Annotated in this window: 48 protein-coding genes and 1 pseudogene (2 of these 49 cut by a window edge); 30 read left to right on the top strand and 19 right to left on the bottom strand. The window is 62.6% G+C overall.

Features of this window, described 5'->3' with window-relative positions:
- The 3 genes in view from AC097L_RS07925 to AC097L_RS07915 are tightly spaced (at most 13 nt apart) and all read left to right on the top strand, a layout consistent with a single transcriptional unit that may run on beyond the window.
- A protein-coding gene (locus AC097L_RS07925) for a carbon-nitrogen hydrolase family protein (protein ID WP_479585763.1) crosses the window boundary here: on the top strand, positions 1-11 show its 3' portion. 805 nt of this gene lie to the left of the window's left edge; the window shows 11 of its 816 coding nt (coding positions 806-816); its start codon lies beyond the left edge, outside the window; it ends in the stop codon at positions 9-11.
- Positions 8-1,996 carry a two-component system sensor histidine kinase NtrB gene (locus AC097L_RS07920; protein WP_479585760.1) on the top strand — a complete coding sequence of 663 codons (1,989 nt, stop codon included), beginning with the start codon at positions 8-10 and terminating at the stop codon, positions 1,994-1,996. The genes AC097L_RS07925 and AC097L_RS07920 overlap by 4 nt, the downstream gene beginning before the upstream one ends.
- 13 nt (positions 1,997-2,009) lie before the next feature.
- On the top strand, positions 2,010-2,636 hold the full coding sequence (locus AC097L_RS07915) for a response regulator transcription factor (protein ID WP_295955245.1): 627 nt from the start codon (positions 2,010-2,012) through the stop codon (positions 2,634-2,636).
- A 13-nt stretch (positions 2,637-2,649) separates the two neighbouring features.
- Here AC097L_RS07915 and AC097L_RS07910 read toward each other — a convergent pair whose 3' ends face one another.
- A complete protein-coding gene (locus AC097L_RS07910) occupies positions 2,650-2,787 on the bottom strand; it encodes a hypothetical protein (protein ID WP_479585753.1) in 138 nt (45 codons plus the stop codon).
- Positions 2,788-2,881: 94 nt separating this feature from the next.
- Here AC097L_RS07910 and mltA point away from each other — a divergent pair, with 94 nt between their 5' ends.
- Positions 2,882-4,012, top strand: a complete 1,131-nt coding sequence (gene mltA / locus AC097L_RS07905) for a murein transglycosylase A (protein ID WP_479585749.1) — start codon at positions 2,882-2,884, stop codon at positions 4,010-4,012.
- Positions 4,013-4,097: 85 nt separating this feature from the next.
- Here mltA and AC097L_RS07900 read toward each other — a convergent pair whose 3' ends face one another.
- The 6 genes and pseudogenes from AC097L_RS07900 to AC097L_RS07875 form a co-directional block, all read right to left on the bottom strand.
- The gene (locus AC097L_RS07900; RefSeq protein WP_479585746.1) at positions 4,098-5,471 is read right to left on the bottom strand and encodes an efflux transporter outer membrane subunit; all 1,374 of its coding nucleotides are present in this window, start codon (positions 5,469-5,471) and stop codon (positions 4,098-4,100) included.
- Positions 5,471-7,454 (bottom strand): annotated as a pseudogene (locus AC097L_RS07895) (MacB family efflux pump subunit). The gene AC097L_RS07900 and the pseudogene AC097L_RS07895 overlap by 1 nt, the downstream one beginning before the upstream one ends.
- Positions 7,455-7,456: 2 nt before the next feature.
- Complete coding sequence (locus tag AC097L_RS07890) at positions 7,457-8,647, bottom strand: efflux RND transporter periplasmic adaptor subunit (protein WP_479585742.1); 1,191 nt, start codon at positions 8,645-8,647, stop codon at positions 7,457-7,459.
- Between the two features lie 271 nt (positions 8,648-8,918).
- Positions 8,919-11,261 (bottom strand): PhoX family protein, encoded by a 2,343-nt coding sequence (locus AC097L_RS07885; RefSeq protein ID WP_479585738.1) that lies wholly within the window; start codon positions 11,259-11,261, stop codon positions 8,919-8,921.
- 509 nt (positions 11,262-11,770) lie between these two features.
- A complete protein-coding gene (locus AC097L_RS07880) occupies positions 11,771-12,079 on the bottom strand; it encodes a BON domain-containing protein (protein WP_479585735.1) in 309 nt (102 codons plus the stop codon).
- Between the two features lie 291 nt (positions 12,080-12,370).
- Positions 12,371-12,838, bottom strand: a complete 468-nt coding sequence (locus tag AC097L_RS07875; protein WP_479585732.1) for an Lrp/AsnC family transcriptional regulator — start codon at positions 12,836-12,838, stop codon at positions 12,371-12,373.
- A gap of 125 nt (positions 12,839-12,963) precedes the next feature.
- Here AC097L_RS07875 and AC097L_RS07870 point away from each other — a divergent pair, with 125 nt between their 5' ends.
- The 5 genes from AC097L_RS07870 to AC097L_RS07850 all read left to right on the top strand — a co-directional run bounded on the left by AC097L_RS07870 (position 12,964) and on the right by AC097L_RS07850 (position 22,360).
- Positions 12,964-16,509, top strand: a complete 3,546-nt coding sequence (locus tag AC097L_RS07870; RefSeq protein WP_479585729.1) for an indolepyruvate ferredoxin oxidoreductase family protein — start codon at positions 12,964-12,966, stop codon at positions 16,507-16,509.
- Positions 16,510-16,704: 195 nt separating this feature from the next.
- Complete coding sequence (yajC, locus tag AC097L_RS07865; protein ID WP_348005989.1) at positions 16,705-17,040, top strand: preprotein translocase subunit YajC; 336 nt, start codon at positions 16,705-16,707, stop codon at positions 17,038-17,040.
- 41 nt (positions 17,041-17,081) lie between these two features.
- Positions 17,082-18,962: a protein translocase subunit SecD gene (secD, locus tag AC097L_RS07860; RefSeq protein ID WP_479585726.1), complete on the top strand. Its 1,881-nt coding sequence runs from the start codon at positions 17,082-17,084 to the stop codon at positions 18,960-18,962.
- A 12-nt stretch (positions 18,963-18,974) separates the two neighbouring features.
- Positions 18,975-19,931 (top strand): protein translocase subunit SecF, encoded by a 957-nt coding sequence (gene secF, locus AC097L_RS07855; RefSeq protein WP_479585724.1) that lies wholly within the window; start codon positions 18,975-18,977, stop codon positions 19,929-19,931.
- Between the two features lie 14 nt (positions 19,932-19,945).
- Complete coding sequence (locus tag AC097L_RS07850) at positions 19,946-22,360, top strand: DUF1631 family protein (RefSeq protein WP_479585722.1); 2,415 nt, start codon at positions 19,946-19,948, stop codon at positions 22,358-22,360.
- Positions 22,361-22,420: 60 nt separating this feature from the next.
- Here AC097L_RS07850 and AC097L_RS07845 read toward each other — a convergent pair whose 3' ends face one another.
- The 3 genes from AC097L_RS07845 to AC097L_RS07835 form a co-directional block, all read right to left on the bottom strand.
- Positions 22,421-22,915 carry a Smg family protein gene (locus AC097L_RS07845; RefSeq protein ID WP_479585719.1) on the bottom strand — a complete coding sequence of 165 codons (495 nt, stop codon included), beginning with the start codon at positions 22,913-22,915 and terminating at the stop codon, positions 22,421-22,423.
- 168 nt (positions 22,916-23,083) lie between these two features.
- Positions 23,084-24,229 carry a DNA-processing protein DprA gene (dprA, locus tag AC097L_RS07840; protein ID WP_479585717.1) on the bottom strand — a complete coding sequence of 382 codons (1,146 nt, stop codon included), beginning with the start codon at positions 24,227-24,229 and terminating at the stop codon, positions 23,084-23,086.
- A gap of 4 nt (positions 24,230-24,233) precedes the next feature.
- Entirely contained in the window at positions 24,234-25,469 is a 1,236-nt protein-coding gene (locus AC097L_RS07835; RefSeq protein ID WP_479585714.1) for a LysM peptidoglycan-binding domain-containing protein, read from the bottom strand.
- A gap of 226 nt (positions 25,470-25,695) precedes the next feature.
- On the opposite strand from AC097L_RS07835, the gene def reads away from it, so the two are divergent.
- The 7 genes from def (at position 25,696) to AC097L_RS07800 (ending at position 32,736) form a co-directional block, all read left to right on the top strand.
- On the top strand, positions 25,696-26,217 hold the full coding sequence (def, locus tag AC097L_RS07830) for a peptide deformylase (RefSeq protein ID WP_479585709.1): 522 nt from the start codon (positions 25,696-25,698) through the stop codon (positions 26,215-26,217).
- Positions 26,217-27,197: a methionyl-tRNA formyltransferase gene (fmt, locus tag AC097L_RS07825; RefSeq protein WP_479585707.1), complete on the top strand. Its 981-nt coding sequence runs from the start codon at positions 26,217-26,219 to the stop codon at positions 27,195-27,197. Before def ends, fmt begins: the two co-directional genes overlap by 1 nt.
- Positions 27,178-27,903: an AzlC family ABC transporter permease gene (locus AC097L_RS07820; protein ID WP_479585706.1), complete on the top strand. Its 726-nt coding sequence runs from the start codon at positions 27,178-27,180 to the stop codon at positions 27,901-27,903. The genes fmt and AC097L_RS07820 overlap by 20 nt, the downstream gene beginning before the upstream one ends.
- A complete protein-coding gene (locus tag AC097L_RS07815) occupies positions 27,900-28,238 on the top strand; it encodes an AzlD domain-containing protein (RefSeq protein ID WP_479585704.1) in 339 nt (112 codons plus the stop codon). Before AC097L_RS07820 ends, AC097L_RS07815 begins: the two co-directional genes overlap by 4 nt.
- A gap of 63 nt (positions 28,239-28,301) precedes the next feature.
- Entirely contained in the window at positions 28,302-29,507 is a 1,206-nt protein-coding gene (locus AC097L_RS07810; RefSeq protein WP_479585703.1) for a phosphoglycerate kinase, read from the top strand.
- Between the two features lie 170 nt (positions 29,508-29,677).
- Positions 29,678-31,411 (top strand): ABC transporter permease, encoded by a 1,734-nt coding sequence (locus AC097L_RS07805; RefSeq protein WP_479585702.1) that lies wholly within the window; start codon positions 29,678-29,680, stop codon positions 31,409-31,411.
- A 32-nt stretch (positions 31,412-31,443) separates the two neighbouring features.
- The gene (locus AC097L_RS07800; RefSeq protein ID WP_479585701.1) at positions 31,444-32,736 is read left to right on the top strand and encodes an ABC transporter ATP-binding protein; all 1,293 of its coding nucleotides are present in this window, start codon (positions 31,444-31,446) and stop codon (positions 32,734-32,736) included.
- 84 nt (positions 32,737-32,820) lie between these two features.
- On the opposite strand, the gene AC097L_RS07795 is transcribed toward AC097L_RS07800, so the two are convergent.
- Together AC097L_RS07795 and AC097L_RS07790 are read right to left on the bottom strand one after the other, a co-directional pair.
- Positions 32,821-33,411, bottom strand: a complete 591-nt coding sequence (locus AC097L_RS07795) for an OmpW/AlkL family protein (protein WP_479585700.1) — start codon at positions 33,409-33,411, stop codon at positions 32,821-32,823.
- Positions 33,412-33,560: 149 nt separating this feature from the next.
- A complete protein-coding gene (locus AC097L_RS07790) occupies positions 33,561-34,676 on the bottom strand; it encodes a fatty acid desaturase (protein ID WP_479585699.1) in 1,116 nt (371 codons plus the stop codon).
- Between the two features lie 276 nt (positions 34,677-34,952).
- Here AC097L_RS07790 and pyk point away from each other — a divergent pair, with 276 nt between their 5' ends.
- The 3 genes from pyk to AC097L_RS07775 all read left to right on the top strand — a co-directional run bounded on the left by pyk (position 34,953) and on the right by AC097L_RS07775 (position 38,238).
- The gene (gene pyk, locus AC097L_RS07785; protein ID WP_479585698.1) at positions 34,953-36,386 is read left to right on the top strand and encodes a pyruvate kinase; all 1,434 of its coding nucleotides are present in this window, start codon (positions 34,953-34,955) and stop codon (positions 36,384-36,386) included.
- Positions 36,387-36,615: 229 nt separating this feature from the next.
- Positions 36,616-37,680 carry a class II fructose-bisphosphate aldolase gene (gene fba, locus AC097L_RS07780; protein WP_479585696.1) on the top strand — a complete coding sequence of 355 codons (1,065 nt, stop codon included), beginning with the start codon at positions 36,616-36,618 and terminating at the stop codon, positions 37,678-37,680.
- A 90-nt stretch (positions 37,681-37,770) separates the two neighbouring features.
- The gene (locus AC097L_RS07775) at positions 37,771-38,238 is read left to right on the top strand and encodes a YidB family protein (protein WP_479585695.1); all 468 of its coding nucleotides are present in this window, start codon (positions 37,771-37,773) and stop codon (positions 38,236-38,238) included.
- A gap of 65 nt (positions 38,239-38,303) precedes the next feature.
- On the opposite strand, the gene AC097L_RS07770 is transcribed toward AC097L_RS07775, so the two are convergent.
- Positions 38,304-39,782 carry a M20 family metallopeptidase gene (locus tag AC097L_RS07770; RefSeq protein ID WP_479585694.1) on the bottom strand — a complete coding sequence of 493 codons (1,479 nt, stop codon included), beginning with the start codon at positions 39,780-39,782 and terminating at the stop codon, positions 38,304-38,306.
- 30 nt (positions 39,783-39,812) lie between these two features.
- Complete coding sequence (locus AC097L_RS07765) at positions 39,813-41,243, bottom strand: methyl-accepting chemotaxis protein (RefSeq protein ID WP_479585693.1); 1,431 nt, start codon at positions 41,241-41,243, stop codon at positions 39,813-39,815.
- 162 nt (positions 41,244-41,405) lie between these two features.
- Between AC097L_RS07765 and AC097L_RS07760 the strand changes: the two genes are divergently transcribed.
- Positions 41,406-41,831, top strand: coding sequence for an RbsD/FucU family protein (locus AC097L_RS07760; RefSeq protein ID WP_479585692.1), 426 nt, complete (start codon positions 41,406-41,408; stop codon positions 41,829-41,831).
- Positions 41,832-41,940: 109 nt separating this feature from the next.
- On the opposite strand, the gene fusA is transcribed toward AC097L_RS07760, so the two are convergent.
- From fusA to AC097L_RS07740, 4 genes are all read right to left on the bottom strand, one after another.
- Positions 41,941-43,947: an elongation factor G gene (gene fusA, locus AC097L_RS07755; RefSeq protein WP_479585691.1), complete on the bottom strand. Its 2,007-nt coding sequence runs from the start codon at positions 43,945-43,947 to the stop codon at positions 41,941-41,943.
- A gap of 89 nt (positions 43,948-44,036) precedes the next feature.
- Entirely contained in the window at positions 44,037-44,330 is a 294-nt protein-coding gene (locus tag AC097L_RS07750; RefSeq protein WP_479585690.1) for a hypothetical protein, read from the bottom strand.
- Entirely contained in the window at positions 44,331-45,005 is a 675-nt protein-coding gene (locus AC097L_RS07745) for a response regulator (RefSeq protein ID WP_479585689.1), read from the bottom strand.
- Positions 45,006-45,029: 24 nt separating this feature from the next.
- Entirely contained in the window at positions 45,030-45,503 is a 474-nt protein-coding gene (locus tag AC097L_RS07740; RefSeq protein WP_479585688.1) for a MarR family winged helix-turn-helix transcriptional regulator, read from the bottom strand.
- A gap of 133 nt (positions 45,504-45,636) precedes the next feature.
- On the opposite strand from AC097L_RS07740, the gene recA reads away from it, so the two are divergent.
- Together recA and recX are read left to right on the top strand one after the other, a co-directional pair.
- The gene (gene recA, locus AC097L_RS07735) at positions 45,637-46,731 is read left to right on the top strand and encodes a recombinase RecA (protein ID WP_479585687.1); all 1,095 of its coding nucleotides are present in this window, start codon (positions 45,637-45,639) and stop codon (positions 46,729-46,731) included.
- 54 nt (positions 46,732-46,785) lie between these two features.
- Complete coding sequence (gene recX / locus AC097L_RS07730; protein WP_479585685.1) at positions 46,786-47,265, top strand: recombination regulator RecX; 480 nt, start codon at positions 46,786-46,788, stop codon at positions 47,263-47,265.
- A gap of 72 nt (positions 47,266-47,337) precedes the next feature.
- Here the strand turns inward: recX and argC are convergent, their stop codons facing one another.
- Positions 47,338-48,249 (bottom strand): N-acetyl-gamma-glutamyl-phosphate reductase, encoded by a 912-nt coding sequence (gene argC, locus AC097L_RS07725; protein ID WP_479585684.1) that lies wholly within the window; start codon positions 48,247-48,249, stop codon positions 47,338-47,340.
- 163 nt (positions 48,250-48,412) lie between these two features.
- Between argC and sucC the strand changes: the two genes are divergently transcribed.
- From sucC to AC097L_RS07685, 8 genes are all read left to right on the top strand, one after another.
- On the top strand, positions 48,413-49,588 hold the full coding sequence (sucC, locus tag AC097L_RS07720; protein WP_479585683.1) for an ADP-forming succinate--CoA ligase subunit beta: 1,176 nt from the start codon (positions 48,413-48,415) through the stop codon (positions 49,586-49,588).
- A 3-nt stretch (positions 49,589-49,591) separates the two neighbouring features.
- Complete coding sequence (gene sucD, locus AC097L_RS07715) at positions 49,592-50,488, top strand: succinate--CoA ligase subunit alpha (RefSeq protein ID WP_315188012.1); 897 nt, start codon at positions 49,592-49,594, stop codon at positions 50,486-50,488.
- A 174-nt stretch (positions 50,489-50,662) separates the two neighbouring features.
- Entirely contained in the window at positions 50,663-51,364 is a 702-nt protein-coding gene (locus AC097L_RS07710) for a TerC family protein (RefSeq protein ID WP_479585682.1), read from the top strand.
- Between the two features lie 244 nt (positions 51,365-51,608).
- Positions 51,609-52,394 carry a Stp1/IreP family PP2C-type Ser/Thr phosphatase gene (locus tag AC097L_RS07705; protein ID WP_479585679.1) on the top strand — a complete coding sequence of 262 codons (786 nt, stop codon included), beginning with the start codon at positions 51,609-51,611 and terminating at the stop codon, positions 52,392-52,394.
- A 51-nt stretch (positions 52,395-52,445) separates the two neighbouring features.
- Positions 52,446-53,141, top strand: a complete 696-nt coding sequence (locus AC097L_RS07700; RefSeq protein WP_479585678.1) for an FHA domain-containing protein — start codon at positions 52,446-52,448, stop codon at positions 53,139-53,141.
- 31 nt (positions 53,142-53,172) lie between these two features.
- Entirely contained in the window at positions 53,173-55,416 is a 2,244-nt protein-coding gene (locus AC097L_RS07695) for a CHASE2 domain-containing protein (RefSeq protein ID WP_479585677.1), read from the top strand.
- An 11-nt stretch (positions 55,417-55,427) separates the two neighbouring features.
- Positions 55,428-56,219, top strand: a complete 792-nt coding sequence (locus tag AC097L_RS07690; protein WP_479585676.1) for a 3',5'-cyclic-nucleotide phosphodiesterase — start codon at positions 55,428-55,430, stop codon at positions 56,217-56,219.
- Between the two features lie 217 nt (positions 56,220-56,436).
- Positions 56,437-56,775, top strand: the 5' portion of a protein-coding gene (locus AC097L_RS07685) for a pilin (protein ID WP_479585675.1). 96 nt of this gene lie beyond the right edge of the window; 339 of the gene's 435 nt are visible here — the first part of the coding sequence; it begins with the start codon at positions 56,437-56,439; the stop codon falls past the right edge of the window.

Here is a 56,775-nt window from a genome sequence, read left to right as displayed (position 1 = left end):
GCACTCTATGAGGTTGGTGCAGGCCATTTCACGGCGCAAGCTGGCCTTGCTGTGGCTGCTGATGCTGGCGCTGCTGGTGGTGGTGTTGGGCACCCTGGTCTGGCTGGCCGAGCGGTTTGAGTCCAGCCAGGTGCAAAGCCAGCTGGAGCGCGATGCTGCCAATGTGGTCAACGACATCCGCAGTGGCCTGACCCGCAATGTGCAAAGTCTGCAGGCCTTGCACGCCCGCGACCCCTCGCCCACGGCATGGTCTGCCGATGCGGCCGACTTGCTGCACGACCACCGCGAACTGCTGCGGCTGGAGTGGCGCAACACCGCGGTGGCCGTGGTAGCGGGGGTGGATTCGCCGTACCGTCCGCCGGTGTTCGACATCCTGGGGCGTATCGCCACCCAGGCCGATGTGTCTCTGGCCTGCGCCACCGCACAGCGTTTTAACAGCGCGGCCTATTCGAGCAATTACTTTTTGCCGCAGCGCGACAGCCTGGGGATGGAGGTGATTGAGCTGTGCATCCCGCTCATGGTCAGCGGGCAGGCGCGGGGCTATGTGGTGGCCACCTATTCGCTGGCCGAGGTGCTGGGCAGCCTGGTGTCCCGCCAGCTCACCCGCAGCCAGGAGGTGTCGTTTGCCGAGGCCGATGGCGCGCGCCTGGCCTTGCGGGGTGTGGCCCGCCGGGGCACACCCGTGTTTACTGCACGGCAACTGCTGGACCTGCCCGGCAACACCATGGTGGTGCGGCTGGACAGCTGGCGCGGTGCGCCCGGCGTGTTTCCCAACCTGATGATGGTGCTGGTGGTCCTGATGTCGGTGGCCCTGTTGGTGGTGACCGTGCTGCTGGCCCGCGACACCCGGTTGCGCCAGCGTGCCGAGCGCGGCCTGGCCGATGCGCTGGCGTTCCGCAAAGCCATGGAGGACTCGCTGCTCACCGGGCTGCGTGCGCGCGACCTGCAGGGCCGCATCACCTACGTCAACCCGGCGTTTTGCCAGATGGTTGGGTTTTCGGCCGATGAACTGCGGGGCCACAGCATGCCCGCGCCCTACTGGCCGCCCGACCTGGCCAGCGAATACCAGCAGCGCCAGGAAGTCCGTATGGCGGGTAACGCGCCGCCACGGGAAGGTTTTAGCTCGGTGTTCATGCGCAAGGACGGCAGCCTGTTTCCGGTGCTGGTGATGGAAGCCCCGCTGATCAACGCCCAGGGCGCGCACACCGGCTGGATGAGTGCCGTGGTGGACATCACCGAGCAGCGCCGGGTGGAAGAGCTTTCGCGCACCAGCCAGGACCGGCTGCAGGCCACCGCCCGGCTGGCCACGGTGGGCGAAATGGCCTCGTTGCTGAGCCACGAACTGAACCAGCCACTGGCGGCCATTTCCAGCTACGCCACCGGCTCGCTGAACCGGCTGCAGGCCGGGGGCGCGGCAGTGGACACCGCCGATCTGGCCGTGGCCATGCGCCGCATTGCCGAGCAGGTGGAACGTGCGGGCAAGTTGATCCGCAGCGTGCACGACTTTGTACGACGCCGCGCCAAGGTGCGCGAGCCGGTGGCTCCGCAGGTGCTGCTGGATGCCATTCTGCCGCTGGTGCAGTTGCAGGCCCGCAAGCTGGGCGTGCAGGTGCAGTTGGACGTGGCCGAGGCGCTGCCGCCCGTGCTGTGCGACCGTTCCATGGTCGAACAGGTGCTGCTCAACCTGACCCGCAACGCCATGCAGGCCATGGAGCACCCCGCGGTGACCGAGCGGGTGCTGGTGCTGCGGGTGGCGCAGATGCGGGTGCAGGTGCAGGAGTGGGTGGAGTTTTCGGTGTCCGATCGGGGCCCCGGCATTCCGCCCGAGGTGGCCGAGCGCTTGTTCACCCCGTTTTTCACTACCAAAGACGAAGGCATGGGCCTGGGCCTGAGCCTGTGCCGCACGGTGGTGGAGCAGCATGGAGGCGCGTTAAGCTTTGAGGCCCACCAGCCGCAGGGCACCGTGTTTAGCTTTACCCTGCCGATCTCTGAATGAATGTGAGGCCCTGATGCAACCCGTACAAGATGCCACCGTGTTCATCGTCGATGACGATGCCAGCGTGCGTGATGCGCTGTCGTGGTTGCTGCGTTCACGCGGGCTGTTCAGCGAAGGATTCCCCAGCGCCGAGGCCTTCGAGACCATGCTGGCCACCGGCTTTGTGCCGCGACAGGCCTGCTGCCTGCTGCTGGACGTGCGCATGCCCGGCATCAGCGGGCTGGCGCTGTTTGACAAGCTGATTGCCCGCGGGCTGCACCAGCCCATGCCGGTGATTTTTTTGACCGGCCACGCCGATGTGCCGACGGCTGTGGATGCAGTCAAGCGTGGGGCTTTCGACTTTTGCGAAAAACCGTTTTCTGACAACGCGCTGGTGGACCGCATCGAGCAGGCCCTGGCCCAGTCGGCCCTGAACTTGCGCGCCCGCGATGGCCGCCAGCGCCTGCAAACCCGCCTGACCGAACTGACCGAGCGCGAACGCGATGTGATGCGGCTGGTGGTGCTGGGCCTGCCCAACAAGCTGATTGCCGACCAGCTCGACATCAGCGTGCGCACGGTGGAGGTGCACCGGGGCCGGGTGTTCGACAAGATGGAAGTGAAGTCGGCCGTAGAATTGGCCAATTTGCTACAAAAAATGTAGCTACTGGCGTAGGCTAATCCTGCGCTGGAGGCTTGTTTTCTTTAGATTTCTCCACGATTTCGCCATTTTTGCGGCCCGAGAACATGGTCCACCAGACAATCAGCACCAGCGTCAACCCGGCACCCAGCGCTTCCAGTAACAACAACACCATGCTTCGACTCCTTCTAGATTTTTTCCGTGCGTGCGGCGTACACCGTGCCGTTCTGGCCGCGATTGTAGGAACTCTGGCCGCCTGCGCCACCCGCATGCCCGAACCCCCGGGTCCTGCCACGCCTACCCTGCCCACCACCGTGCCTGGCCTGCCCGAAGCTCCGCCCTATTCCCCGTCTTACTCACCGCCTTACACCGTGCCCGGCGACACCGGCCCGTTGCCTCCGCCCATCACCCAGGGCAAAAGCCGCTGGACAGCGGTACGCTGGGCCGAGTTGCCCGGTTTTGGCCAAGACGCGCTGCATGAAGCCTGGAACGCCTGGATCAAAAGTTGCGAACGTCCTGGCCCGGTCCAGGCCCCGCTGTGCAAAGAGGTGCGCCGCCTGAGCATCGGCAGCGGCGATGAGCAGCGCGCCTGGATGGTCGCCCGGCTGCAGCCTTACCGCGTCGAGTCGCTGCAAGGTGTGGCCGATGGCAAGCTCACCAGTTATTACGAGCCGGTGCTGCGCGCCAGCCGCGTTTCGGCACCGGGCTTCGACACGCCGCTGTACCGGCCACCGGCCGGTCTGGGTAACCGCAAGCCCTGGTTTACGCGCCAGGAAATCGAAACGCTTCCCGAGGCCCGCGCGGCGCTGCAAGGCCGCGAGATCGCCTGGTTGTCCGACCCGATTGATGCGATGTCACTGCACATCCAAGGCTCGGGCCGGTTGGCCATCACCGAACCCGACGGCACGCAGCGCACCGTCCGGGTGGCCTTTGCAGGCACCAACGACCAGCCGTTTCGCAGTATCACGCAGTGGCTCAGCGACCAGGGCCAGGGCAGCATGGCCGCGCCCTGGACCGAGTCCACCAAAGCCTGGGTGGCGCAGAACCCGCAGCGTCTGCAGTCGCTGATGTGGAGCAACCCACGCTATATTTTTTTCCGTGAAGAGGTGTTGAGCGAATTCGACGCGGCCTTTGGCCCCAAAGGCGCACAAGGCGTCGCGCTTACGCCGGGCCGCTCGATCGCGGTCGACCCGCAAAGCATTCCGTACGGCACGCCGGTGTGGCTGGCAACCAGCGGCAACACCTTGCAACTGCAAAAACTCGTCTTCGCGCAAGACACCGGCAGCGCCATTCTGGGCGCCGTGCGCGCAGACTATTTTGCCGGCACTGGCCCCGAAGCGGGCGCACTTGCCTCGCGTGTCCACCAGCCTTTGAAGCTGTGGGTGCTGTGGCCGAAGTAGGTGTACGAATCGCAAGCCATTTTTTACATGAAATAAGCCTCTGGCGCAATAAATATATACGCTAGTAGCTATGTTAAATATAGCATCAAGGCGCGGCGGATAGCACCGCATCCCCGCCCAGCGCCAGCACCAATGTGGCGTGGTTGTTGAACTGGTTCAGGCGGTTCTCGGCCAGGGCGATCTCGGCGCTGCGGCGGCTTTCCTGGGCATCCAGCCACGGCTTCAGGGCTACGGCGCCGGCGCGATAGCGCACTTCGTACAGGCGCTCGGCTTGCGTGGCGGCCTGCAGCGCCTGGGTGAGCAACACGGCCTGGGCGCGGTACTGTTGGCGGGCGGACAAGGCGTTGTCTACATCGCCCAGCGCGGTGTACAGGGTTTGGCGGAAATTGACCACGGCCGCTTCGCTCTGCACCTGGGCGATCTGGATGTTCAGGTCCATCTCTTTTTGGTTCAAAAACGGCAGGCCCAGGCCTAGACCCAGGCTGGCCACCGGGTTGCTCAGCAGGTTCAGCAGCGCCGTGCTGCTGGTGCCCAGCGCGCCGGTCAGCGTCAACGCCGGGTAGTAGCTGGCGCGGGTGGCGGCAATATTGGCGTGGCTCTCGCGCAGGCGCAGCTCGGCGGCGCGCAAATCGGGGCGGCGGGCCAGCAATTCGGCGGGCAGGCCTGCGGCCACGTCGGGCAGGGTGCTGGTGGGCAATGTCTGGGGCTGGGCCGGTGGAGTGCCGGGGGCGGTATCGAACAGAAGGGCCAGGGCCGTGTTGGCGGCCACGGCCTGCTGCTGCAGGGTGGTGTGGCTGGCCTGCAGGTTGAGCAGGCTCTGCCGGGCTTCGGCCAGCTCCAGCCCGCCCACGGCACCGGCATTGGCCTGGGCTTGCACCAGCTGCAGGGTTTTTTCGGCGGTGGCGATGCTTTGCAGGTTGGCGCTCAAGCGCTGGTTCAGGTAGCCCAGCTGCCAGTAGAGCTGCGCCGTGGTGCCCACCAGGGCCAGGGCGGTGGCGGCACGGTCTTGTTCGGTGGCGCGGGCTTCCCACAGGGCCACGTCGCGCTGGCTGCCCAGCTTGTTCCACAAATCGACCTCGTAACTGGCACCCAGGCTGGCACCGCTGCTGCGGGCGGTACTGGCGTTGCCATTCAGGGCGCGGCTGGCGCCGGTATTCAGGCTGCCACTGAAGTTGGGCCGGTTCTCGGCCAGCCCGGCCTGCAACTGGGCCTGGCGCACTTTGATGGTAGCGGCGGCCAGGTTGTTGTTGCGCTGCAGGGCCTGCGCGACCAGCTGGTCGAGCACCGGGTCGTTGAAACGGGTCCACCACGGGGCGCTGCCCGTGACTGCGGTGGCGCTGGCGTATTGCCATTGCGTGGGCACCTGGGTCACGGGTGCGGTGTAGGGTGTTTGCAGGCTGGCGCAGCCGGAGAGCAGCAAGGTGCAGAGCAGGGCGGTTTTGGAATTCAGCAGGTTCATCATTCGCGGGCCAAGGCCTCTACCGGGTTGAGCTGGGCCGCATTGCGGGCAGGCAGGAAGCCGAACACCACGCCGATCAGGGTGGAGCAGGCAAAGGCCGCCACCATGGAGCTGGTGGAATAGACCATCTGGAAGCTGGTGCCCAGCAGGCTGAAGCCCCAGCCAATGGCCAGCGACAAGGCAATGCCCAGCAGCCCGCCCAGCAGGCAAACCAGCACTGCTTCGATCAAAAACTGCTGGCGGATGTCGCTTTGGCGTGCTCCCACGGCCATGCGCACGCCGATCTCGCCGGTGCGCTCGGTCACCGACACCAGCATGATATTCATCACCCCGATGCCGCCCACCACCAGCGAAATCAACGCGATGGCCGAGATCAGCAGGGTCAGCACCTGGGTGGTGCTTTCAATCGTCTGGCGGATGGTGTCGGTGTTGAGCACATAAAAATCCACCACGCCGTGGCGCTGCTTGAGCAGGCGGTTGACCCCGGCCTCGGCGGCCTTGGACGAGGCATCGTCGCTGACCCGCACGGTGATGGAGCGCAGGTAGCCCTGGCCCAGCACCCGGCGCATGGCGGCGGTGTAGGGGATGTAGACGTTCAAGGCCTCGGCATTGCCAAAGCCGGACTCGCTTTTTTGTGCCACGCCCACCACCCGAAACGGCACGCTGCCCAGCAACACCACCTGGCCCACCGGGTTGGGGTTGGTGGGGAAGAGCTGCTTGCGGCTGTTGTCGTCGATCACCACCTCTTGCGCCAGGTTGGCGATGCTGGCGGCGTTGAAAAAGCGCCCCTGGGCCAGCTTCACGCCCTTGACGCGAAAATACTGCTCGCCCACGCCGTTGATGTTGCCGGTGACCGCCACATTGCCAAAGCGCAGCGTGGCCGAGCTGGAGGCGGTGGGGGTGACGCTGTCCACGTACACCTGCTGGGCCAGCGCGTCGGCATCGGCGGGCACCAGGGTGCGCACCCGGCCCGCCCGCTGGTCGCCAAAGCCGGTGCCGGAAAAAATCTCGATGGTGTTGGTGCCGATGGAGCTGATGTTCTTCAGCACCTGCAGGCGCGAGCCCTCGCCCAGCGCCACCACCGACACCACCGAGGCGATGCCGATGATGATGCCCAGCATGGTCAGAAAGCTGCGCAGCGGGTGTGCGCGCAGGGCCAGCACGGCCATGCGGAAGGCTTCGGTAAATCGGCCCCAGGCGGCCGCCCAGCCTGCCTGGCCAGCGGGAGGCGCGGGCAAGGTGGGGGCGGTACGGGGTGGCTGGGTTTGGCGGTCGGCAATGATTTCGCCGTCGCTGATCTCGATGATGCGCTGGGCGTGTTCGGCTACCTGCATGTCGTGCGTCACCAAAATGATGGTGTGGCCTTCGGCGTGCAGCTCTTGCAGGATCTTCATCACCTCGGCACCGCTGTGCTTGTCCAGTGCGCCGGTGGGCTCGTCGGCCAGGATCACGCTGCCGCCGTTCATCAGCGCGCGCGCAATGCTCACCCGCTGCTGCTGCCCGCCGGAGAGTTGGCCGGGCTTGTGGCGCATGCGGTCGGCCATGCCCAGGCGGCCCAGCAGGGCGGCAGCACGCTCGTGCCGTGCTGTCTTTGCCCGCGTAGATGGCGGGCACCTCCACATTGCCCAACGCGCTCAGGTCGCCCAGCAGGTGGTAGCGCTGGAAGATGAAGCCAAAGTGCTCGCGCCGCAGTTCGGCCAGCGCATCGGGGCCGAGTTGGCCGGTTTCTCGCCCGGCGACGCGGTAGGAGCCGGTGGTGGGCCGGTCCAGGCAGCCCAGAATATTCATCAGCGTGGACTTGCCCGAGCCGGACGCACCGACGATAGCAATCATCTCGCCCGCGTGGATTTGCAGGTGCACGTCTTTCAGGACGGCAATGGTTTCTTCACCGGCGGGGAATTCCCGCCGCAAGGCGGTCAACTCCAGCAAGGCGGTGGGTTTCAGCAGCGGGCTGGAGGTGGTTTTTGGACTGGGGTTGTCCATCCTTACATCCCCGGGGGCCGCATGCGGGGACTACCGCCGCCACTGCCCGGGGCCGCCGCCGCCGCTTCACCCACCACCACGCGCTCGCCTGCGGCCAGACCGTCCAGGATCTGGGCGTTGACGTTGTTGTTCAGCCCCACCTTGACGCTGCGCGGCACGGCCTGGCCTGCACTGTCCACCACCCGCACGCTGCTGCGGCCGTCGCGGTCGCGCTCGCCCAGGGCGGCCGAGGGAATGCTCAGCACCTGCTTGGCTTCATTGAGCACGATGTTGACCTGCGCCGTCATTGAAATCCGCAGCAGGCCCTCGGGGTTGGGCACGTCCAACAGGCCGTTGTAGTAGATGGCGCTGGCACTGGTGGTGGTGGCCGTGGTGGTGTCGGTCAGGATGGAGTCGGGCGCGGGCTCTACGGTGCGCAAGGTGGTGGTGTAGCGCTTGTCGGGCGCGCCGAGGATGGTGAAGTAGACCTTTTGGCCGGGCCGCACGCGCACCACGTCGGCCTCAGAAATCTGCGCCTTCACGGTAATGGTGTCCAGCCGCGCCAGCTTGATGATGGTGGGCGTGCTCTGGTTGGCGTTGACCGTCTGGCCCTCTTGGGCGACCAGGGCCACCACCACTCCGTCGATGGGGGCCAGGATCTGGGTGTAGCCCAGGTTCAGCCGCGCGGTGCTGACGGCAATTTGCGCCTGGGTAATCTGCGCCTGTGCCGCACCGACCTGGGCACGGGCGGTTTGCAGGGCGGCATCGGCGGCTTCAAAGGTTGCGCGGGCACTGGCATCGGCCGCCAGCAAGGTTTTTTCACGCTGGTACGTTAGTTCGGCCTGCTTGAGGGTGGCTTTTTGCACCAGCAGCTGCGCCTGCACATTGGCCAGCGCGGCCTCGTTGGTGCGCAGGTTGTTTTGCTGGGTGAGCGAGTCGATCTCGGCCACCAACTGGCCTTTTTTGACCGTGTCGCCCAGGGCGACTTTCAGCGACTTGATTTGTCCTGAGGCCTGCGCGCCCACGCTGACCTGCTTGAAGGCCTGCAGGGTGCCGGTCGCCAGCACCGCCTGCTCCAGGTCGGCCAGGGCGGCGGCGGCGGTCACGAAGTCGGGTTTTTTGGGTGCCGCAAAGAACAGCAGTTTGGCAGCGACGGCCACTACCAGAATTGCCAGGGCGGCCAGGGCGTAACGCAGAGGGGTGTTTTTGGGCATGGAGTGGGGAAAAGCGGGCGCTGGTAAAAAAGCCAGCACCTACTTTACATAAGCACCTGCACGCCCCGGTGGCACTTCCGCAAAGCCCTTTTAAAGCTAGCCGCCTATGGGATGGGCGGCGCGGGTTAAAAAGGGCTGCCAGCCCGGTCTCTGCGCCCTGGGGCTTGCTATGCATTTAGATAAAAATTATGGGCGCAAAATTGGCAGATAGCGCATGCACCCTATGCGCTATCTGCTATCAAAAAAGGTGATTTTTTGATAAATACGCAGCTTACAAGCCGATCACACCACCGTCGTTCTTGGTGATCATCACCGTGGCCGAGCGGGGACGGGCGCTGCTGCTGCCCGGGCCGTAGGCGGCCACACCGGCACCGTTGCCAGGCCAGTGGCTCTCGTACTTGGTCGGGTCGCCGATGTTGGCGGCGGCGGTGTTTTCACCCGGGTGCTGGATGTTGATGAACAGGGCGCGTCCGTCGGGGGACTCGGCCACGCCGGTGACTTCGGAGCCCAGCGGTGCGGTCAGGAAGCGGCGGAAGATGGTGTCGTTCATCTTCTTGCCCGCGAAAGTGTCCACCGCTACTGCCGCGGTGCCTGCGGTGCCGGGTTTGCCGTTGGCCTGGTTGGTCACGGTGACCTTGCCGCCGTCGCCGTAGCTGCCGGGTACCGCTGCCAGCAGCATGCAGTTGGTCACATCGGTGTAGGCGTTGTCGTCGGTTTCGATCCACAGGATGCCGCTGGCCTTGGAGAACCAGCAGCCGTCGGGCTTGGACAGGTCGTTCACCGAGGTGAGGCCGGACAGGTTCACATTGGCCTGGTAGTTCACGTTGTCTAACCCGATATCGGCCGTGGCCTGGCTGGCGAACAGGTAGATGTCCCAGTTGAAGGTGGTGGCCGATGCCAGGTTGCCGGTTTCGCGCATGCGCATCACCTGGCCGTTGACATCGCCCTTGAGTGTGGTGGCGGTGGCGTTCTGGCTGGAAACGCCTTTGTTGTCCAGCCAGTAGCGCGGGAAGGCCGGGTCTACATCGGGGTTGGGCTGGTTGTTGCCGCTGGTGGTGCCCACCGCGCCGCGGTCGGGGTTCTCGGTCATGGTGATGTAGATCTCGCCATTGCGCGGGTTCACGGCCGTCCACTCGGGGCGGTCGCACTTGGTGGCGCCGGCGGCGTCGGCGGCCAGGCGGGCGTTGACCAGCACGTCGGCCAGGTCGGCAAAGGCGTAGGCGCTGTTGCCGCTGATGGCGGTGTTGCTCAGGTCCAGCTTGAGCCAGGTGCCCGAGCCGTCGGCGTTGAATTTGGCGGCATACAGCGTGCCGTTGTCCAGGTACTTCGCACCCGTGGCCAGGCGGTCGGCGGGGTTGGCGTCGGCGGCCGACCAGACGGCGGTGGAGACGTATTTGTAGACGTATTCGCTGCGCGAGTCGTCGCCCATGTAGAAGGCCAGCGGCTGGCCGACCACCGGGTTGCTGGGCCAGGCACCTTCGTGCGCAAAGCGGCCCAGGGCGGTGTGCTTCACCGGGGTGGAGGCGGGGTTGTACGGGTCGATCTCGACCACCCAGCCAAAGGTGTTGTGGGTGTTACGAAAGTCGTCGGTACCGTCGGTGGAGGCACCCAGTTTGCTGGCATCCCAGCGGGCGTATTCGGTGCTGCTGCTGTCGGCGGGCACCACGGTGGCCCAGCGTTGGCCGCCGCCAGCGCCCTGGGCCAGGCCGATGCGCTTGAAGGCGGTGCGTTCCTTGGCGCTGCGCAGTGCGTCGTCGGCGCTGCCGCGGCGGAAGAAGCCGGCAAAGTTTTCTTCGCAGGTCAGGTAGGTGCCCCAGGGGGTGTAGCCGCTGGCGCAGTTGCCAATCATGCCGCGGGTAGCGGTGCCGTCGGTCGAGTATTTGGTTTTCAGCAGGGCCGAGCCCTTGGCCGGACCGCCAAACACCATGGGGGTGCGCGGTGTGATGCGGCGGTTGAAGCTGGATGCCTTGACCACGCCAAACACACCGGCGGTCTTGCTGATTTCGATGACCGACGCGCCGTGCGCTTCGACTTCTTTCAAGGCCTCGGCTTCGGGGCGGGGGCCTGCGCTGGAGGCGATGTTGGTCTGGCCGTTGGGGTGCATGAACTGCACCGTGCCGTTGATGGCTTCGTGGTTGATAGCCATCAGCGCGCGGGTGTTGCTGGTCTGCGAGGGCGAGCCGTCGGTGCCCAGGCCAAAGTAGTGCATGCCGTCGTGGTGGTCGCCGCTGCGGCGGGCGAAGTTGCTGTCGGTGCCGTCGTTTTTGTAGTCGCTGACAGTGCTGTCAATGGAGTCGCCGGTAGCGTAGATCACGGTGGCGGTGTAGCCCGCGGGCACGGTAACGCGGTCCACCAGGTCTTTGGCCACGGCGGTAAAGCCCAACACGGGCGGCAACACCGGCGCGACCACATCGTCGTCACCACCACCGCAGGCCGTCAGCCCCATGCCGCCCAGGCTGGCGGTAGCCAGTGCGCCCACGCCAGAGCGCAGCAACTGGCGGCGGCCCATGGGGGCAGCCATCACGTCTTGCAAATGGGCGTTGTGGCTGGGGTTGTTGTCGAGTTCGTCAGGGTCGGTAAAAGCGGTGCTGGGGGTGTGGGTAAGTGTGTTCATCGTGTGTCTGCAACGTATAGGATTTGTAAAGTTGCAGGTTACACACGGGGTATGACATCTTTGTGAAACCCCTGGGGGCCAACAGTTCAGAGCTACTTTCAGGAGGCCATAAAAAAAGCCCCTGCTGCATGTTTGTATATGCGGCAGAGGCTTTAACCGGTCACATTGGGGCCAGCCTTCGGGGCGCTGGACCGGGGGTATCCGGAACACAGGACATGGAATTGCGCAACGTCCGGCCAGAGGGCCGCAAACCTGCCAGCTGGGCGCTGCGCAATTCCTGGAAAACCACTGGCTCGTTGTGGAGCTTTTGGTATGAGGGGATTTTGTATACGGAGTGGGTGGCTTGTGTGTCGGATCTGGGGGCTTGTGTTGCATCTGTCATGTTCACCCAGGGTGAATGGCTAAAGCCAGGATCAGGCATGGCGCCCCATGCCATAAAAAAGCCCGCTCTACCGGAATGGCTTCCGGTAGAGCGGGCTAGGTGCACCGCAGTGGCGGAGTGGACTTGTTTAGTCGTTGGTGTCGCTGGAGAAGGTGCGCACAGTGCTGAAGGCATTGGCCACACCGGGCACGGTGCTGGCCACATAACGGGCCTTGGCTTCTTCTTGCGGGCCTTGTGCCCAGCCGTGCAGGGTCACGGTGCCGTTGCTGGCTGTGACGGTCACGTCTTTGGCATCGCTACCCAGCGAGGTGCTCAGGGCGGATTGCACCGAGTTGGCCAGATCGGCATCGTTGCCAGCAGCGTGGGCGGGAAGGAAAGCGCCAGCAGCCAGGGCGAACAAAGCGGAAGCGGCGATACGGTTAATGGAGCGGGTCATGGTGGGGTCCTTTGGGTAGTTACACCAATATTGGTGCGATGGAGTGATCTTCCCAAGCGGCCACGACCTTTGTGTGTCGGCAACCTGCAGGCTGTGTTGCAAGTGCAATCTAGGGTGAAACCCTAGGATTCATGGATTGCTATCTTTAAAATAGCTACTTGTGTAGACGGTGTATACGTTAGAAGCTTAAAAAGCTTGGGTATGGCGGGTGTGGCTATACAGGCCATAACAGACTCCAGCCCGGGCAGTGTCTGCGCAGATTTCTATTAAAGGTAAGCCATGAAATGCCTGTCACCCCAAATGCCCCAGCGGCAACACCCCATTCCCCTTCACCTCCCCCAGTGAAAAGCTGGTGTGCAAATCCTTCACATTGGGCAGATTCACCAGCACCTGCCGGGCAAACTGGCTGAAGGTATTCAAATCCCGCGACACCACCTGCAGCTCAAAGGTGCCGGTGCCGCTGATGTAGTGGCAAGACACCACCTCAGGGATCAGGCGGATCGCGTCTTCCAGGCCTTGCAGCGCGGGGCCGCTGTTTTGCACCGCATCCAGCCGCACAAAGGCCAACACGTCCAGGCCGATCTTGTGCCGGTCGATCTCGGCCCGGTAGCCGCGTATGTAACCCGCTTCCTCCAGCGCCCGCACCCGCCGCCAGCACGGTGCTGCGGACAGGCCTACTCGCTGGGCCAGCTCGGCGTTGGTCAGGCGGGCGTTGGCTTGCAGGGCATCCAGAATCAAAAGGTCAAATTTATCGAGCATGGAGTTTTTTAAGCAAGGTTCTTTCGCATAGTAGGCGAATGCGGGCAAAGAACGCAAAGACTTTTCAGGGGTACAGGCATACACTTTTCCGACAAGCGCAGCCTACTGCGCAGGAGACAAACACGATGAATGCACCCCTACCCGAGTCTCTGCGCAAGGCCCTGGAAGCCGCCTCGCTGGACGACAAATACAGCCTGGACTTTGGCCCGGCTTTCATGAGTGGGGTGCAGGCCCTCGTCAAGCTGCCCATGCTGCAGCGCCAGCGCGATGCACGGCAGGGGCGCAATACGGCGGGCTTCATCAGCGGCTACCGGGGGTCGCCGCTGGGCACCTACGACCAGGCGCTGTGGAAGGCCGAGAAGTACCTCAAGACGCAGAACATCGTGTTCCAGCCGGGGGTGAACGAGGAACTGGCTGCCACGGCGGTGTGGGGCACGCAGCAACTGGGCTTTTCGCCGCCGGGCACCAACAAGTTCGACGGTGTGTTTGGCATCTGGTACGGCAAGGGGCCGGGGGTAGACCGCTGCTCTGACGTGTTCAAACACGCCAACATGGCGGGCACCACCGAGTTTGGCGGCGTGATTGCCGTGGCGGGCGACGACCATATTTCCAAAAGCTCCACCGCCGCGCACCAGAGCGACCACATCTTCAAGGCCTGCGGGCTGCCGGTGTTCTTTCCGGCCAATGTGCAGGAAATTCTGGACTTGGGCCTGCACGCCTTTGCCATGAGCCGCTTCTCGGGCGTGTGGGCGGGCATGAAGACCATCCAGGAAATCGTCGAATCCAGCGCCACCGTGATGGTGAACCCGGAGCGGGTGGCGATCAAAATCCCCACCGACTTTGTGATGCCTGCGGGTGGCCTGCACATCCGCTGGCCCGACCACGCGCTGGAGCAAGAGGCGCGGCTGATGCACTACAAGTGGTATGCCGCGCTGGCCTACATCCGCGCCAACCGGCTGAACTACAACGCCATCGAGGGGCCGAACGACAGGTTTGGCGTGATCGCCAGCGGCAAGGCCTACAACGACACCCGCCAGGCGCTGCTCGACCTGGGGCTGGACGACGCCACCTGCCACCGCATCGGCCTGCGCCTGCACAAGGTGGGCGTGGTCTGGCCGCTGGAGGCGCAGCTCACCCGCGAATTCGCCACCGGCCTGCAAGAGATTTTGGTGGTGGAAGAAAAGCGCCAGGTTATCGAATACCAGCTGAAAGAAGAGCTGTACAACTGGCGCGCCGACGTGCGGCCCAATGTGCTGGGCAAGTTCAGCGAGCCCGAGGGTGACTTTAGCGGCGGCGAATGGTCCATGGCCAACCCCACGGCCAACACTTTGCTGCGCGCCAACGCCGACCTGTCGCCCGCACTGGTGGCCCGGGCCATCGCCCAGCGCCTGCACAAGCTGGGCATGCCGGAAGACGTGGCGGTGCGCATCGACGCGCACATCGCCCTGCTGGATGCCACAGACCGTGCCATGGTGCTGCTGGATGCCAGCCCGGCCCAGGCCCGCCCGCCGTGGTTTTGCAGCGGCTGCCCACACAACACGTCTACCGTGGTGCCAGACGGTTCGCGGGCCATGGGCGGCATTGGCTGCCACTTCATGGCCACCTGGATGGACCGCAGCACCGTGGGTTTCACCCAGATGGGCGGTGAGGGCGTGCCATGGGTGGGCCAGCAGCCCTTCACCACCGACCAGCATATTTTTGCCAACCTGGGCGATGGCACCTACTTTCACAGCGGCCTGCTGGCCATCCGCCAGGCGATTGCGGCGGGGGTCAACATCACCTACAAGATTTTGTACAACGACGCGGTAGCCATGACCGGCGGCCAGCAGATCGGCGAGCGGCCAGAAGGGCACTCGGTGGTGCAGATAGCCCAATCGGTACGGGCGGAAGGCGCTATCAAAACCGTAGTGGTGACGGATGAACCTGAGAAGTACCAAGGCATCGCGCTGCCGGACGGCGTGGAGGTTAAACACCGCGACCTGCTGGACGAGATCCAGCGCGAGTTCCGGCAGATCAAGGGCACCACCATCCTCATCTACGACCAGACCTGCGCCACCGAAAAGCGCCGCCGCCGCAAGCGCGGCACGGCGGTGGACCCGGCCACGCGGGTGGTGATCAACCCCCTGGTCTGCGAGGGCTGCGGCGACTGCGGCGTGCGAAGCAACTGCCTGAGCGTGGAGCCGCTGGAAACGCCTTTTGGACGCAAGCGCCAGATCAACCAGTCCAGCTGCAACAAGGACATGTCCTGCGTCAAAGGCTTTTGCCCCAGTTTTGTGACCGTGCAGGGCGGGCAACTGCGCAAGAAAAAGCCTGCGCAGGCGCTGTCGCCTTTCACCGGCAGCCCGCTGCCCGAGCCGGTTCTACCGAGTACCGCCGGTGTCTGGGGCATTGTGGTGGCGGGCGTGGGTGGCACCGGGGTGATCACCCTGGGCCAGTTGCTGGGCGTCGCCGCGCACCTCGAGGGCCGGGGCATCGTCACCCAGGACGCGGCGGGCCTGGCGCAAAAAGGCGGGGCCACCTGGAGCCACGTGCTGCTGGCCGACACGCAGGACGCAATCCGCACCACCCGGGTGGGCGCGGGCGCGGCAGATTTGATTCTGGGCTGCGACCCGGTCGTCGCTGCGGGCAAGGAGACCCTGGTGCGCATGCGCCCGGGCCGCACCCACGTGGCACTGAACACCCACACCGCACCCACGGCCGCCTTTGTGCACAACGCCGACTGGCAGAACCCCACGGCAGCCTGCACCGCCGAGATCCTGCGTGCCGTAGGGCCGGACGGCATGGCCAGCTTCGATGCCGAGGCCGCCGCCCAGCGCCTGATGGGCGACAGCCTGTACGCCAACCCCATGCTGCTGGGCTACGCCTGGCAAAAGGGCTGGGTGCCGCTGCGGCTGGATTCGTTGCTGCGCGCCATCGAGCTCAACAACATGGCGGTAGAAGCCAACAAAACCGCCTTCGCCTGGGGCCGCCGCGCCGCCGTCGACCCCGCCAGCGTGGCTGCTCCGCCACAGGCCATGCAGTGGCATGCCCGCGAGCCGCTGGATGCCATGCTGCAGCGCCGCGTCACGTTTTTGACCGGCTACCAAAACGCCGCCTACGCCGCCACCTACAGCGCCTTCGTGGCCCAAGTGCGCCAGGCCGAGCAGCCCTTGGATGCCCACCTTCCGCTCACCGAGGCAGTGGCCCGCTACCTCTTCAAGCTGATGGCCTACAAGGACGAGTACGAGGTGGCCCGGCTGCACACCGACCCGGCCTTCCTGGCCGACATCCAGGCCCAGTTCGAGGGCGACTTCCAGCTCCACTACCACCTGGCCCCGCCGCTGCTGGCCAAAAAGAACGCCCAGGGCGAGCTGCAAAAGCAAAAGTTTGGCCCCGCCGTGCGCATTGCCTTCCAGTTGCTGGCCCGGCTCAAAGGCCTGCGCGGCACGCCGTTCGACCCGTTTGGCTACCAGGCCGAGCGGCGCACCGAGCGGGCGCTGGTGGCCAAGTACCAGGACAGCATCACGCAACTGCTGCCGCGGCTCACGGCGGCCAACCACGCGGCGGCCCTGGCCGTGGCCCGCATTCCGGAGCAGATCCGCGGCTACGGCCATGTCAAGGCACGGCACCTGGCGGCGGCGCGTATCCAGTGGGCGGCTGCGCTGGCAGCTTTCAAAATCAGCACAAAATAAGGCTCTAGCGCATATTTTATATACGCTGATAGCTATTAAAAATATAGCAACCCTGCGGGGCCATGCCTATGGCAAGCCCCGATTCCGAAGCGCGAACTCTGCGGCATACAATTGGTTCTACCCCCGCCCAGCCGCATGGCATCTGTTGTGCCGTGTCTGCGGGTTTATTTTTGCCATTTGTCGTTGGAGCCTTCTGTGTTCATTTCTTCTGCTTTTGCCCAAACCGCTCCCGCCGCTGCTGCCACCGGCGGCGACATGATGTCGTCCCTGACGGGCATGCTGCCCCTGGTTTTGATGTTCGTGGTGCTGTACTTCGTGATGATCCGCCCCCAGATGAAGAAGCAAAAAGAGCACCGCACCATGCTCGAAGCGCTGGCCAAGGGCGATGAAGTCGCCACCGCAGGCGGCCTGATCGGCAAGGTCACCAAGATGGGCGACGGCTTTTTGAGCCTGGAAATCGCCACCGGCGTGGAAGTGCAACTGCAACGCAGCGCTGTGGTGCAGGTCATGCCCAAGGGTACTGTCAAGTAATTCCAGCACCGCCAAGTAACTAGAAAGCATTAAACGCGACCATGAATCGATACCCGGTATGGAAGTACGTGATCCTCCTGGTCGCGCTACTGGTGGGGGCCATTTACACCCTGCCCAATTTCTTCGGTGAATCTCCTGCGGTGCAGGTCTCGGCAGCCCGCGCGTCGGTCAAGATCGACGCCACCACCCTGGCCAAAGTGCAAGACGCGCTCAATGCCGCCAAGCTCACCCCCGACCTGATCGGTGTGGAAGGCGCGTCGGTCAAAGCCCGTTTCGGCAACACCGACGACCAGCTCAAGGCCAAGGACGTGGTGCAAAAGGCCCTGGTGCCCGATGCCAACGATGCCAACTACGTGGTGGCGCTGAACCTGTTGTCGCGCTCGCCGTCCTGGCTCACCGCTTTGCACGCCTTCCCCATGTATCTAGGGCTTGACTTGCGCGGTGGCGTGCACTTCATGCTGCAAGTGGATATGCAGGCCGCGTTGACCAAAAAGGCCGAATCCCTGGCGGGTGATTTGCGCACCAGTCTGCGCGACAAAAACGTGCGCCATAGCGGCATCGCCCGCAACGGCCAGGCCATTGAGTTGCGCCTGCGCGACAGCGCCACCCTGTCTGCTGCCAAGGCCGTGGTGCAAGACCAGTTCCCCGACCTGGTCACCACCGACGCGCCCGACGGCACCGAATACAAGCTCACCGCCACCATCCGTCCCGAAGCCGCGCGCCGCGTGCAAGACCAGGCGCTGAAGCAAAACATCACTACGCTGCACAACCGGATCAACGAACTCGGCGTGTCCGAGCCGGTGATCCAGCAGCAGGGCCTGGACCGTATCGTGGTGCAGCTGCCCGGCGTGCAAGACACCGCCAAGGCCAAGGACATTCTGGGCCGCACCGCCACGCTGGAAGTGCGCCTGGTAGATGAAAGCACCGAAGCCGGTGCCGCCGCCGCGGGTGCCGGTGCCGTGCCGTTTGGTGACGAACGCTACCTGGAACGCAGCGGCCAGCCCGTCATTGTGAAGAAGCAGGTCATCCTGACCGGCGAAAACCTTACCGATGCCCAGCCCGGCTTCGACAGCCAGACCCAGGAGCCCACCGTCAACCTGACGCTGGATGCCAAGGGTTCGCGCATATTCAAGGACGTGACGCGCGAAAACATCGGCAAGCGCATGGCCATCATCCTGTTTGAAAAGGGCAAGGGCGAAGTGGTGACGGCACCGGTGATCCGCTCTGAAATCGGCGGTGGCCGGGTGCAGATCTCGGGCCGCATGACCACCCAGGAAGCCAACGACACCTCGCTGCTGCTGCGTGCAGGGTCACTGGCCGCACCAATGGAAATCATCGAAGAACGCACCATCGGCCCCAGCCTGGGTGCGGAAAACATCTCCAAAGGCTTCCACAGCGTGCTGTGGGGCTTCCTGGCCGTGGCCACCTTCATGTGCTGTTACTACATGCTGTTTGGCGTGTTCTCCAGCATTGCGCTGGCCTTCAATCTGCTGCTGCTGGTGGCCGTGCTGTCGATGTTGCAGGCTACGCTGACCTTGCCCGGCATGGCCGCCATGGCCTTGGTGCTGGGTATGGCCATCGACTCCAACGTGCTGATCAACGAACGGGTGCGCGAAGAGCTGCGCGGCGGGGCCTCGCCGCAGGCGGCCATCCACGCCGGTTTCGACCGCGCCTGGGCGACGATTCTGGACTCCAACATCACCAGCGCCATCGTCGGTATCGCTTTATTGGCTTTTGGCTCGGGTCCTGTCCGCGGATTTGCCGTGGTGCACGTTCTGGGTATTGCCACCAGTATTTTTTCGAGCGTGTTCTTCTCGCGCGGCCTGGTCAACCTTTGGTATGGCCGCACCAAGAAGCTCAAAACCGTGTCCATCGGCACCGTATGGCGGCCCGAAGCGGCAGCCGAAACCTCAGTCAAGTAAGGACGCGCCAGCATGGAGTTTTTCAAGATCCACCGCGACATTCCGTTCATGCGGCATGCGTTGGTGTTCAACATCGTCTCGTTTGTTACCTTTCTAGCCGCCGTGTTCTTTTTGTTCTCGCGCGGGCTGCATCTGTCGGTGGAATTCACCGGCGGTACCCTGATGGAGGTGAGCTATTCCCAGCCCGCCGACCTGACCCGCGTGCGCACCTTGGTGGCAGGCTTGGGCCTACAGGACGTGCAGGTGCAAAACTTTGGCACATCGCAAGACGTGCTGATCCGCATGCCGGTGCAAAAAGGTGTCACGTCCGCCCAGCAGAGTGACCAGGTGCTGGCCGCACTCAAGACGGCCGATGCGTCGGTGCTGCTCAAGCGCACCGAGTTTGTGGGCCCGCAGGTGGGTGACGAGCTGGCGGTGGACGGCCTGAAGGCGCTGGCTTTTGTGGTGGTGGGCATCATGCTGTATTTGGCCATCCGCTTCGAATGGAAGTTTGCGGTGGCCGCCATCTTCGCCAATTTGCACGACGTGGTGATTATCCTGGGCTTTTTTGCCTTTTTCCAGTGGGAGTTCTCGCTGCCGGTGCTGGCGGCAGTGCTGGCGGTGCTGGGCTATTCGGTGAACGAGTCGGTGGTGATCTTTGACCGAATTCGTGAGAACTTTCGCCGCTTTCGCAAGATGAACTCCATGGAGGTGATCGACAACGCCATCACTTCCACCATCAGCCGCACTATCATTACCCATGGTTCTACCCAGATCATGGTTTTGTCGATGTTGGTGTTCGGTGGCCCTACCTTGCATTACTTTGCGCTGGCCCTCACCATCGGTATTCTTTTTGGTATTTACTCGTCGGTGTTTGTGGCTGCCGCGATTGCCATGTGGTTGGGTATCCAGCGTGAAGATTTGGTTAAAGCCTCCAATAACAAGAAAGACGAAGACCCCAACGACCCCAACGCAGGCGCAACCGTCTGACCTGCGCCTGAAATATGGCATCTAACGCACCCTCCAGCCCTGACCTGCAACTCGCACGCTTCGCGCGCGAGAGCTTGGTCACGGAGGTGGGGCAGTCTTTGGGTGAAGTCAGCCGGGCGATTGCCGGGCGCTTGACGGTGCTGCTCGAAGAAGCCCATAGCACCCGCGAAACGCATGAGCGCCAGGACGCCTGGAACGCCTTCCAGAGCCAAAGTCGCGCTTGGGAGCAGGGCACAGTGGCTGCATGGCACAAAGCCTTGCAGCCCGTGGTCAGTAGTGCAGCGGCACGCAACCCCGTTATGCAGTTCGAGCTGATGGGCGACGATGTCGTTGAAAACAAAATTCTGGCCTCGCGCCTGTCCCTGACCATTCTGGATAAGTTGGGTGAGGCCTACGGCAACCTGTGCGCGCGGATCCAATTGCTGGAATCCAGCGGTGAATTGGCCAGCCACGACCCTATTCGCCCCGAGGTGCTGATGCTGGCACTGGTCGAGCAATGGACTGCGGTGGGACTGGCGCGCAATATCCTGCCGCTGATCACCGATGCCTTGCAGCGTGAACTGGCCAGCCATTTTGTAAAAGCCTTTGAGAGCTGCAACGCCTTGTTGCTGTCTAAAGGTGTGATTCCCATCGTAGATTTGCGTTCCCGTATGAAGCGTAGCGATGCGGCTGGCGCTTCTACCGCGGTATCTTCCACAGTACCGCGCGCCGCCCAGGAGCCGCAGACACAGTCTGGCGGTATCCAGGCGGACGGGTATGCCGGCCGCTTTGAGCCCTCTCACGGGCCCGCCAATCTGCCTACGGGTCGGTCCTCCGGTGAGGCTGCGGGGCGCGGCGTTGCTTCTGGTGGCTCTTGGCAGGGCTCAGCCGCAGCCCAGGCGCACAGCCCGGCCGACGAAACCCGCATGATGACAGTGGTGTCTCCTCTGGCCCGGGCGCGGCGGCGGGCCCAGGGCGTGATGGGCCACCTCAAACGCATGCTGAACGACCACGTCAGCGATTTCGATGTCACCGAGCAGCATCCGGTGTCGCCCGCATTGGCGCAGGCGATTGCCCGCAAGCGCGATGGCGGCGATACCGACCCCATGCCCGCTGGCATGGGGTCCACGGGGCGGTATGAATACGGTGCTGCTGATGTATCCCAGGCGGCTTCGGTTCTGCGCGAGCGGTCCAATGTCCTGAAGCAAAAAGCGACGACCCAGGCTGAAAAAGCCACCATCGAAGTCGTCGCACTGATGTTCCAAAGCATCTTGGCCGAAGAGCGTATTCCGCCTTCGGTACGGGTATGGTTTGCCCGCTTGCAGTTGCCTGTGCTGCGCGTGGCCCTGGCCGAGCCCGAGTTTTTCAGTACCGTAGACCACCCGGCACGCCAGTTGATCGACCGCATGGGTTCCTGCGTCATGGGGTTTGATGCCCGGGCTATCAACGGCAGCGCCCTGGAGGCCGAGATCCGCCGCGTGGTCCAGGTGATCGAGCAGTATCCAGAAACCGGACGGCGCGTGTTCCAACTGGTGTTCGATGAGTTTGTGCTGTTTTTGTCGAAGTTCCTGACCGAAAAAGGCAGCACACAGCGCCTGGTCAGCCTGGCCCAGCAGGTCGAGCAGAAGGAAACTTTGGCTATCCAGTACACCATCGAGCTGCGCAACATGCTCAAGGACATGCCGGTGCGTGAAGAAATTCGCGCATTTTTGTTCAAGATCTGGGCCGAAGTACTGGCCATGGCGGCGGTGCGCAACGGAGCGCAGCACGCCGATACCGTGGCCCTGAAAAAAGCCGCCTCCGAACTCGTCTGGTCGGCCAGCGCCAAGCCTAACCGGGCCGACCGTGCCAAGGTCATCCAGAGCCTGCCGACGTTGCTGCAGCGCTTGCGCCAGGGCATGGGCCTGCTGGGGCTGGATACACCCACCCAAGAGGTGCACATCAAAACCATCAGCGACACGCTGGCCGATGCCTTCATGTCCAAGACCGAGGCCATTCCCCAGGCGCGTATCGACTCCATGGCCGCACATCTGGCAAACCTGGAAGATTTCTTCAGCGACGAGGCCACGGGCGATTTGCCATTGGACCCGGAAAGCATCGAGATGATGCTGGGCATGGACGCATCCACCATCGACGTGATTGCCGACGGCGGCTCCAAGCCCACCGATGCCATGCTGGCATGGGCACGCGAGCTGCAACTGGGCCACTGGTTCATGCTGGACCACAACCGGCAGGTCAACCGGGTGCAGTTCGCCTGGCGCAGCGACCGCAAGCAACTGCATCTGTTTGCCGCCATGGACGGCCGCAGCTACCTGATCCAGGCCCGCCGTCTGGCGGCCTATCTGCAGGCCGGATTGCTGGTACCGCAGGAAGAAGAAGCCCTGACCCTGCGCGCCACCCGCGACGCACTGGCCAAACTAGATGCAAACCCCGAGCGGCTGCTGGCCTAACTGCTGCGGTTTTTGTAGCTACTGGCGCAGTCTATATAAGCGTTAGGGCCTAAAAAGCCTTTAATGTGCGACCCTGTCGGACGCATCGTCGCAGAGTTCGTCCAGCACCAGCGCATCCGGCTCTTCGCCAAAACTCCAGTACACCATCAAGATGATGATTTTCAGGTCGTCCAGAGTGACGGGGTGGCCATGGGCAGCCATGGCGCGGTCCAGCACGATTTCGCGCATCACCGGTACCAGCACCCCGGCGGTTTCCAGAAAGCTCACAAAGCCCAGGCATTCGGCCCCGAGATGGTCTTGCTCGGCCACCGAGTAGACGCGCAGACTGTCGGTGGCGGGAAAGTCCATCGCCGCCATAGACGACAAGAACGGCAGCGGCAGGGCTAGGTTGGGGCTGTGGGAAGCCTGGTGCAGGCCGTCCAGCCAGCGCAGCGCCTCCGCAATTTCATCGGCTTCGAAGCCGACGGCCGACAATTTGCGACCAAGTTGCTGCGACTCGGGACAGGCATCGCCCCGCCAGTAGTTTTCATAAACGAACACGAGTACTTCAAACATAAAGTGATTATGCACACCCCCAGGCTTCAGCGCTGCGCGTCTTTCGCCAACCCCCTTGCAGGGGGCAACACCAGCAGCCTGGCGGAGCCAGTTCTGCGGTGTTTCTGGTGGGGGTGCGTTCTGCCTGGTGCGGATCGGTCGCCATCAGCGCCCAGGGGTCACGCAACTTCAGCCGGTCGCCATGCGCTGAAAAAGCCCGCCGGGCAGGCGCGCCACCTGGTTGTCTAGCTCCAGTTCCAGCAGCTGGACTTGCAGTTGGGATGCGGCAATGCCGGTGCGGGCGACCAGCGCGTCCAGGCCCACGGGGTCGTAGCCCAGGGCTGTGAGCAATGGATTTTCAGTGCCATTTTGGCCGCTTGCGCATGTTAAATCTACGTCAACAGCTATTAAATCAGGAGCATCCGACAGTTTCAACTCGTCCAGCACATCCTGGATGTTTTCCACCAGCTTGGCCCCTTGTTTGATCAGCGCATGGCAGCCGCGGGCCTGGGCGGAATGGATGGAGCCGGGTATCGCAAACACTTCCTTGCCCTGCTCCGAGGCCAACCGTGCGGTGATCAGCGAGCCCGATTGCAGCGCTGCTTCGACCACCAGCGTGCCCTGGGTCAGCCCGGCAATCAGGCGGTTGCGTTTGGGGAAGTTGGCCGACAGCGGTGGCGTGCCCAGTGGGTACTCGCTGAGCAGCAGGCCGTGCAGGGCGATCTGGTGGGCCAGGGCCAGGTTGCGCTTGGGGTAGACGCGGTCCAGGCCGGTGCCCACCACGGCAATGGTGGCCAGCCAGTCCGCAGCCCCTGCAGCAGCTTCCAGCGCGCCTCGGTGGGCCGCACTGTCCACGCCCAAGGCCAGGCCTGACACCACGGTCAGCCCGGCCTGGGCGCAGGCTTTGCCAAACTGGCGCGCATTGGCCTCGCCCTGGGGTGTGGGGTTGCGGCTGCCGACAATCGCGATGTTCTGTGTGCTGGCTGCCCGCCACAGGTCGGTACGGCCCAGCATGTACAACAGCAGGGGCGGGTCTTCCATGGCCAGCAGCGATGCAGGATAGTGTGCATCGCCCAGCGTAATGAGGTTGCGCGGTGCGGCATCTGTAGCGGTCAGCCACTGGGTGGTGGTTTCCAGTTGCGCTGCAAGTTCCGGTGGGGTTTGCTGCAGGGCTTGGGCCTGCGCCGGAGTAACAACCTCGCGCAGACTGGCTGGGGACTGCACAAACACCGCCTGGGGCAGACCAAAGCGGGCCATCAGGCGGCGTGCGCTGGTATTGCCCACGCCGGGCGTCAAAAGCAGGCGCAGCCAGCCTGCCAGCTCGTCCCGGTCCATCGTTTTAGTGCGGCGTGGTCAGCCGGTCGCCGATCTTGACACCGGTCTTGATCTCCAGAATCAGGCCGTAGGACACCCGCTCAAATGGGCGGAACACCATCAACAGGCCGTTGCGCTCGTCGGGCAGTTTGATCATGGTCTTGTCTGGGTCGGTGGAGTCGCGCAGGCGGGGGCCGTCGGACAGCAGCGAAAGCACGTGGCCGCGCTCGATGCCGTCACGCGTGCCCTTGTTGATCACCACGATCTGGTTCTGCGCGGCGTTGGCTACCGCAGCGCTGCCGTACACCGATACGATGCGGCCTTCGATGTCCTTCACCGGGGCACGGGGCACAAAGTTCAGCAGTTCGCGCTCGGGCTCGGGCAACAGGCGGTCGCCCACACGGATTTCTTCCTTGGCCGAGGCGATGTCGATACTGGCGGGAATGATGTCGAGAAACGGTTTGCCGTCGCGGTCCAGGTCTTTGGACGGGCGCTGCACTTCGCTGCTGGCCAGCACCGCCTTGCCCACGTACTGGGTTTCATAGCCCAGGATTTCACCGGTGCCGGGGTCTTTCAGCGGGGTGGCGTTGCGCATTACCCGGAAGTTGTAAGGCTTGCCCTTTTCGTCGGTCAGCGGAGCATTGGCCGGGCCGCGGGCGTAGGCGCGGTCGCCCTGGCTCAGCATCACATGGTCTTCTTGGGTGGCCACAATGCGTGGAGCCAGCGCCAGGGTGTTTTCGTCAACCACCAAGGGCTCAGACAAAAAGGGCTCGATCAAATGGGTTTGCAGCGTGGGCAGGGCGTTGTCGGCCAGGTTCTCGATACGCGTTCGCGGCGATAGGCGCACGGTGCGCATGCCGTCCCCCGATGCCGACTGGCCCGCCAACAGCATGGCCCGGCCGTCTTTTTTCACCAGCAGCAACTGCTGGCCGGGGTAGATGCGGTGCGGGTTGTGGATTTCTTGCTGGTTCATGCCCCATAGCTCGGGCCAGCGCCAGGGGGTGGTCAAAAACAGGCCTGAAATGGCCCACAGCGTATCCCCCGATTTGACGGTGTAGTGGTCGGGCGCGTTGGGTGCCAGTGCGCTCAGGGGTACGCCGTTTTGGGCGACCTGGCTGGCGGTCGCCTGCTGCGCGGGGGTGATGGGATAGTCTTGTGCCTGCGCCAAAGGGCCCCACAGGCTGGCCGACAAGGCCGTCAACACCATGGCGGCTGTTGCCACCGCCCTACGCGATCCCACTCCCGCATTTTTGTATTTCATATTTGGTTGCACCACAAATGTCCGTCGGTGCCGCAATGGCGTTGTCTGCAAATAGACGCAAAATCGACGGAAAACTAAAGACAAATTACGCGCGATTCTGCGCCCAAGCCCCTAGCGGGGCAATGAATATTGGCCCGCACTGGTTTCTACAGGCTTAAAAGTAGCGAAAATACCCACATACGGCTGGCCGCCCCGCGCCCAGTTCCAGCACTTTCGGCGAGATTTCATGGCATTACTTTCCATTCTTCAATATCCAGACCCCAAGCTGCACACCTTAGCACGACCCGTGCAGGCGGTTGACGCACGCATCCAGGCCCTGATCGCCGACATGGTGGAGACCATGTACGACGCCAATGGCATCGGCCTGGCCGCCTCGCAGGTAGACGTGCACGAGCGCCTGGTGGTGATCGATGTGTCCGACGAACGCAACGAACCGCTGGTGCTGATCAACCCGGAAATCCTCTGGGCCAGCGAAGAGCGGGTGCTGAACGAAGAGGGTTGTCTGTCGGTGCCCGGTATTTATGACGGGGTGGAGCGCGCCACCCAGGTGCGGGTGCAGGCGCTGGACGGCGCGGGCCAGTTGCGCACCATCGAGGCCGAGGGCCTGCTGGCGGTGTGCATCCAGCATGAGATGGACCACCTGCTGGGCAAGGTGTTTGTGGAATACCTGTCGCCCCTGAAACGCAACCGTATCAAAAGCAAGATGCTCAAGACCCGCCGCGCGCTGGGCCGTCCGGACGCGGGTTGATGCGCGTCATCTTCGCGGGCACACCTGAGTTTGCCCAGGTCGCGCTGGCCGCACTGCAGGCCGCGGGCTTTGAGGTCGTGCTGGCTCTCACCCAGCCCGACCGCCCCGCCGGTCGCGGCATGAAGCTACAGGCTTCGCCTGTTAAACAGCACGCGCTCACCCACGGCATCCCCGTGGCCCAGCCGCGCAGCCTGCGGCTGGACGGCAAATACGTTGAGGACGCGGCCGCCGCCCAGGCCCTGCTGCAAGCCGCCCAGGCCGATGTGATGGTGGTGGTGGCCTACGGGCTGATCCTGCCGCAGTGGGTGCTGGATGTGCCGCGCCAGGGCTGCCTGAACATCCACGCCAGCCTGCTGCCGCGCTGGCGCGGTGCCGCGCCCATCCACCGGGCGATTGAAGCGGGCGATACGCACACCGGCGTGGCCATCATGCAGATGGATGCCGGGTTGGACACCGGCGACATGCTGCTGGTCGAATCGCTGCCCATCGCCCCCACCGACACCACCGGTAGCCTGCACGACAAACTGGCCGCGCTGGGCGGCAAGCTGGTGGTGCAGGCCCTGGCACAACTCGACACCCTGGTGCCCGTACCCCAACCGTCTGAGGGCATCACTTACGCCCACAAGATCGAAAAGCGCGAGGCGGCGATTGACTGGACGCAGAGCGCCGGAGCCATAGTGCGCCGCATCCGCGCATTCAATCCGTTCCCCGGTGCGGCCACGCTGCTGGCGGGCGAGAGCCTGAAAGTCTGGGCCGCCAGCGTGTCGGAAGCAGCACCGCCCGCAGACGCGGTTTATGGATCAATCATGGCTGTAACGCAGGATTACATTGCGGTAGCTGCTATGGATTCCATAGTAAACATCACCCAGGTGCAGCGCCCCGGTGGCAAACGTCTGGCCGTGGCCGACTTCCTTCGCGGCTGCAACCTGCAGCCCGGCATGGTGTTTGAAAGCGCGCCGGATGTTCCTCAAGCGCGCTAACCGCCAGCACCCGGAATTCCGCATCGGCGCATCCGAGATGTGGCCGCAAGCCCCGGGCATGGCGGCCTGGGGCCTGATGACCGGCGTGGCCATGGCCAAGTCGGGCATGAGTCTGTTCGAGTCGCTGCTGATGACCCTGACCGTGTTTGCCGGGAGCTCACAGCTGGCGGCCACCCCCTTGCTGATTGCGGGCGCACCGGCCTGGGTGGTTCTGGCCACCGCGTTTTGCGTCAACCTGCGCTTTGTGGTGTTCAGCCTGCACCTGCGGCCCTACCTGATGCATCTGCCCTGGCTGGAGCGCATCAGCCACGGCTACCTGACCACCGATTTGACCTACGTGATGTTCACCCGGCGCTTTGCCCACCCGGAGGACACGCCCGAGGCCCACCGCGCCCACGAAGCCTACCTGGCGGGCAGCAACACCGCCACCTGGCTGAGCTGGATGCCGGTCAGCGTGGCCGGTGTGGTGCTGGCCAACTTCATCCCCACCACCTGGGGACTGGGCTTTGCGGGCATCCTGTGCCTAATCGGCATTTTGTGCTCGCTGGCCAGCACCCGGCTGCGCTTGCTGTCGGCGGCAGTGGCGGCCACGGCGGCCATCGTGGCCTACAACCTGCCGTTCAAGCTGAACATCGTGGTGGCGATTGCCGTGGCCGTATTGGCCTGCATGTCGGCCGAAAAACTGAGCCCCAGGGTGGCGGTATGAACGGCGAGACCCACTGGCAGACCGTAGCCATCATCGTCGGGCTGGCGCTGATCTCCGTGCTGACGCGCTGCTTCTTCTTTTTGACCCGCAAATCCGCCAGCCTGCCGCATTGGGCCCAGCGCGGTTTGCAGTACGCCCCCATTGCCGCCCTGTCCGCCGTGGTGCTGCCCGAGGTGCTGATGGTCCAGGGCCACCTGTTGGCCACCTGGATGGATGCGCGGCTGTTTGGCGCCGCCGCCGGGGTGCTGGTGTACTTTTGGCGGCGCGACGTGCTGCTGACCATCGTGGCCGGCATGGCCGTCTACCTGCCGCTGCATCTTGGCTTAGGCTGGTAACTTTTGGCCCGGCGGGGCTCCTAAAATGGCAGGCTGATTCCACCCACCTACCGAGACACCGCCATGAACGTCATCCGCTTCTCCGATCTGTGCGCCCAGGGCCAAGCCGCAGGCCAACGTGTTTTCATCCGCGCCGACCTGAACGTGCCGCAAGACGACAACGGTGCCATCACCGAAGACACCCGCATCCGCGCCTCGGTGCCGTGCATCCAGATGGCGCTGGACGCTGGCGCGGCGGTGATGGTGACCTCGCACCTGGGCCGCCCCACCGAGGGCGCGTTCAAACCCGAAGATTCGCTGGCCCCGGTGGCCAAGCGCCTGGGCGAGCTGCTGGGCCGGGATGTACCGCTGGTGGCGAACTGGGTGGATGGTGTGCATGTGGATGGCAAGCCGGTAGCCCCCGGCCAGGTCGTGCTGCTGGAAAACTGCCGCGTGAATGTGGGCGAGAAGAAGAACAGTCCCGAGCTGGCCCAGAAGATGGCCGCGCTGTGCGACATCTTCGTGAACGACGCGTTCGGCACCGCCCACCGCGCCGAAGGCACCACCTACGGCATCGCCGAATACGCCAAGGTTGCCTGCGCAGGCCCCCTGCTCGCGGCAGAGATCGATGCCATCACCAAGGCCCTGGCCCATCCCCAGCGTCCGCTGGTGGCCATCGTGGCGGGCTCCAAGGTCTCCACCAAGCTGACCATCCTGAAAGCCTTGTCCGAAAAGGTAGACGGGCTCATCGTGGGCGGCGGCATTGCCAACACCTTCATGCTGGCTGCGGGCCTGAAGATCGGCAAGAGCCTGGCCGAGCCTGACCTGGTAGACCAGGCCAAGGCGGTGATGGAGGCCATGCAGGCGCGCGGCGCGGCCGTACCCATCCCCACCGACGTAGTCACCGCCAAGACCTTTGCCGCCGATGCCGTGGCCACCGTCAAGGCCGCCACCGATGTGGCCGACGACGACCTGATCCTGGACATCGGCCCGCAAACCGCCGCCGCGCTGGCGCTGCAACTCAAGTCGGCCGGCACCATCGTCTGGAACGGCCCGGTTGGCGTGTTCGAGTTCGACGCGTTCGCCCACGGCACCGAAACGATCGCCCGCGCAATTGCCGAAAGTGCTGCGTTTTCGATAGCTGGTGGTGGAGACACACTGGCCGCCATCGCCAAATATGGCATTGAAAAGCAAGTCGGCTACATCTCGACCGGCGGTGGCGCTTTCCTGGAAATCCTGGAAGGTAAAACCCTGCCCGCATTCGAGATTCTGCAAAAGCGCGCAGCCTGATGGCGCGGGGCGCGCAGGTGCCCCCCATTATTCACAGGGTAGACACACAGCGGTGTTCCACTCGCGCCCTTTGAACACGCTTTAGGGTGAAAGTGGGCCGCGCCATAAGCGGTCATGTTGGCGGTAGTGTTGGCAAGCATGGGGCTCGCCCATGGCAAAAGGGAGTCTTTATGTTTGAGCTGCGCAACCCCCAATCGCGGGGCAACCGCCTGTTGGGCAAGACACCCAACCGGTGGGACTTTGCCCTGCTGCCGCTGGTGTTGGCGATTCTGTTGGCCATGGCGTTTGCGGCCGCGCAAATGGCCCGCCCGTTTGCCATGGGCGAGACGCTGGATATTTCGCTCTCGCCCGCCTACCTGCCGTACTACCTGCTGCGCACCATTCTGCGCATGTTCCTGGCGCTGGCCTGTTCGCTGCTGTTCAGCTTTGTGTTTGCGGCCATCGCCGCCAAATACCGGGCGGCCGAGAAGGCCATGATCCCCATCCTGGACGTGCTGCAGTCGGTGCCCATTCTGGGCTTCCAGGCGATTGCGATTGCGCCCTTCATTGCGCTGTTTCCGGGCAGCTTGCTGGGCGTGGAATGCGCAGCCATCTTTGCCATCTTCACCTCGCAGGCCTGGAACATGGCCTTCAGCCTGTACCAATCGATCCGCAACGTGCCCGACGAGCTGAACGAGGCGGCGCGGGTGTTTCGCCTGTCCGGCTGGCAGCGCTTTTGGCGGCTGGAGCTGCCGTTTGCCATGCCGGGGCTGCTGTGGAACATGATGATGTCAATGTCGGGCGGCTGGTTCTTTCTGGTGGCGGCCGAAGCGATTTCGGTGGCTAACCAGGACATCAAGCTGCCGGGCATCGGCTCCTACATTGCCGTGGCGATTGACGCCAAAGACGGCTGGGCCATCGGCTACGCGATTGCGGCCATGCTGGCGGGCATTTTGTTGTACGACCAGCTGTTCTTTCGGCCCCTGCTGGCCTGGGCCGACAAGTTCCGGTTCGAAGAGTCGCAGGGCGACACGGCACAACAGTCGTGGCTGCTGGACTGGATGGGTCGCAGCCACTGGATGCGCGGCCTGAGCGCGCATTTCTGGAAGCTGATGCGCGGTGCGCTGGGCTGGTTCAGCGTGCGCGGCGATGTGGCCGTGCGCGACGCGCCGCCCGCGCCCGACAACCCGCTGTGGGAACGTGTGTGGGACGTGGTCCTGGTGCTGGCCGCCTTGGCGGCCTTGGCCTGGCTGGTGCTGTTTGTACACACCGTGGTGGGCTGGGGCGAGGCCGCGCACGTGGCGTTTTTGGGCCTGATCACGCTGACACGGGTGCTGCTGCTGATTGGGCTGGCCTCGCTGGTCTGGGTGCCGGTGGCGGTGTGGATCGGCCTGCGGCCTGCGTATTCGCAGCGGGTGCAGGCGGTGGCGCAGTTTCTGGCGGCTTTTCCGGTGAATCTGATGTTTCCGCTGGTGGTTTACCTGCTGGTGACCTGGCGGCTGAACCCCAACATCTGGCTCAGCCCGCTGATGGTGTTTGGCACCCAGTGGTACATCCTGTTCAACGTGGTGGCCGGGGCGGCCACCATCCCGAACGAGCTGCGCCTGGCCGCCGACAACCTGGGCGTGAAGGGCTGGCTGAAGTGGAAGCGGGTGTACCTGCCCGCCGTGTTCCCCAGCTATGTCACCGGGGCCATCACCGCCAGCGGCGGCTCGTGGAACGCCAGCATCGTGGCCGAGTACGTGACTTGGGGCAAAACCACCCTGGTGGCCGATGGCCTGGGCAGCTACATCAAGCAGATGACCGATGCCGGGGACTTCCACCGTATCGGCCTGGGCATAGGCGTGATGTGCATTTTTGTGATGGTGTTGAACCGCTTCTTCTGGCGCAAGCTGTATTTGCTGGCCGAAGACCGTAGCCGCTAGTGTGAAAGTTGATGAGAAGTTTGGGGAATGCTATGAATTTGATCGAATTGCAAGGCGTGGCCAAGTCCTTCCGCGCCGCCGACGGTACCGCCCGCAGCGTGCTGGAGTCGGTGGACTTCCACCTGGCCGATGGCGAAATTGTGGCCCTGCTGGGCAAGTCGGGCTCGGGCAAATCCACCCTGCTGCGCATCATGGCCGGGCTGATTCCGGCCGACCACGGCAAGGTGGAATACCGCCAGCGGCCCATTTATGGCCCGGTGGCGGGCATCGCCATGGTGTTCCAGTCGTTTGCACTGTTTCCGTGGCTGACGGTGCAGCAAAACGTGGAGCTGGGCCTGGAAGCCCAGGGCGTGCCCGCGGCAGAGCGCGAAACCCGCGCCGACGCGGTGCTGGAGATGATCGGCCTGGCCGGGTTTGGCGGGGCCTTGCCGCGCGAGCTGTCGGGCGGCATGAAGCAGCGGGTGGGCATTGCCCGCGCCCTGGTCACCAACCCCGACATTTTGCTGATGGACGAAGCGTTTTCGGCGCTGGACGTGCTGACCGGCGAAACCCTGCGCAACGACATGCTGGAGCTGTGGGATGGCGACCAGATCCCCACCAAGGGCATCCTGATCGTCTCGCACAACATCGAAGAAGCCGTGATGATGGCCGACCGCATCATTATTCTGGCCAGCGACCCCGGCCGTATCCGCGATGAAATCAGCATCGACCTGCCGCGCCCGCGCGATGCGGATTCGGTGGAGGTGCGGGCGCTGATCGACGAGGTCTACGGCCTGATGACCCAGCGCCCCACGCAAGAGGCCACCGCGGGTGCCTCGGCCACCGCGCACCTGGGCTACCGCCTGCCCGAAACCGACATCAGCCGCATCGAGGCGGTGCTGGAGCTGCTGGCCGATCCCCCGTTCGACGGCCACGCCGATCTGCCGCAGCTGGCCGAAGAGTCAGAGCTGGCCGATGAAGAGCTGTTCCCCACCTACGAAGCGCTGGGCCTGATGGGCCTGGCCCATGTGGACAAGGGCGACATCGTTCTTACAGCCCTGGGCCGCCACTATGTGGATGCCGACCAGGCCCGGCGGCAGGAGATTTTCGGCCAGCAGCTGCTGACCCACGTGCCCCTGGCAGCGCATATCCGGCGCAACCTGGAGTCCGAGTCCAGCGGCACCCTGTCGGAGAAGCGCTTCCTGGACTTGCTGGAAGAGTTCATGGACGCAGTGGAAGCCAAGCGCGTACTGGAAGTGGCCATCGAATGGGGCCGCTACGGCGAGGTCTATGGCTACGATTACCACACCGGTCGGCTTACGCTGCCCGAGAAGTCGGAAACCTGAGTTTGCTATTGAATAAAGAGCTACTGGCGTAGGTAGAACCTGCGCCAAGTGCCGATTTAATACGCAGATTCAACGACAAAAATACTAGAACTTCCAGCCCAGCCCGATGCCGAACAACACCGGGTCGACCTTGAAGGTGCCCAGCTTGGCACCGCCAGCCGCCACGTCGGTGCGGATATAGACCTTCTTCAGGTCGAAGTTCAGCACCAGGTTGTGCGCCAGCGGGATGTCCACACCCACTTGCAACGCGGGGCCGAAGCTGTTGCGGTCCACGGTCACACCTGCGGGCAGGTCCACCGCGCTCAGGCGGGTGTAGTTCAGGCCTGCGCCCACGTAAGGCGTAAAACCGGCTTGGGGCGCGTGGTATTGCAGCGTTAGCGTGGGCGGCAGGTGTTTGAAGCTGCCGATGGGGGTGCCGCTCGCGCTCAGCGTCTGCTTTTGCGGCACGGTCAGCACCAGTTCGGCAGCAATGTTGGGGGTGAAGAAATAGCTGATGTCCAGTTCGGGCAGCCACTTGTTGTTAATGGACAGTGCCAGCGGCGTCGTGTCGCCATTGGCGCTGTCCAGGTGCACGGCACGGGCGCGTACCAGCCAGGGGCCAGGGGTGCTGGACTGGGCCAGGGCGGCGGTGGACAACAGGGCGCAGAGGACCGCGGCGATCATTGGTTTTTGCATGCTCTTCTTTCAATCAGCGTTCAATCAGGTTGTGGGAACATCCCACCCCTTGATTACAGAAGAGCGTGCGCCTTCGGACTTTGCGCGGCATCAAACTGGGCGCACACCCGGTTTGCGGCAGATCAAGAGTCCACCCGGTTCAGGTATTTTCAAACGCTTTGTGGGCGTGGCGTGCTGGTCGCCTGGCCCTGGAAGTCGGTCCAGCAATGGCGCGTGAAGTCGTACAGCTTACAGGCGCGCGCGGTGTCGAAGTACCAGCGCCACGAGAAGCGCTGCACCACGATGCGCCCGGGCAGCAGCTCTTCCAGTTTGGCCTGCGCCATCTTGAGCTTGTACAGCGGGATACTCATGTCCACGTGGTGGGCGGTGTGCTCCATGATGTGGTGCACCAGCGCGCCGATCTGCAGCGGGAAGGTCAGGTGCACCGTGGTGGACACAAAGGGCTGGGCCCGCAGCCATACCGCCCGGTCGTCGTGCCACGACACCTTGACGTGCGTGTGGTGGCCGTAGATCACAAAGCCCATCATGTTGAACCAGAAGAACATCGGTACGGCAAAGCCCAGCAACAGCAGCAGCGCCACCGACTGGCCGGTAGCCCAGGCGGCCACGGCCAGCGCCGCCATCCATACCAGGGCAAAGGCGCTGACCAAAATGCAATCCCAGGTGAAGATGGCGCGGTTGGTATTGCCCATCTGCGATTGGGGCGGGAACATCATCTTTTTGCCCCAGATCTCGACCAGGTAGTACAGGCCCGGCCCCCAGCCGCTGCGGTAGATGCGCTGCAGCAGCTTGCCCACCGGTGACAGCGCAGCGTATTCAGCCTGCGTCAGCGGGGCCCAAACAAAATCCACTCCCTTGAGGTTGGTAAAGCCGTGGTGCACCACGTTGTGGCCCACGTCCCACAGGCTGTAGGCGGTGAGTGAAGGCAAAAATGCGATGCGCCCCAGCCATTTGTTCAGGCGGCGGTGCGGGGTCAGGCTTTGGTGGCAGCCGTCGTGGCCGATGACAAACAAGCGCCCCACCACAAAGCCCGCCACCAGCCCGCACAGCAGCTTGGCCCACACCGATGCCAGCAGCACCGTACCGGTCAGCAGCGCGCTCAGCACCGCGTAATCCAGCGCCAACAGCAGCAGCGCCCGCAACGTGGTGCGCTGCGACAGCGGAACCAGCCAGGAACGGATCACCTTGCGGTGGGGCAGCGGTGCGCCGGGGGCCAACGGTGCAGGGTCCGGTGCGGAACGGGGGTTTTCAATCGAAGAAGACATGGCAAAACACGGTAAACGTGGAGTTCGTGTGGATGAATTGCCTAGCGGAGCCGGGGGCCGCGCATGGGTACGCAAATCAGTTGCCGCGATGCTATGTGCGCTGCGCGGCGGCGGTACTGACGCAGATCAAAGCATTTGCAGCGCCTGAGACCGATGTAACTTTGTACCATGGCCCTATGCCATCGGCACAACTAGGGTTTTCATGCTTGTCTTGTAACCTTTTAGTAACTATTTTCGTGTGAAAATAGAAACTAAATTACAACGGAGACTTTTGTCATGCCCCGCCTTGCTACCAAAATTGTTGCCACCCTTGGCCCTGCTTCCAACTCCCCGGAAATTCTGGAACAGCTGATCCGGGCGGGTGTCAACGTAGTGCGGCTGAACTTCAGCCACGGCAAGGCACAGGACCACATCGACCGGGCCATGATGGTGCGCGAAGCCGCCAAGCGTGCGGGTGTGGAAGTGGCCATCATGGCCGACCTGCAAGGCCCCAAGATCCGCGTTTCCAAGTTTGCCGAAGGCAAGGTCATGCTGGAGCCGGGCCAGAAATTTGTACTGGATGCCGCCCGCACCGAACCCGGCGACATCCATGGCGTGGGTCTGGACTACAAAGAGCTGCCCCGTGAAGTCAAGGCGGGCGATGTGCTGCTGCTCAATGACGGCCTGATTGTCATGACGGTGGACTTTGTGCGCGGCGAAGAGGTGCACACCATCGTCAAGCTCGGCGGCGAACTCTCCAACAACAAGGGCATCAACAAAAAGGGCGGTGGCCTGACCGCTCCGGCGCTGACCTCCAAAGACATGGACGACATCAAGACCGCCATGTCTTTCCAGGCCGACTACGTGGCCGTGAGCTTCCCCAAGAACGCCACCGACATGGAAATGGCCCGCCAACTGTGCAACGTGGCCGCAGCCGAATACCGCCACAAGCCCGGCATGATCGCCAAGATCGAACGCGCCGAGGCCATCCCCCACCTGCAAGCCATTCTGGATGCCAGCGACGGCATCATGGTGGCGCGCGGTGACCTGGCGGTCGAAGTCGGCAACGCTGCCGTGCCCGCCCTGCAAAAACGCATGATCCGCATGGCCCGCGCCAGCGACAAAGTGGTTATCACCGCTACCCAGATGATGGAGTCCATGATCACCAACCCGGTGCCCACCCGCGCCGAGGTGAGCGACGTGGCCAATGCCGTGCTGGACGGCACCGACGCGGTGATGCTCAGCGCCGAAACCGCCGCCGGTAAATTCCCGCTGGAAACCGTGTTGGAAATGGCCAACATCTGCTATGAAGCCGAAAAGGCCGAGTACGGCGAACTGGAGGCCGACTTCAAGGGCAAGATATTCAGCCGCATCGACCAGTCCATCGCCATGGGCGCGCTGTTCACCGCGCAGCACCTGGGTGCCAAAGCCATTGTGGCCATGACCGACAGCGGCTCCACCGCCTTGTGGATGAGCCGCCACAGCATCCACGTGCCCATCTACGCCCTGACCCCACGCCTGGCCACCCAGCGCAAGATGGCGCTGTACCGCAACGTGCTGCCCTTGCTGATGGACGCCAGCACCGACCGTGACACCGCGCTGGAGCAGGCCGAGCACCACCTCACCAAGCGCGGCATCGTGCAGCGCGGCGATGTGTACGCCATCACCTGCGGCGAGCCCATGGGTGCCCCCGGCGGCACCAATATGCTGAAGATCTGCATGGTGGGGTAGCTGGGCACACCCCCAGGCTACACACTGCGTGTTTTCGCCAACCCCCTTGCAGGGGGCAACACCAGCAGCCTGGCGGAGCCAGTTCTGCGGTGTTTCTGGAAGAGGTGGGTTTGCGCTGTGGTTGGCGACTGTATGGTGGGCCTTTCCACTGCAGCGCTAAAATCTGTGGAGTTACCAAGCGGTTACCAAACTGCCGGCTTCCATTTTTTAACTCTCAGGAACCACCACCATGGCACTCGTCTCTATGCGCGAACTGCTGGACCATGCCGCCGTTAACGGCTATGGCATTCCGGCCTTCAATGTCAACAACCTGGAGCAGGTCCAGGCCGTGATGCAAGCGGCGGACGAGGTGGGGGCACCGGTCATCCTGCAGGCCAGCGCTGGTGCGCGCAAGTACGCGGGCGAGCCGTTCATCAAACATTTGATCCAGGCTGCGATTGAGACCTGGCCGCACATCCCGCTGGTGATGCACCAGGACCACGGCCAAAGCCCCGAAATCTGCCAGGGCGCGATCAACCTGGGCTTTAGCTCGGTGATGATGGACGGCTCTTTGCAGTCCGATGGCAAAACCATCGCCAGCTTTGACTACAACGTTGAAGTCACCCGCAAAGTGGTCGAACTTGCGCACCGCGTCGGCGTGACGGTGGAGGGTGAGCTCGGCTGCCTGGGTTCACTGGAAACCATGAAGGGCGACAAGGAAGACGGCCACGGCACCGATGACACCATGACCATGGCGCAGATGCTGACCGACCCCGAGCAGGCCGCCGAATTCGTCCAGCGCACCCAGATCGACGCGCTGGCCATCGCCATCGGCACCAGCCACGGCGCGTACAAGTTCACCCGCAAGCCCACCAGCGACATTCTGGCCATCCAGCGCATCAAGGAAATCCACCTGCGCATCCCCAGCACCCACCTGGTGCTGCACGGCAGCTCCAGCGTGCCACAAGAGCTGCTGGCCATCATCCGCGAGCACGGCGGCGACATGAAGGAAACCTACGGCGTGCCGATCGAAGAGATCCAGGAAGCCATCAAGCACGGCGTACGCAAGATCAACATCGACACCGATGTGCGTCTGGCCATGACTGGCGCCATCCGCAAGTTCTTCACCGAAAACCCCGACAAGTTCGACCCCCGCGACTACCTCAAACCGGCCCGCGAAGCTGCCAAGAAGCTGTGCAAACAGCGCTTTTTAGAGTTTGGTTGCGAAGGCCAGGCCGCCGGTGTGAAGGGCCACACCCTGCAGGTTGTGGCTAGCCATTACGCTGACGGTCTGCTGGCCCAGGTGGTGCACTGAAACCATGAACGCCTTGTAAGCGCGCTCTGGTGGGGTCTGCCCCTTGCAGTATGCTGACCAGGTTTTATCGTCACTTACCAAGGAAACTCCATGGGCTTACTCGACTCGGTTCTCGGCGCGGTTTTGAACAACGGCCAGCAACAGGCGCAACCCCAGGGCGGCCTAGGCTTGGGCGGCATCATCGGCATGCTGGCCAGCAATCCGCAGCTCATCCAGGTGGTGACGGGCATGCTGAGCAACAACGGCGAACACGGCGGTTTGGGCGGTCTAGCCGACAAGTTCAGCCAGGCAGGCTTGGGCGATGTGCTAGGTTCTTGGATGGGTAGCGGCCAGAACCAGCCCATCTCTGCTGACCAGCTGACCCAGGTGCTGGGTTCGGACGCGATGTCCGGTATCGCCGCCAAACTGGGTGTGGACCCCCGTGAAGCCGCAGGCCAGTTGGCCCAGGTGCTGCCTGGGCTGGTAGACCACCTGACCCCCGCAGGCCAGGCCCCTGAAGCCGGTTTGGGCGACAGCAGCGACCTGTTTGGCATGCTGGGTGGTTTGCTACAAAAATAATAGCAATTAGCGTAGGTGCTATCTACACAAAAGCCACTTTTTATTCAAAAAGTGGCTTTTTGCTTTCAGGCTGCTTCTGCCTGCATCGGGAAGCTGGCAATCACCTGCGCCACGGCAGCAGTGAGCTTCTTGGCGTAAGGCACGTGCAAAAACTCGTTCGGGCCGTGGGCGTTGCTCTTGGGGCCCAATACGCCACACACCATCATCTGCGCCTTCGGAAAGCCCTGTGACAACATGTTCATCAGCGGAATCGTGCCGCCCTGGCCGATGTAGCCGCAGGGTGCGCCGAACTGGGCTTGCGACGCAGCGTGCAGCGCGGTTTCAAACCACGGCGCGGTGCTGGGGGCGTTCCAGCCGGTGGCGGCACCGTCGGGCTGGAAGGTCACGCGGGCCTGGTAGGGGGCGTTGTCTTCCAGCAGGGTTTTGAGTTCTTGCACGGCAAGGGCCGCATCCACCAGCGGCGGCAGGCGCAATGACAGCTTGAAGGCGGTGTAGGGGCGCAGCACGGCCCCGGCGTTTTTCAGCTCCGGCAGGCCCTCGGCCCCGGTGACGCTGAGCGTGGGGGCCCAGGTGCGGTTCAACAGGGCCTGCACCGGCTCGGTGGTGGTGGGCAGGCACAGGGTGCTGGCGCCACCGCAGTCATAGTGCGCCCAGGGAAAGCGTTTGTAGATTTCGTCGCCCAATATGGCTGCCGTGGCGCGGGCCTGCAGCAGGCGGTCGGCCGGCACTTCGCAGTGGAAGCTGGCGGGCAGCAGGCGGCCGGTGGCGCTGTCTTCCAGCCGGTCCAGCACCTGGCGCATGATGCGAAAACTCGACGGCACCAGGCCGCTGGCGTCACCTGAGTGCACGCCCTCGGTCAGCACCTCTACCTTCAACACGCCATTGGCCAGGCCCCGCAGGCTGTTGGTCAGCCAGAGCTGGTCGTAGTTGCCCGCGCCTGAATCCATGCACACCACCAGCGCCACCTCGCCCAGCTTGTCGCGCATGGCATCCACATACGGCAGCAAGTCATAGGAGCCGCTTTCTTCGCAGGTTTCGATCAGGCCGACGATGCGCGGGTGCGGCACTTTTTGCGCTTTCAGTGCCTGCACGGCGGTGATGCTGGCATACACGGCGTAGCCGTCGTCGGCACCGCCCCGGCCATACAGCTTGCCGTCCTCGTACTTGGGGGTCCAGGGGCCGAGGTCGTTGCGCCAACCGGTGAACTCGGGCTGCTTGTCCAGGTGGCCGTACATCAGCACGGTCTGGCGGCAATCGGTCTGGCTGGCGGGCACTTCGAAGTACAGCACCGGTGTGCGGCCTTCCAGGCGGATCACTTCCAGCGTCAGGCCTTCGACCTTTTGCGCTTCCACCCAGGTGGCGGCGTTGCGCATCACCGTGTCGATGTAGCCGTGCTCGGACCAGGCCGCGTCGTAGGCGGGCGACTTGGCGGGGATGGCGATGTAGTCGCTGAGCTGGCGGACGATGTCGCCGTCCCAGGCGGCGGTGGCGTGGGAAAACATTTGGGCAGGGTTCAAAACAGAGGCGGAGACACGGGCGTTCATGGGGGCTTCCTGCAGTGCAAAACCCACAGCTTACGCCGTTCGAAATACATCTACCGCGTCAACAAGCCTTTGGGCCTGATCGTGCAGGCTGGCGGCGGCGGCGGCCGACTGCTCTACCAGCGCAGCGTTTTGCTGGGTCATCTGGTCGAGCTGGGCGATGGCCTGGTTGACCTCGGAGATGCCGTCGGACTGCTCGCTGGAAGCGGCAGTGATCACACCGATGATGTCGCTGACCCGCTTCACCGAGTGGACGATCTCGGTCATTGTGCTGCCCGCGTTGTGCACCAGCCGCGAGCCGGAATTCACTTTTTCCACCGACGCACTGATCAGCGCCTTGATCTCCTTGGCGGCTTCGGCGCTGCGCCCGGCCAAGGACCGCACCTCGCTGGCCACCACCGCAAAGCCGCGCCCCTGCTCGCCCGCACGGGCAGCCTCGACGGCGGCATTCAGCGCGAGGATGTTGGTCTGGAAAGCAATGCCGTCGATCACGCCAATGATGTCGGCGATTTTCTTGGAGCTTTGGTTGATGTCGTCCATGGTGCTCACCACCTGGCTGACCACCGCGCCGCCGCGGGCGGCCACCTCGGCCGCCGAGGCCGCCAGCTGGTTGGCCTGGTGGGCGGCATCGGCCGATTGTTGGACGGTGCTGGTCAGCGTCTCCATGCTGCTGGCGGTGCGCTGCAGGTTGCTGGCGGTCTGCTCGGTGCGCGCGCTCAGGTCCAGGTTGCCAGTGGCGATCTCGCTGCAGGCGCTTTCGATGCCGGTAGTGGCACCGCGAACGGTGGACACCGCTTCGTCCATGCGCGCCAGCGCGGCTTGCAGGGCCTGCGCCACCGGGCTGCGAATGACTATGTGGTCTACGCTCAGCGCGATGCCGTCAGCTCGGTCCACGCTGCCCACCAGCGCCACCAGCTCTTCGCCTTGGCGGGCGGTGCGTCCCATACCCAGGGCCAGCACCACTTCCAACGCCGTCTGGATCACCACGTAGGTGGCGTGCAGCACGATGCGCAAAAAGTCAGGTGCGGTGGTGCAGTAAAAGCCCAGGCCCGCCGCCTGCAGCCGGTCAAACAGCACATGGTGCACCGCAAACAACGCTGCTCCAAAGACGATGGGCCGCCAGTCCAGGTACACCAGCAGCAGCGCCAGCGTGACGAACACGCCAAAGTGCAGCTCGATCATGCCGCGTGCCAGCTGGATGTGCAGCGCCACCATCGCCACCTGCACAAAGGCCAGCACCAGCCGCGAGGCCATGGTGCCCTTGGACGTGGCATAGGCCAACCCCGCCACCACCAGCAACAGCAGCGATGCGCCGATGGCCAGCCCGGCATCGACAAACTGGAACCCTAAAACGACTGCGGCGATGGCACTGAGTGCAATCGCCACTAACATCACCCTATCGCCCAGTAATGCCTGGGAAATAGGTTGGGGGATATGCTGCTTGCTGTGGGAATGTGCATTCATTATGAAGCTCCTCTTTAGTAATTTGTGTTTTAGCGATGCTGCAGTGAATGTAGATCAATGTAATTTTATGTGTTTTTAGGCTGTGCGTTACCCGCTCTGATGCGGGGCTTTAAGCGGCATCCGCGGTCTAACATTCTTTCTTTTTTTTAAACGGTAGCCCGCATGCTCAAAAACCTTTCCCCCCTGCTCAGCGCCGACCTGCTGCACGTGCTGGCCTCCATGGGCCACGGCGACGAAATCGCGTTGGTGGATGCCAACTTTCCCGCCACTACCAACGCCCGCCGCCTGGTCAACCTGGCGGGTGTGGATGCCACCCGGGTGCTGGATGCCGTGCTGTCGGTGCTGCCGCTGGACGACTTTGTGCCCGATGCCGCCTGCACCATGCAGGTGGTGGGCGATGCCAGCGCGGTGCCACCCGCCGTGCAGGACTTTGCTGTCACCTTGGCGCGCCACGGTGAAAAACCGCCCACCTCGCTGGAACGATTTGCCTTCTACGCCCGCGCCGCCCAAGCCTTTGCCGTGGTGGCGACCGGTGAGACCCGGCTATACGGCAATATTTTGCTGAAAAAGGGTGTGGTGCGGCCTTGAAGCTTTTGCTGTATTTCTAATAGCTAATGGCGCATATTAAATATGCGCTAGGTACCGATTTCATACATAAAAAGGGCGAACCCAATGTTCGCCCTTTTCAAACCGGCGTTCAGCCGTGCCGCGGTGCCACCGCATAGTGGTCCAGTTGCATGGTGTAGCTGGCCCGGCCTGCGGTCAGGGCGCGCAGGCTGCCGATGTAGCCAAACAGCGTCTGCAGCGGCACCATGGCCTGCACCACGGCCGCGTTGCCGCGCTGGTCCTGGTGGCGCACCTGGCCGCGGCGGCGGTTCAGGTCGCCGATCACATCGCCCACATGGTCCATGGGCGTGGTCACTTCCACCGCCATCACTGGCTCCAGCAGCGTCGGCCCGGCCTCACGTTGGGCTTGCATGAAGGCCTGCAGGCCCGCCACCTCAAATGCCAGCGTGGACGAGTCCTTCTCGTGGAAGCTGCCGTCTTCCAGCACCACCCGTACATCCGTGACCGGGTGGCCCGCCAGCACGCCTGCCAGGGCGGCGCGGCGCACGCCTTGCTCCACGCTGGGGATGAATTCCTTAGGCACCGCCCCGCCGGTGATGGCGCTTTCAAACTGCAGGCCCGCGCCGCGCTCCAAAGGCTCCACGCGCAGCACCACCTCGGCGTACTGGCCGGGGCCGCCGCTCTGCTTTTTGTGCAGATAGCGCACCTGGACTGCATGGGCGATGGTTTCGCGCAGGGCCACTTGCGGCGGGCCGGTGCGCACGGTCACGCCGAAGCGACTGCGCAGCTTTTCCAGCGTCACTTCCAGCTGCAGCTCGCCCACGCCGGACAACAGGGTCTGGCCGGTGTCGCTGTCCTGGCCCAGGCGCAGGCTGGGGTCTTCGTCCACCAGGGTGTGCAGGCCGCGCGAGAAGCTGTCCTGGTCATCACGCGACAGGGGCTCAACGGCCATGGCCAGCACCGGCTCGGGCGCGTGGATTTCTTCCAGCACCACGGGCTGCGCCGGGTCGCTCAGGGTGTGGCCGGTCTTGCTGTGCTTCAGCCCAGCCACGGCCACGATGTCGCCCGCCTGCGCCAGCGCCAGTTCTTCGCGGCGGTCGGCGTGCATCTGCACCACCCGCGACAAGCGCTCGCGCTGGCCGGTGTGGGTGTTCAGCACGGCCGTGCCCGCATGGGCTTCGCCGCGGTAGACGCGCAGATAGCTCAGCGTGCCGTGTTCGTCGTGCACCACCTTGAAGACCAGCGCGGCAAAGCCGTCACCGGGCGGCAGCGCCAGCGGGCGGTCTTCGGGGGCGGGCAGGTAGTCCACCACCGCGTCGAGCAGGGGCTCGATACCCTTGTTCTTTAGCGCGGCACCGGCCAGCACGGGCACGAAGGCCCCGGCCAGCGTGCCCTTGCGGATGCAGGCGCGCAGCACGTCTTCCGGCACGGTTTGGCCGTCCAGGTAGGCGGTGAGGGCTGCGTCGTCTTGCTCCACGGCCAGCTCTACCAAGGTGCGGCGGGCGGCTTCGGCGGCGGCCAGCAGCTCGACGGGCACGGCAGCGCGTTCCAAGGTGGGCTGGCCCCGGTCATTGGGCGGCCAGTACAGGGCCTGCATGCTGAGCAGATCGACCACGCCTGCAAATCCGGCCTCCTGGCCGATGGGCAGGTGCAGCACCAGTGGGGTGACGGCCAGGCGCTCGGCGATCATCGCCACCACGCGGGCAAAGTCGGCCCCGGTGCGGTCCAGCTTGTTGACCAACGCAATGCGCGGCACGCCGTAGCCGTCGGCCAGGCGCCAGTTGGTTTCGGTCTGCGGCTCGACCCCGGCCACGCCGTCGAACACCACCACCGCGCCGTCGAGCACGCGCAGCGAGCGGCTCACTTCGATGTTGAAGTCGATGTGGCCGGGTGTGTCGATCAGGTTGATCTGGTGGCCGCGCCAGGCCACGGTGGTGGCGGCGCTGTTGATGGTGATGCCGCGCGCCCGCTCCTGCGGGTCGTAGTCCATGGTGGTGTTGCCGTCGTGCACTTCACCGGTGCGGTGGATTTCGCCGGTGGTGAACAAAATGCGTTCACTGACCGTGGTTTTGCCCGCGTCGACGTGGGCGATGATGCCAATATTGCGCAGTTGCCGCGCATGTGTGTTCGTAGTCATACGATGTTCCTTAAAGACAAAAACCCTGGTGGCGTGCCGCCAACCAGGGTTTCCAGGGTCCGAGGCGGACCGCTAAAAAATTCCCGAAGCTAGGGGCTTTTGTCTTGCGCAATGGATGCCGCACCAATGGACGAGCGCAAGCCCACCATCCACTGGTGCGGATAAATCGTAGCAATCAGCTTGTCATAGGTACGCATAAGAACTTTCAGGCCGTAAAAAACAAAAAACCCCGCACAAAAATCTTTGCCGGGGTGGGGAGTTCGTTCCGGCAAGGCGCAGCGCCTTCCGAAGAGTCGGAAGGTGTCTAGAGGATCAATGCTTTGTTTATCAATGTCATGGTGCCGATTATAAAAACTAAACGCTGCGCTGTCCAGTGGACCCATTCAAGGGGCAATCTTTTCCAGGCAATAGCCCAGCCCGCGCACCGTGGCAATGCGGATCGGGCCTTTCTCGATCTTCTTGCGCAGGCGGTAGATGTAGACCTCGATGGCGTTGACGCTGACCTCTTCGCCCCATTCGCACAGGCGCTCGATCAGCTGCTCCTTGCTCACCAGCCGCCCCACGCGCTGCAGCAGCACCTCCAGCAAGCCCAGCTCGCGGGCCGACAGTTCCAGCGTCTTGCCGTCGATGCTGGCCATGCGCCCGGCGTGGTCGTACAGCAGGGGGCCGTGCTGGATGCTGCTGCTGGCACCCCCCGCACCGCGCCGCGACAGGGCGCGTACCCTGGCTTCCAGCTCTTGCAGCGAAAACGGTTTGGCCATGTAGTCGTCGGCACCAAAGTCCAGGCCCTTGACGCGTTCTTCCACGCTGTCGGCTGCTGTCAGTATCAGCACCGGCAGCGACGAGCCCCGGGCGCGCAGGCGTTTCAATACCTCCAGACCGTGCATCTTGGGCAGGCCCAGGTCGAGGATCAGCAGGTCGAATTCGCGGTTGGTCAGCAGCGCCGCATCGGCCTCGGTGCCGCTGGCCACGTGGTCCACCGCCGCACCCGAGGCGCGCAGGCCGCGCAGCAGGCCGTCTGCTAAAACCTGGTCGTCTTCCGCAATAAGAATACGCATCGTGTCTCCTCTATTTTTTCGCGATTATGTCGCGTAGGCCTCCAGCCCGAGTGCCACCACGGTGGCGACCTCAGGGCCGACGGCCTGGTGGAACTCGTCCTCGGCCTGCGCTACTGCGTCTTGGAAGGCTTTGAGCCAGGCCAGCCCGGTCGCGGTAAACACCACCCGGCGCGCCCGCGCGTCCAGCGGGTCTGGGGCACGTGCCACCATGCCCCAGGCGGCGCACTGGTCGACCAGGTCGCCCATGGCCTGCTTGCTCATGCCTGCCTGGGCCGCCAGCGCGGTGAGCCGCGCACCCTGCAGCGGCAGGTGCCGGGTGATGTGGATGTGCGCCGCACCCACCTGCGCCCGGGCCGCCAAGTTGCCCAGCGCCAGCGGCACGTCCACATTGCGGGCCATCAGCTCCAGTACGCGGGCATCGAAGCGGCGCAGCGCGGCGGCCATCAAGCGGCCCAGATGGGTTTCGCGCCAACCTTGTTCGGCGGTCAAATTCAACATTTTCAAATAGTAAGCCAAACTGACTAAATAATCTATTGCAGAAATGGTGGGTCGCCGTAAACTACTGTTCAAGCATCCAGCCTGTAGTTAACCGCAGGCAAGCCCGCCACCCATTTTTCGAAAGACCCGCAGCATGAACGCCGTCACCAAAGCCCCTCCCGTCGCCCCCACTCCCGCCGCACTGGCCGAAAAAGCCAAGGCCTTGCAAGCCGCGCTGGCGCAGATCGAAAAGCAGTTTGGCAAGGGCACCATCATGCGGCTAGGCGAGGGCGAAGTCATTGAGGACATCCAGGTGGTGTCCACCGGCTCGCTGGGCCTGGACATTGCGTTGGGCGTCGGTGGCCTGCCCCGTGGCCGCGTCATCGAAATCTACGGCCCCGAGTCCAGTGGCAAGACCACGCTGACCCTGCAAGTCATCGCCGAAATGCAAAAGCTCGGCGGTACCTGCGCCTTCGTCGATGCCGAGCACGCACTCGACACCCAGTACGCCCAGAACCTGGGTGTCAACCTGCAAGAAATGCTGATCAGCCAGCCCGACACCGGCGAGCAGGCCCTGGAAATCGTCGATTCGCTGGTGCGTTCCGGTGCGGTGGACCTGATCGTGGTCGATTCGGTGGCCGCGCTCACGCCCAAGGCCGAGCTGGAAGGCGAAATGGGCGACAGCCTGCCCGGCCTGCAAGCCCGTTTGATGAGCCAGGCGCTGCGCAAGCTCACCGCGCACATCAAGAAGGCCAACTGCATGGTCATCTTTATCAACCAGATCCGCATGAAGATTGGCGTGATGTTTGGCAGCCCCGAGACCACCACCGGTGGCAACGCGCTGAAGTTCTACGCCTCGGTGCGCCTGGACATCCGCCGCACCGGCACCATCAAAAAGGGCGACGACGCAATCGGCAACGAGACCAAGGTCAAAGTGGTGAAGAACAAGGTCGCCCCTCCGTTCAAGACGGCCGAATTCGACATTTTGTTTGGCGAGGGCATCAGCCGCCACGGCGAAATCATCGATATGGGCGTGGAGGCCAAGGTGATTGAAAAATCCGGTGCCTGGTACGCCTACCAGGGCGAAAAAATCGGCCAGGGCCGCGATAACGCCCGTGAGTTTCTGCGCGAGAACCCCGGTCTGTCCACCGAGATCGAAAACAAGGTGCGCGAGTCGCTGGGCATCCCGCTGGTGCCGGTGGCTGCCGAGCCCGCCAAAGAAGGCAAGAAGGCTAAAGTTGAGGCTTAAATAGGGCTCTAGCGCAGGTGGAATATGCGCTAGTAGCTATACATACCATAGCAAATGGCTTTTTTACCGTCCAAGGGCCTGTCGCCTATTAGCCTCAAGGGCCGGGCCCTGCGCCTGCTCAGTGGCCGCGAACATTCGCGCGCTGAGCTGGAGCGCAAACTCATCGCTTTCGAAGAAGTGCCTGGCGCGCTGGCCCAGGCGCTGGACGAACTCCAGGCCAAGGGTTTTATCAACGAGCAGCGGGTGGTGGATTCGGTGCTGTACCGTCGGTCTGCCAAGCTGGGCACCGCCCGCATCCGGCAAGAGCTGCAAACCAAGGGCCTGGACCCCGGCATGGTGCTGGATGCTGTGGCCAGCCTGCAAGACACCGAGTTAGCCCGGGCCCGCGAGGTCTGGCGCAAGAAGTTCGGCAGCCCGCCAGCAGATGCCGCAGCTCGCGGCAAGCAGCAGCGGTTTTTATTGGCACGGGGCTTTTCGTCGGATGCCGTGCGCCGTGTGGTGGCGGGCAGTGGCGACTGGGATGACGCGGGCTGAATTTATAGGTTTTAGGGCTGTAGCGCAGGTATTACTTACGCTATTAGCTATTAAAATAATAGCATAGTTGATTTACAGCTCGAGCATCAATTTCAGGTTTTGCACGGCCGCACCGCTGGCACCTTTGCCCAGGTTGTCCAGGCGAGCTATCAGCACGGCATGGCGGTGGGTTTCGTTGCCAAACACGCGCAGTTCCATCTGGTTGGTGTTGACCAGGGCCGTGGCATCGAGCTTGCCGCTGTCACCCGGGGTTTCCACCGTGACCCATTCGCTGCCCGCGTAGTGCTTGGCCAGGGCATCGTGCAGGTCTTGGGCGCTGGGCTGGCCGGGCAGCAGGTCCAGGTGCAGGGGCAATTGCACCAGCATGCCCTGCGCAAAATTGCCTACCGACGGCACAAAAATCGGCCGCCGGGTCAGGCCGGTATAGCGCATGATTTCGGGCAAATGCTTGTGCGACAGGCCCAGTGCATAGATTTCAAACAGCGGCGCTTCGCCCTTCTCGTACGCTTCCATCATGCTGCGCCCGCCACCCGAATAGCCGCTGACCGAAGGCAGTGCCAGGGCCGCATCTGCATGGAGCAAACCCGCATCCACCAGAGGACGGATCAGCGCAATCGCACCGGTGGCGTAGCAGCCGGGGTTGCCCACGCGGTCGGCCCGGGCCACGGCTTCTTGCTGGCCTGGGGCCAGTTCGGGGAAGCCATAAACCCAGCCCGGCGCGGTGCGATGGGCGGTGGAGGCATCGATGATCTTGGGCTTGCGGCCAGGCAGGCTGTCGACCATGGCTACGGATGCGATGGCGGCATCGTCGTGCAGGCACAGGATGACCAGATCGACCCCGGCCATCAGCGCACGCTTGGCTTCGGGGTCTTTGCGCAGTGCGGGGTCAATGCTGACCACCTCGATCTGCGGCATGGTTTGCAAGCGTTCGCGGATTTGCAGACCGGTGGTTCCGGCTTCACCGTCGATAAAGACTTTAGGCATAAAAAGGCAGTCAGTAGGTAGAGAGGCAGGCCCGCGACGTCAGCGGCGGGTCAGTTCGTTGCACTGCAACATGATACATTCCGAGGTTGACAGAACGGTGCCATTTTGTGCAGTTTTACCTGTACAGACGGGCAAAAATTCATCCATTCCTGAGAGAGCCCTCATGAAGATTCACGAATACCAAGGCAAGGAAATCTTGCGCAATTTTGGTGTCCCGGTGCCTAAGGGCATTCCGGCATTCACCGTGCAAGAAGCGGTGGAAGCCGCCCAAAAACTTGGCGGCCCTGTGTGGGTGGTCAAGGCCCAGATCCACGCCGGTGGACGCGGCAAGGGTGGCGGCGTGAAGCTGGCCCGCTCGATCGAAGAAGTCAAGCAACTCGCCACCGAAATCCTTGGCATGCAGCTGATCACGCACCAGACCGGCGCTGAGGGCCAAAAGGTCCGTCGCCTGCTGATCGAAGACGGCGCAGACATCAAAAAAGAATATTACGTTTCCGCCGTGACGGACCGTGCGACCCAGAAGGTCGCCTTCATCGTGTCCAGCGAAGGTGGCATGGACATTGAAGAAGTGGCCCATTCCAGCCCCGAGAAAATCACCACCGATTTCGTTGATCCGGCCATCGGCATGACGGAAAAGCTCGGCAAGAAGCTGGCCGACGCGATTGGCGTGCCTGCCGGCTCCACCGCCCAGGCCGTGGACGTGCTGCAAAAACTGTACAAGATCTACATGGACACCGATGCGTCTCTGGTCGAGATCAACCCGCTGATCTTAGAGGGCAACGGCAACATCAAGGCTTTGGACGCCAAGTTCAACTTTGACCCGAACGCGCTGTTCCGCCATCCCGAAATCGTGGCCTACCGCGATCTGGACGAAGAAGACGCCGCCGAAGTCGAAGCTTCCAAGTTCGACCTGGCCTACATCAGCCTGGACGGCAATATCGGCTGCCTGGTGAACGGTGCCGGTTTGGCCATGGCCACCATGGACACCATCAAGCTGTACGGCGCTGAGCCAGCCAACTTCCTGGACGTGGGCGGCGGTGCCACCCCCGAGAAGGTCACCGAGGCCTTCAAGATCATGCTGAAGAACCCCAAGGTCGAGGCCATCATGGTCAACATCTTCGGCGGCATTATGAAGTGCGACACCATCGCCACTGGCGTGATCACCGCTTGCAAGGCCGTGAACCTGTCCGTGCCGCTGGTGGTGCGCATGAAGGGTACCAACGAAGATCTGGGCAAGAAGATGCTGGCCGAGTCCGGCCTGCCCATCATCAGTGCAGACACCATGGCCGATGCGGCCCAAAAAGTGGTTGCTGCGGTCAAAGCAGCTGCTAAGGAATAAGCCATGTCTATTTACATCAACAAAGACACCAAGGTCATCACCCAAGGTATTACCGGCAAGACCGGCCAGTTCCACACCGAAAAGTGCCAGGAATACGCCAACGGTAAAAACTGCTTCGTCGCAGGCGTGAACCCCAAGAAGGCGGGCGAGTCGATTTTCGGTATCCCGATTTTTGCTTCTGTCAAAGAAGCGGCTGTCGATACCGGCGCTACCGTGTCGGTGATCTATGTGCCTCCCGCCGGTGCCGCCGCCGCTATCTGGGAAGCCGTTGAGGCCGACCTGGACCTGGCCATTTGCATCACCGAAGGCATCCCGGTCAAGGACATGCTGGAACTGCGCAACCGCATGAAGGCCAAGGAAGCCGCTGGCGGCAAGAAGACCCTGCTGCTGGGCCCCAACTGCCCCGGTCTGATCACGCCCGAAGAAATCAAGATCGGCATCATGCCCGGCCACATCCACCGCAAGGGTCGGATTGGCGTAGTTTCGCGCTCTGGCACGCTGACCTACGAAGCGGTGGCACAGCTGACCGAAATCGGCCTGGGCCAGTCCAGCGCCGTCGGCATCGGTGGTGACCCGATCAACGGTTTGAAGCACATCGACGTGATGAAGGCTTTCAACGACGATCCTGATACCGACGCGGTCATCATGATTGGCGAAATCGGCGGTCCGGACGAAGCCGAAGCCGCACGCTGGTGCAAGCTGAATATGAAGAAGCCGATCGTTGGTTTCATCGCAGGCGTGACCGCGCCCCCCGGCAAGCGCATGGGCCACGCTGGTGCGCTGATTTCTGGCGGTGCGGATACGGCCGATGCCAAGCTGGCAGTGATGGAAGAGTGCGGTTTCACCGTCACGCGCAACCCGTCCGAAATGGCCAAGCTGTTGAAGGCTTTGTTGAAGTAAAGCAGTTTTGCGCTAAGGTTTGGTCGCGCCTTTGGGTGTACTAAGCCCGCCTCAGTCGGCTTGGTTCTGCGCTTATTTGCAGTCCCAAGCCGTACTTATTTTGGGAACAAAATAAATTCTGTGGAGATGCGGCTCAGAGAAGTAGCCCAGTCTGCCCTCTGTCTAAGGAAAGCCATGGAAGAATTTTTCACAGCCCATTTTTGGCTGGCTGTCGGCCAGATCATCATGATCGACATCCTGCTGGGGGGCGACAACGCGGTGGTCATTGCCCTGGCTTGTCGCGGGCTCCCCGATAAACAGCGAACCCAAGGTATTTTGTGGGGCACTGTGGGCGCGATTGTGTTGCGCGTGGTGTTGATCGCGTTCGCGTTGTCGCTGCTGCAAGTGCCTTATCTCAAGCTGGTGGGGGCGATTTTGCTGCTGTGGATTGGTGTCAAACTGCTGGTGCCCGAGGAGGACGGCGGACACGGCAACATCCAGGCCAGCGACAAACTGTGGAGCGCGGTCAAGACGGTCATCGTAGCCGATCTTGTGATGAGCATCGACAATGTGATCGCTATTGCAGGCGCAGCACAGGGAGCCGGGGAGTCGCACCAGTTGCCGTTGGTAATTTTTGGTTTGCTGGTGAGTATTCCCATCATCGTGGGGGGCAGCCAGATCGTTCTCAAGCTGATGGACCGCTTCCCGTTGATCATCACATTGGGCGGCATGCTCTTGGGATGGATCGCCGGCACCATGGCGTACTCCGATCCAGCGCTAACGGCTTATTTGCCGCAGGACAAAAATGCAGGCTATGCCTTTGGCATTGCTGGGGCATTGCTCGTGCTGGCAGTCGGCAAATGGATGCAGCGCAAATCGCCACCTAAGACGGTTTGATACAGTAAGTTATGGGTCCGCTTTTAAAAACAGCCTCTTGGAGGCTGTTTTTAGCGGCAAAATGTAACTAAATATATCTAGAGTGTGCAAAAGTCTCTTGTCGGTGCAATACCCCTCTGTTACGGTATAGACCCATGCAATAGACCTTGCGCGATGGCGCAGGCAGACCCCGGCCAATGCGCCAGACTATGATGAAACCCCTCTCCTACGACCACTGTTTTCAACGAAGTTAGTCTGTTCAAAGATGATGTACGAGTTCTGCACGCAAACCCATGCCGGTCTACTGCGTGAAAATAATGAAGATGCCGTGGCATTTGATGCGACCAGTGGAGTGGCCGTTTTGGCCGACGGCATGGGGGGATATAACGCGGGTGAAGTTGCCAGCAGCATGGCGACCGCCTTTATCCAAACAGAATTAGGCCGCTGGTTGCTGGATGCAGGCGTGCAAGCCAATGGCAAAGAAGTCCGGCGCGCCATGGATATTTGCGTGCACAACGCCAATTTGGCAGTTTTTACTGCCGCCAACACGCATGAAGAGTACGTGGGCATGGGCACTACCTTGGTGGTGGGGGTGTTCCAGGACTCTCGCTTGCTGGTGGGCCACATTGGGGACTCTCGCTGCTACCGGTTTCGGGATAACGCGTTGGTACAAATCACCAAAGACCATTCTTTGCTGCAAGAGCAACTGGATGCCGGTTTGATCACCCCTGCGCAGGCTGCGGTATCGACGAATAAAAACCTGGTTACCCGTGCGCTGGGCATTGAAGATGCCGTACTGCTGGAAGTACACGAGCACACGGTTGAAGAAGGCGATGTGTATTTAATGTGCTCCGATGGGCTGTCTGATATGGTGGACGATGCCCCAATCGCCCGTATCATGGAAACGGATGCGCCGCTTGAACAAAAAGCCCGCCAGCTCATCAGCATCGCCAATGCGCACGGTGGACGGGATAACATTACAGTGCTGCTGGCCCACGCCGTTGCGGGAACGCCCAAACGGGGGCTGATGTCCCGCCTGCTGGGCAACTAGTCTCTCTCTTATTACGATTGCCAAGTCTATGAACCGTCACAGGAGCCGAGCATGCCGAAACTGATCGTGTCGATCGACGGTGTGGTCATCAAAGAAGTGCAGTTGACCAAAGACCGAACGACTTTAGGTCGGCGGCCTTATAACGACATCGTGATCGACAATTTAGCGGTCAGTGGCGAGCATGCCGTGGTGTTGATGGTGGGGCATGAAGTGCACCTGGAAGACCTCAACAGCACCAACGGCACCTACATCAACGGCAAGGCCGCCCGCAAGCAGATTTTGCAAAACAACGATTTGGTGGAAGTGGGCAAGTACAAGCTCAAGTTCATCAACGAGGCGGCCGAAACCGGCTTTGAAAAGACCACCATGGCCCGGCCCGGCATGCTGGGCGGCACGCATGTGCCGTCAGGCTCCGGGAACTTGAACCGCCGCGCCACGGACCACTCAGCAGCCATGCCGCTGGCAGATGCTGAGACCATCAAACTCAGCCATGCTGCGATCAAGGTGTTGACGGGTGCCGCCGCTGGGCGCGAAGTCACCCTGACCAAAGTCGTCACCACGCTGGGTAAGCCGGGTGTGGCCGTGGCGGCAATTACACGCCGCCCTCACGGTTATGTGGTGGGCCACGTAGAAGGTGCAGAGCTGCCGACCCTAAATGCAACTCCGATCGGCGCCACCCCCGTGGCCCTCAAGCATGGCGACGTGTTGCAGCTGGCAGGCACACAGATGCAGTTCATCCAGCCGTGACATTCCGGCTGCGTTGCTGACAGGGCGTGCAATGCGTGCGCTGTTGCAACACTCGCCCCGGGTTCTCGCCACCCTCATTCCTGTTGCTTTCGCCCTGTTGCATGCCATAGGCGTGCTGCATTTAGGCGTTTTACAGCACCTGGACGACATCATTTTTGATGCGCGGCTGCGGGTCACCATGCCCCGCACAGTGGATGAACGCATCGTCATCGTCGATTTGGATGAAAAAAGTCTGGCCGAATTGGGCTGGCCCTGGAGCCGCAATAAGCTCGCAGAATTGGTCAACACACTTTTTGAGCGCCAGCAGATCCGCTTGCTGGGCTTTGATGTGGTGTTCGCCATGGCCGACGAGAGTTCTGGTCTGGCGCAGTTGCAACAACTGGCACGCCACCAACTGCGTGACCAAGCCGGGTTTGCCGAGGCCGTACAGCAACTCCGCCCCGCGCTGGACTTTGATGCAGCTTTTGCCCAGTCGCTCAAAAATAGGCCCGTGGTGCTGGGCTATTACTTCAGTAGCGACCGCGAGGGCCGCACATCCGGTACCTTGCCTGCACCCGTGTTGGACGCGGCGGTATTGCAAGGTCGGCCCATGGGGCTGACACTCTGGAATGGCTATAACGCCAATATCGGTGTGATTGCGGGAGCCGCCCCGACTGCAGGTTTCTTTAATGCCATCACAGACGCAGATGGTGTGGTTCGCTCCTTGCCGCTGCTGGCCGAATACCAGGGGCGCTACTACGAGTCGCTGTCGTTGGGCATGTTTCGCCTGCTGACGGGTTTGCCCCGTGTCATGCCCGGTTTTACCCGCGACAGTGAGGGCACTGCCCAGCTCGAAAGCCTGCTGCTCCGGCAAGGCGGGCAGCAGCGGGCGATTCCCACGGATGTACGCGGCGCAGCCTTGGTGCCTTTTCGCGGCCCTGGTGGTGCCCAAGGCGGCTCCTACCGCTATGTATCTGCCGCCGATGTTTTAGCCCATCGCCTGCCTGAAGGCAGTTTGAAGGGCAAGATCGTACTGGTGGGCACGACGGTGCCTGGCCTGCTGGATTTGCGGGTGACCCCAGTGGGCGAAACCTACCCCGGCGTGGAAATTCACGCCAATGCCCTGTCGGGTCTGATGGACGACAACATCGCCACCAAGCCCGACTACGCAGTGGGTTACGACGTTCTGGTGTTGTTGCTGGCCGGACTGGCGCTAGCGTGGGGATTGCCGCGCTTGTCGGCTATTCGGGCCGTTGTGCTCAGTTTGGGTGTGTTGCTGGCCATAGTTGCTCTGAATAGTGGCTTGTACCTTAGCTACGGCCTGGTGTTGCCGTTAGCGGCTGCGTTGTGGATGGCCGTCACCGCATCGGTGCTGAACATGGCCTATGGCTACTTTGTTGAAAGTCGCTCCAAACGCGAGCTGGCCCACTTGTTTGGCACCTATGTACCGCCCGAGCTGGTGGATGAGATGCTCAAACATCCTGATGGCTACACCATGCAAGCCCGTAGCCAAGAGTTGACGGTGATGTTTTGCGACATCCGGGGCTTTACCCAGATGTCCGAGCACATGGAGCCGCTGCAGTTGCAGACGGTGCTAAATGGCGTATTTAGCCAACTCACCGCGCAGATACGCACGCACAGGGGCACCATCGACAAATACATGGGCGACTGCGTAATGGCTTTTTGGGGCGCACCCGTTGCCATCGCCGCCCACGCCCAGTTATCGGTCCAGGCTGCGCTAGACATGGTGCGGGCCGTACAACAGTTGAACAGCGATCACCAAGCCCGAGGCCTTCCTGCGATCAGCATCGGGATCGGCCTGAACACCGGCAATATGTGCGTGGGCGACATGGGCTCCAACATCCGCCGTAGCTACACCGTGATTGGCGATGCCGTCAATCTTGGTGCCCGGCTGGAGGGTTTAAGCAAAATCTATGGAGTTGCCATCGTCGTCAGTGCATCTACCCGGGAGTTGGCGTCTACTTGCCAATGGGTCTGGCAAGAGCTGGATAAAGTGCGTGTCAAAGGCAAAGAACAAGCGGTGGCCATATACACCCCGTTGGCGGTAGTGGACCCCATGCTGCCGTCTCTGGCAAACGAACTTCAGCTATGGAGCAGTTTTTTAGACCAATACCGGGCGCAGAACTGGGCCACATGCGAGCTGCAAATAATCAAATTACAAGACATGGATGCGACAAAATACCTTTACCGCCTCTATGCTCAACGCGTAGCCTCCATGCGTGTGTTGCCGTTCAACCCCGCGTGGGACGGCGCCACGAATTTTGAAACCAAATAAAGGGTGTCGTCATGAAAGTCCGCGTGCTGGGATGCTCTGGTGCCATCGCTAAAGACTGCAGAACCACATCGTTTCTGGTGGATGCCGATGTACTTATTGATGCAGGCACCGGTGTAGGAGACCTCACCCTGGACGAGATGTGCGCCATCAACCACGTCTTTCTAACCCACTCGCACCTGGACCACGTCGCCGCGCTGCCCTTGATGGTCGATGCAGTCGCCTCTCAGCGCACCGCCACACTCAAGATTTATGCACTGGCTGGCACTATTGCCGCCTTGAAAGCGCATATTTTCAACAACGTGATCTGGCCCGATTTCAGCGTCATCCCCACGGTAGCCGCGCCATTCATCAGTTTTCATGAAATCCATGTTGGTGAAACCACCCACATTACCGGCAAAGCCATCGAAGCCCTGCCCGCCGTGCACACCGTGCCCGCCGTAGGCTACGCCGTGTCGGCCGGTGGACCTTGCTGGGTGTTTACCGGTGACACCGAACGCAACCCCGCGTTCTGGCAACGTCTGGAGCAGCTCGACGTGGCCATGCTGGTGATAGAGACCGCCTTCAGCAACCGCGAAAAAGACCTGGCCCGCCGCAGCCTGCACTTGTCGCCCGTGGTGCTGGCCGACGAGTTGGAAGGCATTGATCCGCAAAAGCAATTCCCCATCTTCATTACCCACACCAAACCCTTCGAGACCGAGCTGATCATGGACGAGATCGCTGAATTCGACGGTGCGTTGCCCGAAGGACGGCATGTGCCGCATGACATCCGGTGGTTGAAAGCGGGGCAGGCGTTTGAGGTGTGAGGAGCGAGGAACGCGCCATGGAAGGTGCCAAAAATGTCCCGATTTTAAATTGGAAATATATAGTATGACAAAAATGTCGAAACAAGATGGGCGACATTACAAAAAATAGCACATTTGAGGGCACTTTATGGAAATTACTTGTCTAAATCACATGAAGTCCTTTGGCACGCAATCTGCGTCACATCGGTGTCTTAACATTTCACCTCTGGAGTACCCAATGAAAATGAAGCGTTCCCTGCAACAGGGTTTCACCCTGATCGAATTGATGATCGTCGTGGCAATTATTGGTATTTTGGCTGCGGTAGCACTGCCTGCTTACCAAGACTACACCGTGCGCGCTAAGGTAACGGAAGTGATTTTGGCAGCATCAGCTGCCAAAACGGCAGTGTCTGAGTCCGCGCAAGTTAACAGTCAAATGCCGGCACAAGCAAGCGTAACTATGAATTCTCAAGTTTCTAAATATGTGAGTGCTGTTTCTTACTCTTATGTGGATTCTACGCACGGTGTTATCACAGCAAGTGCAACAGGTGAAGCAAAAATTACGGGTAGTACAATC

The sequence above is a fragment of the Rhodoferax sp. RT5P35 genome (assembly GCF_056521385.1).
This window is presented reverse-complemented; position numbering and strand designations above follow the sequence as displayed.

What these genes read in the sequence shown, in the direction of transcription:
- fba (WP_479585696.1), top strand. Translation starts at nt 36,616, where the DNA reads ATGGCACTCGTCTCTATGCGCGAACTGCTGGACCATGCCGCCGTTAAC.
- def (WP_479585709.1), top strand. Translation starts at nt 25,696, where the DNA reads ATGGCATTACTTTCCATTCTTCAATATCCAGACCCCAAGCTGCACACC.
- secD (WP_479585726.1), top strand. Translation starts at nt 17,082, where the DNA reads ATGAATCGATACCCGGTATGGAAGTACGTGATCCTCCTGGTCGCGCTA.
- AC097L_RS07795 (WP_479585700.1), bottom strand. Translation starts at nt 33,411, where the DNA reads ATGCAAAAACCAATGATCGCCGCGGTCCTCTGCGCCCTGTTGTCCACC.
- pyk (WP_479585698.1), top strand. Translation starts at nt 34,953, where the DNA reads ATGCCCCGCCTTGCTACCAAAATTGTTGCCACCCTTGGCCCTGCTTCC.
- AC097L_RS07765 (WP_479585693.1), bottom strand. Translation starts at nt 41,243, where the DNA reads ATGAATGCACATTCCCACAGCAAGCAGCATATCCCCCAACCTATTTCC.
- sucC (WP_479585683.1), top strand. Translation starts at nt 48,413, where the DNA reads ATGAAGATTCACGAATACCAAGGCAAGGAAATCTTGCGCAATTTTGGT.
- AC097L_RS07695 (WP_479585677.1), top strand. Translation starts at nt 53,173, where the DNA reads ATGCGTGCGCTGTTGCAACACTCGCCCCGGGTTCTCGCCACCCTCATT.
- AC097L_RS07760 (WP_479585692.1), top strand. Translation starts at nt 41,406, where the DNA reads ATGCTCAAAAACCTTTCCCCCCTGCTCAGCGCCGACCTGCTGCACGTG.
- dprA (WP_479585717.1), bottom strand. Translation starts at nt 24,229, where the DNA reads ATGGACCGGGACGAGCTGGCAGGCTGGCTGCGCCTGCTTTTGACGCCC.
- AC097L_RS07810 (WP_479585703.1), top strand. Translation starts at nt 28,302, where the DNA reads ATGAACGTCATCCGCTTCTCCGATCTGTGCGCCCAGGGCCAAGCCGCA.
- AC097L_RS07770 (WP_479585694.1), bottom strand. Translation starts at nt 39,782, where the DNA reads ATGAACGCCCGTGTCTCCGCCTCTGTTTTGAACCCTGCCCAAATGTTT.
- AC097L_RS07815 (WP_479585704.1), top strand. Translation starts at nt 27,900, where the DNA reads ATGAACGGCGAGACCCACTGGCAGACCGTAGCCATCATCGTCGGGCTG.
- AC097L_RS07880 (WP_479585735.1), bottom strand. Translation starts at nt 12,079, where the DNA reads ATGACCCGCTCCATTAACCGTATCGCCGCTTCCGCTTTGTTCGCCCTG.
- AC097L_RS07835 (WP_479585714.1), bottom strand. Translation starts at nt 25,469, where the DNA reads ATGAAATACAAAAATGCGGGAGTGGGATCGCGTAGGGCGGTGGCAACA.
- fmt (WP_479585707.1), top strand. Translation starts at nt 26,217, where the DNA reads ATGCGCGTCATCTTCGCGGGCACACCTGAGTTTGCCCAGGTCGCGCTG.
- AC097L_RS07775 (WP_479585695.1), top strand. Translation starts at nt 37,771, where the DNA reads ATGGGCTTACTCGACTCGGTTCTCGGCGCGGTTTTGAACAACGGCCAG.
- argC (WP_479585684.1), bottom strand. Translation starts at nt 48,249, where the DNA reads ATGCCTAAAGTCTTTATCGACGGTGAAGCCGGAACCACCGGTCTGCAA.
- AC097L_RS07885 (WP_479585738.1), bottom strand. Translation starts at nt 11,261, where the DNA reads ATGAACACACTTACCCACACCCCCAGCACCGCTTTTACCGACCCTGAC.
- recA (WP_479585687.1), top strand. Translation starts at nt 45,637, where the DNA reads ATGAACGCCGTCACCAAAGCCCCTCCCGTCGCCCCCACTCCCGCCGCA.
- AC097L_RS07710 (WP_479585682.1), top strand. Translation starts at nt 50,663, where the DNA reads ATGGAAGAATTTTTCACAGCCCATTTTTGGCTGGCTGTCGGCCAGATC.
- recX (WP_479585685.1), top strand. Translation starts at nt 46,786, where the DNA reads ATGGCTTTTTTACCGTCCAAGGGCCTGTCGCCTATTAGCCTCAAGGGC.
- AC097L_RS07805 (WP_479585702.1), top strand. Translation starts at nt 29,678, where the DNA reads ATGTTTGAGCTGCGCAACCCCCAATCGCGGGGCAACCGCCTGTTGGGC.
- mltA (WP_479585749.1), top strand. Translation starts at nt 2,882, where the DNA reads ATGCCCGAACCCCCGGGTCCTGCCACGCCTACCCTGCCCACCACCGTG.
- fusA (WP_479585691.1), bottom strand. Translation starts at nt 43,947, where the DNA reads ATGACTACGAACACACATGCGCGGCAACTGCGCAATATTGGCATCATC.
- AC097L_RS07870 (WP_479585729.1), top strand. Translation starts at nt 12,964, where the DNA reads ATGAATGCACCCCTACCCGAGTCTCTGCGCAAGGCCCTGGAAGCCGCC.
- AC097L_RS07850 (WP_479585722.1), top strand. Translation starts at nt 19,946, where the DNA reads ATGGCATCTAACGCACCCTCCAGCCCTGACCTGCAACTCGCACGCTTC.
- AC097L_RS07910 (WP_479585753.1), bottom strand. Translation starts at nt 2,787, where the DNA reads ATGGTGTTGTTGTTACTGGAAGCGCTGGGTGCCGGGTTGACGCTGGTG.
- AC097L_RS07750 (WP_479585690.1), bottom strand. Translation starts at nt 44,330, where the DNA reads ATGGGTCCACTGGACAGCGCAGCGTTTAGTTTTTATAATCGGCACCAT.
- AC097L_RS07915 (WP_295955245.1), top strand. Translation starts at nt 2,010, where the DNA reads ATGCAACCCGTACAAGATGCCACCGTGTTCATCGTCGATGACGATGCC.
- AC097L_RS07900 (WP_479585746.1), bottom strand. Translation starts at nt 5,471, where the DNA reads ATGAACCTGCTGAATTCCAAAACCGCCCTGCTCTGCACCTTGCTGCTC.
- AC097L_RS07845 (WP_479585719.1), bottom strand. Translation starts at nt 22,915, where the DNA reads ATGTTTGAAGTACTCGTGTTCGTTTATGAAAACTACTGGCGGGGCGAT.
- AC097L_RS07745 (WP_479585689.1), bottom strand. Translation starts at nt 45,005, where the DNA reads ATGCGTATTCTTATTGCGGAAGACGACCAGGTTTTAGCAGACGGCCTG.
- AC097L_RS07700 (WP_479585678.1), top strand. Translation starts at nt 52,446, where the DNA reads ATGCCGAAACTGATCGTGTCGATCGACGGTGTGGTCATCAAAGAAGTG.
- AC097L_RS07920 (WP_479585760.1), top strand. Translation starts at nt 8, where the DNA reads ATGAGGTTGGTGCAGGCCATTTCACGGCGCAAGCTGGCCTTGCTGTGG.
- AC097L_RS07705 (WP_479585679.1), top strand. Translation starts at nt 51,609, where the DNA reads ATGATGTACGAGTTCTGCACGCAAACCCATGCCGGTCTACTGCGTGAA.
- AC097L_RS07790 (WP_479585699.1), bottom strand. Translation starts at nt 34,676, where the DNA reads ATGTCTTCTTCGATTGAAAACCCCCGTTCCGCACCGGACCCTGCACCG.
- AC097L_RS07690 (WP_479585676.1), top strand. Translation starts at nt 55,428, where the DNA reads ATGAAAGTCCGCGTGCTGGGATGCTCTGGTGCCATCGCTAAAGACTGC.
- secF (WP_479585724.1), top strand. Translation starts at nt 18,975, where the DNA reads ATGGAGTTTTTCAAGATCCACCGCGACATTCCGTTCATGCGGCATGCG.
- sucD (WP_315188012.1), top strand. Translation starts at nt 49,592, where the DNA reads ATGTCTATTTACATCAACAAAGACACCAAGGTCATCACCCAAGGTATT.
- AC097L_RS07875 (WP_479585732.1), bottom strand. Translation starts at nt 12,838, where the DNA reads ATGCTCGATAAATTTGACCTTTTGATTCTGGATGCCCTGCAAGCCAAC.
- AC097L_RS07820 (WP_479585706.1), top strand. Translation starts at nt 27,178, where the DNA reads ATGTTCCTCAAGCGCGCTAACCGCCAGCACCCGGAATTCCGCATCGGC.
- AC097L_RS07890 (WP_479585742.1), bottom strand. Translation starts at nt 8,647, where the DNA reads ATGCCCAAAAACACCCCTCTGCGTTACGCCCTGGCCGCCCTGGCAATT.
- AC097L_RS07740 (WP_479585688.1), bottom strand. Translation starts at nt 45,503, where the DNA reads ATGTTGAATTTGACCGCCGAACAAGGTTGGCGCGAAACCCATCTGGGC.
- AC097L_RS07800 (WP_479585701.1), top strand. Translation starts at nt 31,444, where the DNA reads ATGAATTTGATCGAATTGCAAGGCGTGGCCAAGTCCTTCCGCGCCGCC.